This is a genomic window from Plantactinospora sp. WMMB334, assembly GCF_049179095.1.
Lineage (GTDB): Bacteria > Actinomycetota > Actinomycetes > Mycobacteriales > Micromonosporaceae > Plantactinospora.
In genome coordinates, this window is record NZ_JBMHME010000002.1 from 2,011,332 (window position 1) to 2,067,713 (window position 56,382).

General features: G+C 72.9%; 53 protein-coding genes (2 of these 53 running past the window's edge). 30 read left to right on the top strand and 23 right to left on the bottom strand.

The window, feature by feature from the left end:
* From ACN27G_RS08610 to ACN27G_RS08645, 8 genes are all read right to left on the bottom strand, one after another.
* A protein-coding gene (locus ACN27G_RS08610) for a response regulator transcription factor (protein WP_421492240.1) crosses the window boundary here: on the bottom strand, positions 1 to 397 show its 5' portion. 344 nt of this gene lie to the left of the window's left edge; the window shows 397 of its 741 coding nt (coding positions 1-397); the start codon lies at positions 395 to 397; the stop codon falls past the left edge of the window.
* Between the two features lie 454 nt (positions 398 to 851).
* On the bottom strand, positions 852 to 3,272 hold the full coding sequence (locus tag ACN27G_RS08615; RefSeq protein ID WP_421492241.1) for a Tex family protein: 2,421 nt from the start codon (positions 3,270 to 3,272) through the stop codon (positions 852 to 854).
* A 133-nt stretch (positions 3,273 to 3,405) separates the two neighbouring features.
* Positions 3,406 to 4,065: a GOLPH3/VPS74 family protein gene (locus ACN27G_RS08620; protein WP_421492242.1), complete on the bottom strand. Its 660-nt coding sequence runs from the start codon at positions 4,063 to 4,065 to the stop codon at positions 3,406 to 3,408.
* Positions 4,066 to 4,254: 189 nt separating this feature from the next.
* A complete protein-coding gene (locus tag ACN27G_RS08625) occupies positions 4,255 to 5,421 on the bottom strand; it encodes an MBL fold metallo-hydrolase (protein ID WP_421492243.1) in 1,167 nt (388 codons plus the stop codon).
* Positions 5,422 to 5,541: 120 nt separating this feature from the next.
* The gene (locus ACN27G_RS08630; RefSeq protein WP_421492244.1) at positions 5,542 to 6,558 is read right to left on the bottom strand and encodes a serine hydrolase; all 1,017 of its coding nucleotides are present in this window, start codon (positions 6,556 to 6,558) and stop codon (positions 5,542 to 5,544) included.
* Between the two features lie 195 nt (positions 6,559 to 6,753).
* A complete protein-coding gene (locus ACN27G_RS08635; RefSeq protein WP_421492245.1) occupies positions 6,754 to 7,515 on the bottom strand; it encodes a succinate dehydrogenase/fumarate reductase iron-sulfur subunit in 762 nt (253 codons plus the stop codon).
* Positions 7,512 to 9,449: a fumarate reductase/succinate dehydrogenase flavoprotein subunit gene (locus ACN27G_RS08640; protein WP_421497278.1), complete on the bottom strand. Its 1,938-nt coding sequence runs from the start codon at positions 9,447 to 9,449 to the stop codon at positions 7,512 to 7,514. Before ACN27G_RS08640 ends, ACN27G_RS08635 begins: the two co-directional genes overlap by 4 nt.
* 67 nt (positions 9,450 to 9,516) lie before the next feature.
* A complete protein-coding gene (locus ACN27G_RS08645; RefSeq protein WP_421492246.1) occupies positions 9,517 to 10,206 on the bottom strand; it encodes a succinate dehydrogenase cytochrome b subunit in 690 nt (229 codons plus the stop codon).
* A gap of 36 nt (positions 10,207 to 10,242) precedes the next feature.
* Between ACN27G_RS08645 and ACN27G_RS08650 the strand changes: the two genes are divergently transcribed.
* Positions 10,243 to 11,214 carry a LysR family transcriptional regulator gene (locus ACN27G_RS08650; RefSeq protein WP_421492247.1) on the top strand — a complete coding sequence of 324 codons (972 nt, stop codon included), beginning with the start codon at positions 10,243 to 10,245 and terminating at the stop codon, positions 11,212 to 11,214.
* 93 nt (positions 11,215 to 11,307) lie between these two features.
* On the opposite strand, the gene ACN27G_RS08655 is transcribed toward ACN27G_RS08650, so the two are convergent.
* From ACN27G_RS08655 to ACN27G_RS08670, 4 genes are all read right to left on the bottom strand, one after another.
* Positions 11,308 to 11,892, bottom strand: coding sequence for a DUF1707 SHOCT-like domain-containing protein (locus tag ACN27G_RS08655; protein WP_421492248.1), 585 nt, complete (start codon positions 11,890 to 11,892; stop codon positions 11,308 to 11,310).
* A gap of 86 nt (positions 11,893 to 11,978) precedes the next feature.
* A complete protein-coding gene (locus tag ACN27G_RS08660; protein WP_421492249.1) occupies positions 11,979 to 12,143 on the bottom strand; it encodes a hypothetical protein in 165 nt (54 codons plus the stop codon).
* A 69-nt stretch (positions 12,144 to 12,212) separates the two neighbouring features.
* Positions 12,213 to 12,401 carry a hypothetical protein gene (locus tag ACN27G_RS08665; protein WP_421492250.1) on the bottom strand — a complete coding sequence of 63 codons (189 nt, stop codon included), beginning with the start codon at positions 12,399 to 12,401 and terminating at the stop codon, positions 12,213 to 12,215.
* Between the two features lie 46 nt (positions 12,402 to 12,447).
* Complete coding sequence (locus tag ACN27G_RS08670) at positions 12,448 to 12,597, bottom strand: hypothetical protein (RefSeq protein ID WP_421492251.1); 150 nt, start codon at positions 12,595 to 12,597, stop codon at positions 12,448 to 12,450.
* Positions 12,598 to 12,902: 305 nt separating this feature from the next.
* On the opposite strand from ACN27G_RS08670, the gene ACN27G_RS08675 reads away from it, so the two are divergent.
* Together ACN27G_RS08675 and ACN27G_RS08680 are read left to right on the top strand one after the other, a co-directional pair.
* Positions 12,903 to 13,769, top strand: coding sequence for a helix-turn-helix domain-containing protein (locus ACN27G_RS08675; protein WP_421492252.1), 867 nt, complete (start codon positions 12,903 to 12,905; stop codon positions 13,767 to 13,769).
* A gap of 19 nt (positions 13,770 to 13,788) precedes the next feature.
* A complete protein-coding gene (locus ACN27G_RS08680) occupies positions 13,789 to 13,995 on the top strand; it encodes a DUF397 domain-containing protein (RefSeq protein WP_421492253.1) in 207 nt (68 codons plus the stop codon).
* Here the strand turns inward: ACN27G_RS08680 and ACN27G_RS08685 are convergent.
* Positions 13,958 to 15,010, bottom strand: coding sequence for a GlxA family transcriptional regulator (locus ACN27G_RS08685; RefSeq protein ID WP_421492254.1), 1,053 nt, complete (start codon positions 15,008 to 15,010; stop codon positions 13,958 to 13,960). The genes ACN27G_RS08680 and ACN27G_RS08685 overlap by 38 nt on opposite strands.
* 100 nt (positions 15,011 to 15,110) lie before the next feature.
* Between ACN27G_RS08685 and ACN27G_RS08690 the strand changes: the two genes are divergently transcribed.
* Positions 15,111 to 16,037 carry an NADP-dependent oxidoreductase gene (locus ACN27G_RS08690; protein ID WP_421492255.1) on the top strand — a complete coding sequence of 309 codons (927 nt, stop codon included), beginning with the start codon at positions 15,111 to 15,113 and terminating at the stop codon, positions 16,035 to 16,037.
* Positions 16,038 to 16,138: 101 nt separating this feature from the next.
* The gene (locus tag ACN27G_RS08695) at positions 16,139 to 16,852 is read left to right on the top strand and encodes a VOC family protein (protein ID WP_421492256.1); all 714 of its coding nucleotides are present in this window, start codon (positions 16,139 to 16,141) and stop codon (positions 16,850 to 16,852) included.
* Between the two features lie 279 nt (positions 16,853 to 17,131).
* On the opposite strand, the gene ACN27G_RS08700 is transcribed toward ACN27G_RS08695, so the two are convergent.
* Positions 17,132 to 17,488 carry a nitroreductase/quinone reductase family protein gene (locus tag ACN27G_RS08700; protein ID WP_421492257.1) on the bottom strand — a complete coding sequence of 119 codons (357 nt, stop codon included), beginning with the start codon at positions 17,486 to 17,488 and terminating at the stop codon, positions 17,132 to 17,134.
* Positions 17,489 to 17,655: 167 nt separating this feature from the next.
* On the opposite strand from ACN27G_RS08700, the gene ACN27G_RS08705 reads away from it, so the two are divergent.
* Positions 17,656 to 18,480: an SAM-dependent methyltransferase gene (locus ACN27G_RS08705; protein ID WP_421492258.1), complete on the top strand. Its 825-nt coding sequence runs from the start codon at positions 17,656 to 17,658 to the stop codon at positions 18,478 to 18,480.
* A 41-nt stretch (positions 18,481 to 18,521) separates the two neighbouring features.
* The gene (locus ACN27G_RS08710; protein ID WP_421492259.1) at positions 18,522 to 19,061 is read left to right on the top strand and encodes an alpha/beta hydrolase; all 540 of its coding nucleotides are present in this window, start codon (positions 18,522 to 18,524) and stop codon (positions 19,059 to 19,061) included.
* A 397-nt stretch (positions 19,062 to 19,458) separates the two neighbouring features.
* Here the strand turns inward: ACN27G_RS08710 and ACN27G_RS08715 are convergent, their stop codons facing one another.
* Positions 19,459 to 20,241: a hypothetical protein gene (locus tag ACN27G_RS08715; protein ID WP_421492260.1), complete on the bottom strand. Its 783-nt coding sequence runs from the start codon at positions 20,239 to 20,241 to the stop codon at positions 19,459 to 19,461.
* Positions 20,242 to 20,475: 234 nt separating this feature from the next.
* Here ACN27G_RS08715 and ACN27G_RS08720 point away from each other — a divergent pair, with 234 nt between their 5' ends.
* A complete protein-coding gene (locus ACN27G_RS08720) occupies positions 20,476 to 20,847 on the top strand; it encodes a YciI family protein (protein ID WP_421492261.1) in 372 nt (123 codons plus the stop codon).
* A 102-nt stretch (positions 20,848 to 20,949) separates the two neighbouring features.
* On the opposite strand, the gene ACN27G_RS08725 is transcribed toward ACN27G_RS08720, so the two are convergent.
* From ACN27G_RS08725 to ACN27G_RS08745, 5 genes are all read right to left on the bottom strand, one after another.
* A complete protein-coding gene (locus ACN27G_RS08725; RefSeq protein WP_421492262.1) occupies positions 20,950 to 21,918 on the bottom strand; it encodes an NAD(P)-dependent alcohol dehydrogenase in 969 nt (322 codons plus the stop codon).
* A 72-nt stretch (positions 21,919 to 21,990) separates the two neighbouring features.
* Entirely contained in the window at positions 21,991 to 22,632 is a 642-nt protein-coding gene (locus ACN27G_RS08730) for a GNAT family N-acetyltransferase (RefSeq protein WP_421492263.1), read from the bottom strand.
* Between the two features lie 123 nt (positions 22,633 to 22,755).
* On the bottom strand, positions 22,756 to 23,712 hold the full coding sequence (locus tag ACN27G_RS08735; RefSeq protein WP_421492264.1) for an aminoglycoside phosphotransferase family protein: 957 nt from the start codon (positions 23,710 to 23,712) through the stop codon (positions 22,756 to 22,758).
* 43 nt (positions 23,713 to 23,755) lie between these two features.
* Positions 23,756 to 24,256, bottom strand: coding sequence for an HAD domain-containing protein (locus ACN27G_RS08740; protein WP_421497279.1), 501 nt, complete (start codon positions 24,254 to 24,256; stop codon positions 23,756 to 23,758).
* A gap of 149 nt (positions 24,257 to 24,405) precedes the next feature.
* Positions 24,406 to 25,041, bottom strand: coding sequence for a CG0192-related protein (locus ACN27G_RS08745; protein ID WP_421492265.1), 636 nt, complete (start codon positions 25,039 to 25,041; stop codon positions 24,406 to 24,408).
* A 172-nt stretch (positions 25,042 to 25,213) separates the two neighbouring features.
* On the opposite strand from ACN27G_RS08745, the gene ACN27G_RS08750 reads away from it, so the two are divergent.
* Positions 25,214 to 26,407, top strand: coding sequence for a cytochrome P450 family protein (locus ACN27G_RS08750; protein ID WP_421492266.1), 1,194 nt, complete (start codon positions 25,214 to 25,216; stop codon positions 26,405 to 26,407).
* A gap of 145 nt (positions 26,408 to 26,552) precedes the next feature.
* Here the strand turns inward: ACN27G_RS08750 and ACN27G_RS08755 are convergent, their stop codons facing one another.
* The 3 genes from ACN27G_RS08755 to ACN27G_RS08765 form a co-directional block, all read right to left on the bottom strand.
* Positions 26,553 to 29,999, bottom strand: a complete 3,447-nt coding sequence (locus ACN27G_RS08755) for a ThuA domain-containing protein (protein WP_421492267.1) — start codon at positions 29,997 to 29,999, stop codon at positions 26,553 to 26,555.
* A 124-nt stretch (positions 30,000 to 30,123) separates the two neighbouring features.
* Positions 30,124 to 34,227 carry an ATP-dependent RNA helicase HrpA gene (gene hrpA, locus ACN27G_RS08760; RefSeq protein WP_421492268.1) on the bottom strand — a complete coding sequence of 1,368 codons (4,104 nt, stop codon included), beginning with the start codon at positions 34,225 to 34,227 and terminating at the stop codon, positions 30,124 to 30,126.
* A 121-nt stretch (positions 34,228 to 34,348) separates the two neighbouring features.
* A complete protein-coding gene (locus ACN27G_RS08765) occupies positions 34,349 to 34,972 on the bottom strand; it encodes a histidine phosphatase family protein (protein WP_421492269.1) in 624 nt (207 codons plus the stop codon).
* 255 nt (positions 34,973 to 35,227) lie between these two features.
* Here ACN27G_RS08765 and ACN27G_RS08770 point away from each other — a divergent pair, with 255 nt between their 5' ends.
* From ACN27G_RS08770 to ACN27G_RS08870, 21 genes are all read left to right on the top strand, one after another.
* Positions 35,228 to 35,494: an acyl carrier protein gene (locus ACN27G_RS08770; RefSeq protein WP_421492270.1), complete on the top strand. Its 267-nt coding sequence runs from the start codon at positions 35,228 to 35,230 to the stop codon at positions 35,492 to 35,494.
* A gap of 58 nt (positions 35,495 to 35,552) precedes the next feature.
* The gene (locus ACN27G_RS08775; protein WP_421492271.1) at positions 35,553 to 36,800 is read left to right on the top strand and encodes a beta-ketoacyl-[acyl-carrier-protein] synthase family protein; all 1,248 of its coding nucleotides are present in this window, start codon (positions 35,553 to 35,555) and stop codon (positions 36,798 to 36,800) included.
* Positions 36,797 to 37,942 (top strand): beta-ketoacyl synthase N-terminal-like domain-containing protein, encoded by a 1,146-nt coding sequence (locus tag ACN27G_RS08780; RefSeq protein WP_421492272.1) that lies wholly within the window; start codon positions 36,797 to 36,799, stop codon positions 37,940 to 37,942. The genes ACN27G_RS08775 and ACN27G_RS08780 overlap by 4 nt, the downstream gene beginning before the upstream one ends.
* Positions 37,939 to 39,015: a beta-ketoacyl synthase N-terminal-like domain-containing protein gene (locus ACN27G_RS08785; protein WP_421492273.1), complete on the top strand. Its 1,077-nt coding sequence runs from the start codon at positions 37,939 to 37,941 to the stop codon at positions 39,013 to 39,015. Before ACN27G_RS08780 ends, ACN27G_RS08785 begins: the two co-directional genes overlap by 4 nt.
* The gene (locus ACN27G_RS08790) at positions 39,015 to 39,950 is read left to right on the top strand and encodes an alpha/beta fold hydrolase (protein WP_421492274.1); all 936 of its coding nucleotides are present in this window, start codon (positions 39,015 to 39,017) and stop codon (positions 39,948 to 39,950) included. The genes ACN27G_RS08785 and ACN27G_RS08790 overlap by 1 nt, the downstream gene beginning before the upstream one ends.
* A complete protein-coding gene (locus ACN27G_RS08795) occupies positions 39,947 to 40,936 on the top strand; it encodes a thioesterase (RefSeq protein WP_421492275.1) in 990 nt (329 codons plus the stop codon). Before ACN27G_RS08790 ends, ACN27G_RS08795 begins: the two co-directional genes overlap by 4 nt.
* Positions 40,933 to 42,096, top strand: a complete 1,164-nt coding sequence (locus ACN27G_RS08800; protein WP_421492276.1) for a beta-ketoacyl-[acyl-carrier-protein] synthase family protein — start codon at positions 40,933 to 40,935, stop codon at positions 42,094 to 42,096. The genes ACN27G_RS08795 and ACN27G_RS08800 overlap by 4 nt, the downstream gene beginning before the upstream one ends.
* Positions 42,093 to 43,085 (top strand): beta-ketoacyl synthase N-terminal-like domain-containing protein, encoded by a 993-nt coding sequence (locus ACN27G_RS08805; RefSeq protein WP_421492277.1) that lies wholly within the window; start codon positions 42,093 to 42,095, stop codon positions 43,083 to 43,085. Before ACN27G_RS08800 ends, ACN27G_RS08805 begins: the two co-directional genes overlap by 4 nt.
* Positions 43,079 to 43,990 (top strand): SDR family oxidoreductase, encoded by a 912-nt coding sequence (locus tag ACN27G_RS08810; RefSeq protein ID WP_421492278.1) that lies wholly within the window; start codon positions 43,079 to 43,081, stop codon positions 43,988 to 43,990. Before ACN27G_RS08805 ends, ACN27G_RS08810 begins: the two co-directional genes overlap by 7 nt.
* A gap of 16 nt (positions 43,991 to 44,006) precedes the next feature.
* Positions 44,007 to 45,164, top strand: a complete 1,158-nt coding sequence (locus tag ACN27G_RS08815; protein ID WP_421492279.1) for a beta-ketoacyl synthase N-terminal-like domain-containing protein — start codon at positions 44,007 to 44,009, stop codon at positions 45,162 to 45,164.
* 3 nt (positions 45,165 to 45,167) lie between these two features.
* Entirely contained in the window at positions 45,168 to 47,027 is a 1,860-nt protein-coding gene (gene accD, locus ACN27G_RS08820; RefSeq protein ID WP_421492280.1) for an acetyl-CoA carboxylase, carboxyltransferase subunit beta, read from the top strand.
* Positions 47,020 to 47,598, top strand: a complete 579-nt coding sequence (locus ACN27G_RS08825) for an acetyl-CoA carboxylase biotin carboxyl carrier protein (RefSeq protein WP_421492281.1) — start codon at positions 47,020 to 47,022, stop codon at positions 47,596 to 47,598. Before accD ends, ACN27G_RS08825 begins: the two co-directional genes overlap by 8 nt.
* Positions 47,599 to 47,608: 10 nt before the next feature.
* Positions 47,609 to 49,021: an acetyl-CoA carboxylase biotin carboxylase subunit gene (locus ACN27G_RS08830; protein ID WP_421492282.1), complete on the top strand. Its 1,413-nt coding sequence runs from the start codon at positions 47,609 to 47,611 to the stop codon at positions 49,019 to 49,021.
* Entirely contained in the window at positions 49,014 to 49,277 is a 264-nt protein-coding gene (locus ACN27G_RS08835; RefSeq protein WP_421492283.1) for an acyl carrier protein, read from the top strand. Before ACN27G_RS08830 ends, ACN27G_RS08835 begins: the two co-directional genes overlap by 8 nt.
* On the top strand, positions 49,274 to 49,657 hold the full coding sequence (locus ACN27G_RS08840; RefSeq protein WP_421492284.1) for a 3-hydroxyacyl-ACP dehydratase FabZ family protein: 384 nt from the start codon (positions 49,274 to 49,276) through the stop codon (positions 49,655 to 49,657). Before ACN27G_RS08835 ends, ACN27G_RS08840 begins: the two co-directional genes overlap by 4 nt.
* A complete protein-coding gene (locus ACN27G_RS08845) occupies positions 49,657 to 50,181 on the top strand; it encodes a 3-hydroxyacyl-ACP dehydratase FabZ family protein (RefSeq protein WP_421492285.1) in 525 nt (174 codons plus the stop codon). Before ACN27G_RS08840 ends, ACN27G_RS08845 begins: the two co-directional genes overlap by 1 nt.
* A gap of 8 nt (positions 50,182 to 50,189) precedes the next feature.
* Positions 50,190 to 50,936 (top strand): 3-oxoacyl-[acyl-carrier-protein] reductase, encoded by a 747-nt coding sequence (gene fabG, locus ACN27G_RS08850; protein WP_421492286.1) that lies wholly within the window; start codon positions 50,190 to 50,192, stop codon positions 50,934 to 50,936.
* A gap of 34 nt (positions 50,937 to 50,970) precedes the next feature.
* Complete coding sequence (locus tag ACN27G_RS08855) at positions 50,971 to 51,687, top strand: 2-hydroxychromene-2-carboxylate isomerase (RefSeq protein ID WP_421492287.1); 717 nt, start codon at positions 50,971 to 50,973, stop codon at positions 51,685 to 51,687.
* A gap of 144 nt (positions 51,688 to 51,831) precedes the next feature.
* Positions 51,832 to 53,622, top strand: a complete 1,791-nt coding sequence (locus tag ACN27G_RS08860) for a fatty acyl-AMP ligase (protein WP_421492288.1) — start codon at positions 51,832 to 51,834, stop codon at positions 53,620 to 53,622.
* A gap of 5 nt (positions 53,623 to 53,627) precedes the next feature.
* Entirely contained in the window at positions 53,628 to 55,454 is a 1,827-nt protein-coding gene (locus ACN27G_RS08865) for an acyl-CoA dehydrogenase family protein (RefSeq protein WP_421492289.1), read from the top strand.
* Positions 55,451 to 56,382, top strand: partial view of an acyl-CoA dehydrogenase gene (locus ACN27G_RS08870; protein WP_421492290.1) — the 5' portion only. It continues 790 nt past the right edge of the window; only the first 932 of its 1,722 coding nucleotides appear in the window; its start codon is at positions 55,451 to 55,453; the stop codon falls past the right edge of the window. The genes ACN27G_RS08865 and ACN27G_RS08870 overlap by 4 nt, the downstream gene beginning before the upstream one ends.

Here is a 56,382-nt window from a genome sequence, read left to right on the forward strand (position 1 = left end):
CCCGGAGCACCGCCTGGTTGCCCGAGCTGAGCACCCCGGAGCGGCGCAGCAGGGCACGCACCCGGGCGGCCAGCTCCCGTGGGCTGTAGGGCTTGGTCAGGTAGTCGTCGGCACCGATGTCCAGGCCGAGCAGCACGTCGTCCTCGGTCGTCCGGGCGGTCAGCAGCAGGATCGGCAGGGTGGACTCGGCCCGCAGGATCCGGCACACGTCGAGCCCGTCCAGCACCGGCATCATCACGTCCAGCACCACCAGGTCGGGCCGGCGGGCCCGCGCCTGCTCCAGGGCGGCGCGCCCGTCGCCGACGACCAGGACGCTGTGGCCTTCCCGCTCGAGGTAGAGCCGGACCAGGTTGGCCTGCTTCGGGTCGTCCTCGGCGACGAGTATCCGCGCGCTCATGTTTCCCCATTCTGCCTGCTCCGGGCGGCGTCGATTAGAGCGCCGGGGCGGTGAAGAAGTGATGAAGGCGGCATCCGGAAACGGTCAACGGGCGATCCGCATGCGCCGGGCACACGTTCTTCACCGCTTTCGCACATCCCGGCTCCTACCGTGCCGGTATGCCGGAGGAGAGACGTGCTGGTATGCCGGGGGAGAGATCAGGCGTATCCGGGGTCCGCTGGCCCGGAGCGGGCGACCGGGTCCGCCGGGCCGCCGCCCGACGCCGGATCCGGGAGACCCTGGCGCTGCGCCGGGCCGACGCGGCGGCCGGGCTGCGTACCGGACCCGGCGGCGGTCGCGCAGCCCACCCCGAACCGGCGACTCAAGACCTTCGGCAACGTGTGGTCCGCTGCGAACCGTAGGTTGCCGAAGATCTTGAGGGCTGTTCCGGAGCGGGGAAGCGACGGAGCGGCCGTCAGGCGAGGCCGGCGCGGCGTAGGGCCTCGGCCATCGCACCGCCGCCGCCCGAGCCGGAGCCGCCCGAGCCGGAGCCGGAGCCGCCCGACCCGCCCCGCCCCGGGCGGGACTGCTGCTGGCCGCCGCGCCCCTGCCGGGGCTGGCCGCCGCCGCGGGCACCCCGGTCGGGGCCGCCCCGGTCCGAGCCGCCACCACCGGACGGGCGCGCACCGGCACCGACCTCGTCCTCCAGGCGCAGTGTGAGGGAGATCCGCTTCCGGGGTACGTCCACGTCCAGCACCTTCACCCGGACCACGTCACCGGACTTGACCACGTCGCGCGGGTCCTTGACGAAGGTCCGGGACATCGCCGAGACGTGCACCAGGCCGTCCTGGTGCACCCCGATGTCGATGAACGCGCCGAACGCCGCCACGTTGGTGACGACTCCCTCCAGCAGCATCCCGGGCGTGAGGTCGGCGATCGTCTCCACACCGTCGGCGAAGGTCGCCGTCCGGAACGCCGGCCGGGGGTCCCGGCCCGGCTTCTCCAGCTCCCGGAGGATGTCGGTGACGGTCGGCAGCCCGAAGGTCTCGTCGACGTACTCGCCCGGCCTGAGCTTGCGCAGCACGGCCGTCCTGCCGATCAGCGCGGAGAGCTCGGTGCCGGTGCCGGCAAGGATCCGCCGGACCACCGGATATGCCTCCGGGTGCACGCTGGAGGCGTCCAGCGGGTCGTCCCCGCCGGGGATGCGCAGGAAGCCCGCGCACTGCTCGAACGCCTTCGGGCCGAGCCTCGGCACCTGCCTGAGCGCCTGCCGGGTCCGGAACGGGCCGTTGGCGTCGCGGTGCAGCACGATGTTCTCCGCCAGCCCGGCGCCGATCCCGGAGACCCGGGTCAGCAGCGGCGCGGAGGCGGTGTTGACGTCCACGCCGACCGCGTTGACGCAGTCCTCCACCACCGCGTCCAGCGAGCGGGAGAGCTTCACCTCGGAGAGGTCGTGCTGGTACTGCCCGACCCCGATCGAGCGTGGGTCGATCTTGACCAGCTCGGCGAGCGGGTCCTGCAACCGGCGGGCGATCGACACCGCGCCGCGCAGCGAGACGTCCATCCCGGGCAACTCCTGGGAGGCGTACTCGGAGGCGGAGTAGACCGAGGCGCCGGCCTCGGAAACCACGATCTTGGTGAGGTTCAGGTCGGCGTGCCGCTTGATCAGGTCGGCGGCGAGCCTGTCGGTCTCCCGGGAGGCGGTGCCGTTGCCGATCGCCACCAGCTCGACCCGGTGCGCCCGGGCCAGCCGGGCCAGCGTCTCGATCGAGGCGTCCCACTGCCGGCGCGGCTCGTGCGGATAGATCGTGTCGGTCGCCACCACCTTGCCGGTGGCGTCGACCACCGCCACCTTCACCCCGGTGCGCAGCCCCGGGTCCAGCCCCATCGTGGCCCGGGTGCCGGCCGGGGCGGCGAGCAGCAGGTCCCGCAGGTTGGTGGCGAAGACCCGGACCGCCTCGTCCTCGGCCGCCTGCCAGAGCCGCATCCGCAGGTCGGCGCCGAGGTGGATGAGGATCCTGGTCCGCCACGCCCAGCGCACCGTGTCGGCGAGCCAGCGGTCCGCCGGCCGCCCCTGGTCGGCGACGCCGAACCGGGCGGCGATCTCCTGCTCGTAGCGGCTCGGGCCGGCCGGGGCGCCCGCCGGGGCCTCGGCCTCCTCCGGGTCCATGGTCAGGTCGAGCACGCCCTCCTTCTCGCCCCGGAACATCGCCAGGATCCGGTGCGAGGGGAGCTTCGGGTAGGGCTCGGCGAAGTCGAAGTAGTCGGCGAACTTGGCGCCGGCCTGCTCCTGGCCGTCGCGTACCCGGGAGACCAGCCGGCCCCGCGACCACATCTTCTCGCGCAGCGAGCCGATCAGGTCGGCGTCCTCGGCGAAGCGCTCCACCAGGATGGCCCGGGCGCCGTCCAGCGCGCCGGTCGGGTCGGCCACCCCGGCGTCCGGGTCGACGAAGCCGGTCGCCACCGTGCGCGGATCCTGGGTCGGATCGGCCAGCAGCGTCTCGGCCAGCGGCTCCAGCCCGGCCTCCCGGGCGATCTGCGCCTTGGTCCGCCGCTTCGGCTTGTAGGGCAGGTAGATGTCCTCCAGCCGGGCCTTGGAGTCGGCCGCCATGATCTGCGCTTCCAGCGCGTCGTCCAGCTTGCCCTGGCTCCGGATCGACTCCAGCACCGCCGCCCGGCGCTCCTCCAGCTCCCGGAGGTAGCGCAGCCGCTCCTCCAGGCCGCGCAACTGCGCGTCGTCGAGCGACTCGGTGGCCTCCTTGCGGTAGCGGGCGATGAACGGCACGGTCGACCCGCCGTCGAGCAGGTCGACCGCGGCCCGCACCTGCCGCTCGTGTACGCCGAGCTCCTCGGCGATCCGCTGGTGCACAGAGCGCGGCTGCGTAGAGGTTGTCACGTCCTGTTCCGCCTTCTCCACTCGGGTTCGCCAGCGCACGCCGCCGGGCTCGGCCGCGGGCCACTGGGTGCCGGGAAGCATTCTGCCGGACGCGCCCGACTTTCGGTCAGCGGCGCAGCGTGAGCCGGTCCGATCAGCGGCGCAGCGTGAGCGTGCTGGCCGCGACCGCCGCGTCGACCGCGTTGAGCAGGTCGGCGAGCTCGGTGGGGAGCAGCCGACGGCCGGCGGCGATCCGCTCCGCCACCATCGACCGGTTGGTCGAGAGCAGCGCCCGGACCAGCCCGGCGGCCCGGACCAGCCCGGCCAGCGTCGCGGTCCGCGGATCCAGCGGGCGGTCCGACCGCTCCAGGACGGCGTTGAGCCGGACGCGGGGCCGGGCGACCCGGTTCGGGTCGAGCCCGGGGAAGCGCACCGTCATCCGGAGGCTGAGCCCGCGACCGGTCACCCGCTGGACCGCACCGGCGCTGACCAGCCGGTCGCCGATGTGGTCGCGGGCCCGGGCGGCGAGGAACTCCACCCAGGACCGGGCCGGATGGCCGTTGCCCCGCCGCACCATCTCGGCCAGCACCCGGTCGGTGACCGGCTCCCGCCAGGGCCGGTCGTCCGCGACGTAGACCGAGGACTGGGCAAGGGTGATGCGGCCGTCGAAGAGCAGTTCGGCGAGGAGCGCGCCGGAGAGGGCGGCATCCACCACGTTCGCGGCGGCGAGCAGCTTGCCGCTGTAGTCATCGTGCGCGATGAGGAACAGTTCGTCGGCCAGCCGCTCGGTGGGTGAGCCAGGGTAGTCGGTCATCGTCATCCTCGGCCGGCCGGCCAGCGTGCCGGGTCGGTCACTGCACAATGTCGATGCTGGACGGTACGGCATGGGCACTGTCCGTTCAACCCGCCCGCGCCCTGCGTGGTCGGGTGTCGTGATCGGTCGATCTTCCGTTGCCGCACGTGGCCGGCCGTACCCGCTGCGTCGACGGCCTGGCCGGCGTGCTCAGTCGAGCGACCGCCACCAACCGTCCACCGGTGGCGGGTGGTCCACCACCACCCGCTCGCCGGGGCGCGGCACCGCCAGGCGTACGCCCCGGGCACCGGCCGCGCGGCACAGCCGGTCCACCGGGTCGGCCCAGCCGTGCGGGGCGAGGTCGAAGGTCCCCCAGTGGACCGGGACGAGGAGGCCGCCGCGCAGGTCCAGGTGTGCGGTGACGGCCTCCTCCGGAAACATGTGGATCTCGGGCCAGGCGTCGGAGTACGCGCCGACCTGCACGAGCGTCAGGTCGAAGGGGCCGTGCTCGGTGCCGATCCCGGCGTAGCCGCCGAAATAGCCGGAGTCGCCGGAACAGAAGACCCGGCGGCGGTGGCCGGCGACCACCCAGGAGGCCCAGAGGGTACGGTCGCGGACCAGTCCGCGCCCGGAGAAGTGCCGGGCCGGGGCGGCGACGAGGTCCAGCCCGGCGACCCGGGTGCGCTCGCCCCAGTCCAGTTCGACGATCCGGTCCGGCGGCACGCCCCAGCGCTCCAGGTGGGCACCGACGCCGAGCGGCACCAGGAACGGCGCGGACTGGGCGTCCCGCAGGGCCCGGATGGTCGCCATGTCCAGATGGTCGTAGTGGTCGTGCGAGACGAGGACGGCGTCCAGCCGGGGGAGCCGGTCCAGCGGCGCCGGCACCGGATGCAGCCGGTGTGGGCCGAGCCGGGTCGACGGGGAACAGCGGTCGCTCCAGACCGGATCCAGCAGTATCCGGCGTCCCTCGATCTCGATCAGCGCCGTCGCGTGTCCGTACCAGATCACGTTGAGCTCTCCGGGCGGAGCCGACGCCGGGTCGGCGGCGGCCTCCGGGACGCGGACCGGGATGCCGCCCGGCGGGCGCCGTGCCCGGTGGCCGAAGAGCATCTCCCAGAGGATGCGCCGGCCGGTGCCGGGTAGCGCGAGGCGGGTGTCGAGGGAGTTGCGGAACACGCCCGCGCGGAACTGCGGGGAGCGGCGTGCCCGCTCGGCCCGGGCACCCTCGGGCAGCCGGCCGAGAGCGGCCGGCACGTCCCGGACCGCCCAGGCCGCGGCGCCGAGCGCGGACACCCCGAACGCGACCGCCGCCAGCGCCCACCCGAGGCGCCGGCCGCGCCGTCCCGCGACGCCGTCCCGTGCTGCCCGCTGCCGCATCTGCCGTCCCGCCTCCCGCGTTCTTCGAGCGAGGGTACGCCGGCCGGCGCCCCGATCAGGGCCGTCCGAGATTCGGGCGGCCGGATCGGCGGATGCGGCCGACGTGCCGCGGCTCGCGGTTCAGCCGCCGTTGCTCGGCTGGTACATCGTCGGCCGGCGCGCCGGCACGCCCGGGCTGGTCAGGCCATCGACCGCCGCGAGGAAGGCCGGGCCCATCGCCGCCCGCGCCCGCACCGCCGGATGGGTCGAACCGAAGTTGCCAGGGTCGGCCTGGCCGTCGGCGAAGAGCACGTACGTCAGCACCGGCCGGCCGGCCGGGTCGAAGATCAGCCCGGCCTCGTGCCGGGCGTCGGCGAACCAGCCCGCCTTGGTCGCGATCCGGGCCCGTTCGGCCGACGACATGGTGCGGCGGATGCCGTCGGTGAAGGCGATCGGCGCGCGGAGCTGGTCGAGCAGGAAGCCGGTCGATCCGGGGGAGAGCAGGGTGCCCCGGACCAGCGCCTGGAGCAGGTCGTGGGTCTCCCGGGCGGTGCTGGTGCCGAGGTAGAACCGGTCGGGGTCGGCGACCGGCTCGACCTGGGTCCTCGGGAAGCCCTTGCCGACCAGGATCTGGTTGAGTTCGGCCGCCGGGCAGACCAGGCCGCAGAGCCGCGCGGCGGTGTCGTCGGAGACGGTCAGCAGCGCCGCGAGCACGTGCCCCAGGGTCACCAGGCTGGGATAGGCGCCGTCCAGGCTGAAGATGCCGTCCCCGCCGGGGACCACGATCCCCTCGGTGACCTCGACCCGCTGGTCGAGGCTGAGCATGCCCCGGTCGACCTTGTCCAGCACGGCGGTGGCCACAGCGATCTTGTTGACGCTGTACGCCTCGACGACCGTGTCGGGCTGCTCCCGTACCGCCGGCAGTGGCGTCGGGTCGGTGCCGTTGGCCACGCTCAGGTACGCGTACCAGTTCCCGCCGGCCCTTGTCCTCTCCCGCCGGTAGATCGCGGCGACCTCGTCCGCCCGGGCCCGACCGGGGGTTTCGAGCCCTCGGCCGCTGCTCGGCGCGGCCATCGCCGGGGTGGCGGTCCCGAGCACCACGCCGGCCGTGGTCGCCGTGCCGATCCCGGGCGCGGTCCTGCGATCAACCCTGCTCACTGCGTGGCCTCCCGTCGGGGCTCGATGTCGCCGCCCCGGATCCAACCCGGCTCAGGGCGGCCCGCGCGGGTGGTTGCCGGATCGGCGGCGTGCCGACCGGTAACGATAGGCGACTCCGGAGCAGCTGACGACGGGCGACTCCGGAGCAGACCACGGCCCCCGGCCACCGGCGAGAGTGGACCCGGCGGTCCACCGTCAGGTGCCGGGTGCGCCGTCCCGGTCGCGGGTCGCGCTCAGGTAGTCGCGGTTGAGCCGGCCGATGCTGGTCAACGGGATCCCCTTCGGACAGACGGCGGTGCACTCGCCGATGTTGGTGCAGCCGCCGAAGCCGGCCTCGTCGTGCGCGTCGACCATCCCGACGACCCGGGTGGAGCGCTCCGGCTGGCCCTGCGGCAGCAGGCCCAGGTGGCTCACCTTGGCGGCGGTGAAGAGCATCGCCGAGCCGTTCGGGCAGGCGGCGACGCAGGCGCCGCAGCCGATGCAGGCGGCGGACTCGAAGGCGGCGTCCGCATCGGACTTGCGGACCAGCTGGGCGTGCGCCTCGGGTGCGGCACCGGTCGGCGCGGTGACGTAGCCGCCGGCCGCGATGATCCGGTCGAAGGCGCTCCGGTCCACCACCAGGTCCTTGATCACCGGAAACGCCTTGGCCCGCCACGGCTCGATGTCGATGGTCTGGCCGTCGCGAAAGTGTCGCATGTGGAGTTGACAGGCGGTGGTGGCCCGCTCCGGACCGTGCGCCACGCCGTTGATCACCATGCCGCAGGCGCCGCAGATGCCCTCGCGGCAGTCGTGGTCGAAGGCGACCGGCTCCTCGCCGTCCAGGGTCAGCCGGTCGTTGAGCACGTCCAGCATCTCCAGGAACGACATGTCGGGGGAGACGTCCGGGACCTGGTAGCTGACCATCCGGCCGGGGTCGTCCGGTCCGCTCTGGCGCCAGATCCGCAGGGTCAGCTTCACTTGTAACTCCGCTGGGTGGGGTGGACGTACTCGAAGTGCAGGTCTTCCCGGTGCAGCACCGGCGGACGGTCGGCGCCGGTGAACTCCCAGGCGGCCACGTAGCCGAAGCGCTCGTCGTCGCGCTGCGCCTCGCCCTCCGGGGTCTGGCTCTCGGCCCGGAAGTGCCCGCCGGCCGACTCGGTGCGGTGCAGCGCGTCGACGCACATCAGCTCGGCCAGCTCGAAGAAGTCGGCGACCCGGCCGGCCTTCTCCAGCGCCTGGTTGAGCCCCTCGCCGTCGCCGGGCACCCGCACCCGCTGCCAGAACTGCTCGCGCAGGCCACGGATCTCGGCCAGCGCCTTGCGCAGCCCGGTATCGCTGCGTTCCATGCCGCAGTGGTCCCACATGATCTGGCCCAGCTCGCGGTGGAACGAGTCGACGGTCCGGTCGCCCTGGCAGGCGAGCAGCCGGGCCAGCCGGTCGGTGACGTCGTCGCGGGCCGCCACCACCTGGGGGTGGTCGTCGTTGAGCGCCTCGAACGGCCCGGCGGCCAGGTAGTCGGCGATGGTGCTGGGCAGCACGAAGTAGCCGTCGGCGAGGCCCTGCATCAGCGCCGAGGCGCCGAGCCGGTTGGCGCCGTGGTCGGAGAAGTTCGCCTCGCCGATCACGAAGAGGCCGGGGATGGTCGACTGGAGGTCGTAGTCGACCCAGAGCCCGCCCATGGTGTAGTGCACCGCCGGATAGATCCGCATCGGCACCTCGTACGGGTCCTCGCCGGTGATCCGCTGGTACATCTCGAAGAGGTTGCCGTAGCGGTCGGCGATGGCCGACCGGCCGAGCCGGTCGATCGCGCCGGCGAAGTCGAGATAGACGCCGAGCCCGGTCTGCCCGACGCCCCGGCCGGAGTCGCAGACGTTCTTGGCGGCCCGGGAGGCGATGTCCCGGGGGACCAGGTTGCCGAAGGACGGATACATCCGCTCCAGGAAGTAGTCCCGCTCATCCTCCGGGATCTGCCGGGGCGGCCGGTCGTCGCCGGCCGCCTCCGGCACCCAGACCCGGCCGTCGTTGCGCAGCGACTCGCTCATCAGCGTCAACTTGGACTGGTGGTCGCCGGAGACCGGGATGCAGGTCGGGTGGATCTGCGTGTAGCAGGGGTTGGCGAAGAGCGCGCCCTTGCGGTGCGCCCGCCAGGTGGCGGTGACGTTGCAGCCCTTGGCGTTGGTGGAGAGGTAGAAGACGTTGCCGTAGCCGCCGGAGGCGAGCACGACGGCGTCGGCGAAGTCGGTGGTTATCTCGCCGGTGACCAGGTCGCGGACCACGATGCCGCGGGCCCGGCCGTCGACCACGACCAGTTCCAGCATCTCGTGCCGGCTGTGCATCTCGACCCGGCCGAGCCCGATCTGCCGCTCCAGCGCCTGGTACGCCCCGAGCAGCAACTGCTGGCCCGTCTGGCCCCGGGCGTAGAAGGTGCGCTGCACCTGGGCGCCGCCGAAGGAGCGGGTGTCGAGCAGGCCGCCGTACTCCCGGGCGAACGGGACGCCCTGGGCCACCGCCTGGTCGATGATCTCCACCGAGACCTCGGCGAGCCGGCGTACGTTGGACTCCCGGGAGCGGAAGTCACCGCCCTTGACGGTGTCGTAGAAGAGCCGCTGGATCGAATCGCCGTCGTTGCGGTAGTTCTTGGCCGCGTTGATGCCGCCCTGGGCGGCGATCGAGTGCGCCCGGCGCGGGCTGTCCTGATAGCAGTAGGACCGGACCTGGTAGCCCTGCTCGCCCAGGGTCGCGGCGGCGGAGCCGCCGGCCAGTCCGGTGCCGACCACGATCACGGTCAGCTTGCGCCGGTTCGCCGGGTTGACCAGCTTGGCGTCGAAGCGGCGGCGCTGCCAGCGGGTCTCGATCGGCCCGTCCGGCGCCCTGGTGTCGGCGATCGGCTCACCGACGGTGAAGAGGTCCATACCGTTGGCGGAGTTCGTCTCCGCTCCCGCAGTGGAGTTCGTCTCCGCTCCCGCAGTGGAGTTCATCTCAGCGCACCAATCCCGCGATCACGGCGAAGGGGACGACCAGGTAACCGGCGCAGAGGGCGACGGCGAAACCGAGCGAGAGCGTCCGGGCCCGGGCCTCGCCCCGGGGAGTCTGCTGACCGAGGCTGCGGAACGCGCTGAACATGCCGTGCCGCAGGTGGAAGCCGAGCGTGACGATCCCGACCACGTAGACCAGGGTCACGTACCAGCGTTCCGGCGCGAAGTCGGCGACGACGTTCGCGTACGGCCGGCGGGGGTCGCCGACCGGGTTCAGGTCGCCGGTGGTCAGGTCGAGCAGGTGGTAGACGACGAAGAGCGCGATGATCACGCCGCCCCAGCGCATCGTCCGGGCCGCGTAGCTGCCGTGCACCCTGGGACGGTGCGCGTACCGGACGGGGCGGGCGGTCCGGGCGCGCCGGGCCAGCACGGTGGCCGACCAGATGTGCGCGACCAGGGCGACGCCGAGCACGGCCCGCTGGATCCAGAGATACCAGGTGTCGGGCAGCACGGGCGTGCCGATGGTCCGCAGCCAGTGCGCGTAGTGGTCGAACGACGCGGGACCAAAGAAGATCTTGAGGTTGCCGATCATGTGCGCGATGAGGAAGAGCACCAGCAGGATGCCCGTCACCGCCATCACGGCCTTGAGGCCGATGCTGGACCGGATCGGCGACCGCGTCGACACAGCTGTCACCTCAAAGACGCTAGGAGAGCTCTGATTAGTCGTCCAATGCATCAAACGCTCAGTCTCGATAGCTGTAGGCTATGCAGGGTGCAGCTCCAGCAGTTGAGATACTTCGTGGCGGTCGCCGAAACCCGGCATTTCACTCACGCCGCCGACAACGTCGGGATAACCCAGCCGTCGCTGAGTAAGCAGATTCACGCCCTGGAGGCGGAACTCGGCGCCCCGCTCTTCGCGCGGGTGCGTGGCAACGTCGGCCTGACGGCAGCCGGCGAGGTGCTGCTGCCGCTCGCCACCCGGATCCTGGCCGACGTCGACACCGCCCGCCGGGAGGTGCAGGAACTCGTCGGGGTCCGGCGCGGCCGGGTACGCCTCGGCGCCACCCCCAGCCTGGCCACCTCGCTCGCCCCGGCGGTGCTGCGCCGCTTCCGGGACGCCCACCCCGGCGTCGACCTGCGGGTGGAGGAGAGCGGTTCGCAGGACCTCGTCCGGGACCTGCTCCGGGGTGAGCTGGACCTGGCACTGATCATCCTGCCCGCGACCGGCGCCGATCCGGCGCTGGTCGCCGAGCCGATCCTCCGGGACAACCTGGTGGTCGCCTCGCTCAACCCGCTGCCGATGACCGACCCGGCCGGCACCCTGCACCTGGCCGACCTGCGCCACCAGCCGCTGGTGATGTTCCGGCAGGGCTACGACCTGCGCGACGCCACCCTGCGGGCCTGCCGGGAGGCGGGCTTCGAGCCGTCGCTGGCGGTGGACGGCGGCGAGATGGATGCGGTGCTCAGCTTCGTGGAGGCGGGGCTGGGCGCCGCGCTGGTGCCGGGCATCGTGGTGGCGCGTCGGCCGAGGCTCTGGGTCACCCCGCTCGCCCCGCCCGGGGTGCACCGGACGATCGCGCTGGCGCGGCGTCGCGAGCCGGAGCCGACGCACGCGGCCCGGGCGTTCCGGCGGATCCTGCTCGATCACGTCGGTACGGCCGCCGCGAACGCGACCCTGCCGGCCGGCGTCACGCCGTACTGACCCGCCGCCGGGGGAGCGCGGTCGGGTGCCCGGCGCCGTCCGCGACGGCCTCAGCCGGGCGCGAGCAGGCGAGGCGTGGGCGTGGGCGCTCTGCTACCAGCTCCAGCGCCAGAAGCGGCGTTCGTAGCGCACCACCAGACTGCCGGCGGCGGTGCTGCCGCGGACGACGATGTGCGGAGCGGTCGAGCCGGGCTCGGGGGTGGACGGCACCTTGGTCGTCGCCGTGCCGGCGCTGGTGTTGACCCCGTCGATGTTGGCGGTCGCACCGGCGGGCAGCACGATGGTCGTCGAGCCGGCCTGGGTGGCGAGGTCGATCTCGACCACCCGGTGGACGATGACGGCGTGCCGCAGGTCGAGCTTGACCGTGCCGGCCTTGCTCCGCACCACCAGCCGCCGGGGCACGGCCCACCGGCCGGAACGCTTGATCTGCCCGGCGTGGCTGCTCAGCTCGACGACCTCGTCGGGGGCCACGGCCGGGGCCACGGCCGGCAGGTCGGCGACGAAGGGCTCCACCTCGCCGTCGGTCCGGGCGCGTAGCACGCCCTCGACGCGCTCCTCGAACTCGGGCAGGGTCAGCCGGCCCTCCGCGACCGCGGCGCTCAACCGGGCGATCACGCTCTCCCGCTCGGCGTCGGAGATGCGCACCTCCCGCCTCGGCGGGACCACGTCACCACTCACCCGCACAACACTACGGGGTCGGTCGACAGGTGCAGAAGCCCGGCCGGCACAGAAGCCCGGCCCGGTGCGGCCGGATCGGCCTGCCGTCAGCCCGACGGGCCCGGCCGGGTGGCCCGCTCGATGTGGTTGCCGAGCACGTCCGCATCCTCGATGTGGGTGTTGAACCGGATCGTGCGGCCGGTGTGGCGCCGCACGACGTACCGGCAGTCGATGCCGAGGGTGTGACGCCAACCCTCCCGGGCCTCGCCCACCCGCCGAGTCGAGGGTGGGGTGCGGGACTCATCGAGTCGGTCACGGGACGCATGCTATCGGTGCCGTCGTCAATCGGGGATCGGCGATCCGGTGGCATTCGCGTCACCCCGCCCGGCGTCGGGATCGTCGAGCGGATCGAGCAGGTCGGTCAGTGCCAGCAGGGCCTCGACCGTCATCCGTCGGCGCCAGGCGGTCTCGGCGAGCAGGCGTACCGCCGCGTAGAAGGGCTCCTCGTGGGTCAGTTCCTCCAGGCTCATCGGCCGCTCCCGACTGATTCGGCGGACAGGACGTGAGTCGCCACGCTCAGGGCCTCGATCGGTGCTGTCCGACCAGTTCGGACGTGGTGGCGCCACAGCGCGGGCACCAGCGGGACTTGACCCTGAAGGCGAAGAGCCCGGCGAGGAAGCCGAGCAGGGTGCAGCCGGCGACCGAGAAGAACAGGCGCAGCAGCATGACAACCTCCGAAGTGGAGGGATGCCGGGTAGCTGGTCGCCGCCAGTGACCTACCCGGCATCCCGTTGCGGGGCCTCCGTGCGGAGGGCGGAGTGGCCACGGCGCGCCCCAACGGGGGAAGGCGCGCGGCGCGCCGTGGCCGGTACGGGCAACCGGAACGTGACGTCGGCCGTACCCTGGGTCATGTTGCTAGGAGCTGTTGGGCTAACGCAAGGCTTGCGAAGAGGCCGCTCTGTTCACATCGCGCCGTTTTTCCATTGCCTTGCGAACGCAAGCCATTCGAGACTGGAAAGGAGCGAAGGAGCATGACCGTGGCCGCACGAAAGCAACCGCCGACCGTCAGACTGCGCCGGCTGGCGGCGGAACTCCGCGTACTGCGGCACCGGGCCGGCCTCACCCGGGAGGACGTCGCGGAGCGGACACACATGAACCCCGCCACCCTCTGGCGGTTGGAAACCGCGCGGGCCCGACCCCAGCGTCGCACCCTGCTCGGCCTGCTCGACGTCTACGGCGTCACCGATCTGGAGCGCCGGCTCGAGCTGGTCGACCTCGCCAAGGACGCCGGCCAGCTCGGGTGGCTTCAGGCGTACGAGGACCAGTTGCCCGACGAGTACAGCACCTACATCTCGTTCGAGTCCGAGGCCCAGACGGTCCGCAACTACGAGTCGCTCTTCGTCCCCGGCCTGCTCCAGACCGAGGCGTACGCCCGAGCCGTCACCTCCGGCCTGTTGCCCGACGGCACCGAGGAGGAGGTCGAACGGCGAGTCGAGGCGCGACTCAAACGCCAGGATTCGATCACGGGGGACGAACCGCTCAAGGTGTGGGCCATCCTCGACGAGAGCGTGTTGCACCGGAGGGTCGGCGGCGCGGAAGTGATGCGGGACCAGTTGCAGCATCTGGCCAAGCTGACCAAGCTTCCCAACGTCACTGTTCAGGTGCTGCCCTTCGAGGTTGGCGCGCATCCCGGAATGTACGGCGCATTTGCGATCATGGGATTTCCGGATCCGGCCGATTCCGATCTCGTCTACATCGAGAACCGGGTCAACGCTCTCTTCCTCGAGCGCGACACCGACATCGCCAGCTACACCGATCTCTTCGAACACCTACGCGCGGCGGCGCTCAACCCGGCGGCCTCGGTCCGCTTGATCACTCGTACCGCCGAGCAGGATTGATGGAGGGAGGTGAGGAAAGATGCACGTCTTTGACTCCGCCGACGCCAAGTGGCGCACGAGTAGCCGGTCCGGCGCAAACGGGAACTGTGTCGAGGTTGCCGACAACGTCGGGGCGGTTGTCGCGGTGCGGGACAGCAAGGACCGGTCCGGTCCGGTGCTGGTGTTCGGCCCGGCCGCCTGGACGACCTTCACGACGTCGCTGAGGGACGGGACGCTCCCGGCGTAGCCGTCGCGGCGAGCAGACCGGCGGCCCCTCCGGGCTCAGGTGCACCCCGGAGGGGCCGTCCAGCGGTCCGGAACGTCTTCCGGTACGCCGTCGGCGAGATCCCGATCGCGCCGGTCAGGTGCTGGCGCATGGACGCGGCGGTGCCGAAGCCGGCCTCGGCGGCGACCCGGTCCACCGGCAGCTCGGTGGTCTCCAGCAGGTGCCGGGCGTGCTCGACGCGCTGGCGGGTGAGCCACTGCACCGGCGTCATGCCGACCTCGTCCCGGAAGCGGCGGGAGAGGCTCCGGACGCTCATCCCCGCCTGCCGGGCCAGCTCGGCCAGGCTGATCGGCCGGTGCAGCTGCCCGAGTGCCCACTGCCGGGCATCGGCGGTGGTCGCGGTCGCCGGCTCCGGCACCGGGCGGTCGACGAACTGCGCCTGCCCACCCTCGCGCCACGGCGGTACGACGCAGAGCCGGGCCACCCGGTTCGCGACGGCGCTGCCGTGGTCGCGGCGTACCAGGTGCAGGCAGAGGTCGACGCCGGAGGCGACGCCCGCGGCGGTCAGCACCTGCCCGTCGTCGACGAAGAGCACGTCCGCGTCGAGCCGCACCTGCGGAAACGTCCGCTGGAAGTGGTCGGCGTTGTTCCAGTGCGTGGTGGCCGGCCGACCGTCCAGCAGCCCGGCGGCGGCCAGCACGTAGGAGGCGGTGCAGATGGAGACGATCCGGGCGCTCGGGCGCAACCGGCGCAGCGCCCCGGCGAGCGGTGCGGGCAACCAGTCCTGCTCCTCGGTCGGCGCGCAGACGAAGGGCGGCAACACGAGGGTGTCCGCGCTGTCGATCACCTCGGCGCCGTGTTGCACGGCAACGGCGAAGTCGGCGCTCGTGTCGACCGGCCCGCCGTCGACACTGCAGGTCAGCACCTCGTACAGCGGCTCGCCGTCGGCGCCGGTGGCGGTGCCGAAGATCCGGACGGGGATGCTCAGCTCGAACGGGTAGACGCCGTCGAGCGCCAGGACGACCACGCGGTGCATGGCCAGATCCTTCCACAAGCTGGCGATCTGGCCACTCGTGCGCCGGTCGCCGCTCCAGCAGGGTGAACCGCGCGGAGCGACGGCGGACGAGAGGCAAGCGATGCGCGCTATCGAGCAGGACCGGTTCGGTGGACCCGAGGTGCTCAAGCTGGTGGAGGTCGACCGCCCCGAGCCCGGACCGGCGGAGGTACTCGTCCGGGTTCACGCGATCGGGGTCAACCCGACCGACTTCTGGCACCGCGCGACCGGCGGTCTGGCCGGCCGGCCGGTGCGGCTCGGCTGGGACCTCTCCGGCGTGGTCGAGGCGGTCGGTGCCGGCGCCGCACTGTTCAGCCCCGGTGACGAGGTCTTCGGGATGCCCCGGCAGCCGCACCCCGCCGGCACCTACGCCGAGTACGTCACGGCACCCTCCCGGCACCTCGCCCGCAAGCCGGCCGGACTCTCCCACGTCGAGGCGGCCGGGCTGGGGCTCGCCGGGCTCACCGCCTGGCAGGCCCTGGTCGACGTCGCCGACCTCCGGCCGGGCCAGCGGGTCCTGGTGCACGCGGCGGCGGGCGGCGTCGGCCACCTCGCCGTGCAGATCGCCAGGGCGCGTGGCGCGTACGTGATCGGCACCGCGCGTGCGCCGAAGCACGAGTTCGTCGCCGGGCTCGGTGCCGACGAGGTCATCGACTACACCAGCACGGACTTCGCCGACCGCCTCCGCGACCTCGACGTGGTCCTGGACCCGATCGGCGGCGACTACGGGCCGCGCTCGCTGCGGACCCTGCGCCCGGACGGGATCCTGGTCGCGCTCGCCTCACCGGCCGAGGCGTACCTGGCGGAGGAGGCCGCCCGGCAGGGCAGGCGCGCCCGCTTCATGATCGTCGAGGCGGATCGCGCCGGCCTCCGCTCCCTCGCCGGACTGGTCGAGGCCGGGCAGCTCCGGGTGGAGGTGGAGCTGATACTCCGCCTCGAAGAGGCGGCCAGGGCGCACGAGATCGGCCAGAGCGGGCGTACCAAGGGAAAGATTGTTCTCACGCCTTGACCACCCGCGCCGACCCGGCGCACGACGGACGATGCTGGCGACGGCCCCGGCGACCCGAACCGGCGGCGGTTTGTGTCGGTGGGCTGCGGCAGGATGTCGCCATGACCGTGACAGCTCGTCTGGACCTGGCCATTTTCGACGCGGCGGACATTGACCAGGTCGGCTCGTTCTATGCCGGGTTGACCGGCTGGGACGTCGTCCGTCGGGACTCTGACCGGTTCGGCGTCCGGACTCCGGACGGTCAGGAGGTCGAGTTTCAGCGTGCGCCTGACCACGTCGGGCCCCGGTGGCCCGGGCAGGAGCATCCGCAGCAGTTCCACCTTGACCTGCAGACCGACGATCCGTCGATGGAGGCCGAGCGGGCAGTCGCCCTCGGCGCCGTCCGGCTGGGCGACGGCCCTACCTGGATCACACTGGCCGACCCGGCCGGTCATCCATTCGATCTCTGTCAGGCGGAGGACGTCGGTCCGGTGATGAGGCTGTTCGCGGTGACGATCGACGCCCCGGACGCGTCGGCCCTGGCCCGCTTCTACGCCGACCTCACCGGTATGGAGATCACCTATGACGGCCCCGAGGGCGCGTTCATCGCCGGCGGCGGTAGGAGCCTGATGTTCCAGCAGATCAGTGCCTACAACCCGCCCCGCTGGCCGGATCCGGCGCACCCGCAGCAAGCCCACCTCGACCTCCTCGTCGACGACCTCGACGCGGGCAAGGCCCGGGCACTGGAGCTGGGCGCCCGCTGGCTGGGCGCCGACGGTGACCGCTTCAGCGTCTTCGCCGACCCGGCCGGTCACCCGTTCTGCCTCATCCGGTAGCGAACCGAACCGGGACCACTCACGTCCGGACGCCCCGAAGGCTCTCGCGGCGTTCTGATCACGGCGGGGAGGGCGGCCGTGTCAGCTCGTGATCGGTTCGCCGTTGCGAGGCCGGGGCGCCGGACCAACTCCGCGTCGGATGCTCACGATGGGTAGCGCCGCAGGTGGAGGCAGTCGGGGCAGACGACGGCGCGCGCCCCGCAGTCGACCGGTGCGGGGATGGTGCCGTCCCTTGTCCGTACCGGAATCGTCTGGATCCCTGCGTCGCCGTACGCGGCCTCAGCCGAGCTCGATCTCCACCAGCGGGCTCCCAGCAATCCAACTCCCCAGGCTCCCGGCCCAGTCCAGGCCCGGGACGATCTCACCGAAGACGATTGCCCGCTCGTCCGGGTCGGTCACGGGGCGCCCCCGCACCTGAAGGTCCAGGGTGGCCAGATGCAACGTGAACTCGGGACACGCGAGCAAGTTGGCGTACCAGTCGCGCGGGCCCGGGCTTCCCGTGAGCCAGTAGCGGCCACAGGCTCGGTAGCGCCACGTCTCGATTCTTCTCGACCGGCCGCTCCGTCGCCCGGTCGTGGTGATCTCCACCGTGCGCTGTCGTTCCAGCGCCCGCAGCGTTTCGTCCGTCACCGTCACATATCCATGCTCCGACCTCAAGCGAGCTTCACGTCAAGGCCGTGGGCCTGCACACGATCCGTTCATCAGGGCGCCGTGCGGTGGTCAGTCCAGATAGGACGTGCCTGCGGAGGGTGGCCCGTGTAGGGTCGCCTGCACGGTGACGACAGCGTTGTGCGGAGGCATTGGTGGAACGTCGTGGCGAAGATGCTCGCGGGGTCGAGCTGCGATCCGACCGGGCGCACGGCGCACGGATCTACGACTACATCCTGGGTGGCAAGGACAACTTCGCCGTCGACCGCGAGGCCGGCGAGAGTTCGTTACGGATATGGCCCGCGCTGCGGGTGCACATGCAGGCCAATCGGTCCTTCATGCATCGAGTGGCGCGTTTCCTGGCCATCGAGTGCGGTATCCGGCAGTTTCTCGACATCGGCACCGGACTGCCGACATCACCGAATCTCCACGAGGTCGTCCAGTCGGTCGACCCGACCGCACGGGTGGTCTACACCGACAACGATCCGCTCGTGCTCGTGCACGCGCAGGCTCTGATGGTCGGGACGGAGCAGGGACACACGGCCTACGTGTCGGCGGACATGCGGGACCCCCGGAGCATCATCTCCGCGCCGGAGTTCCGGCAGACTCTCGACCTGAAGCAGCCGGTCGGGCTGCTGCTGATCGCGATCGTGCACTTCATCGAGGACGACGCGGAAGCACGGCAAGTCGTACGCCAGGTCCTGGACGTGCTGCCGGCGGGCAGCTACCTGGCGATGTCCATCGCGACCGATGAGTTCGACCCGGTCCCGCTGGCCGAGGTCCAGCGGGAGTACAACAGGCTCGGTGAGACCCTCGTCTTCCGCGACCGCGCCACGGCGCTGGGGTTCTTCGACGGCTTGGATCTGGTCGAACCAGGGCTGGTCCAGGTGCACAAGTGGCGCCCGGACGGGTCCGAGACTCCAGGGATCGCAGACAAGGACATCGCCATGTACGGGGCGGTCGCGCGTAAGCCAATCTGATCGTGCGGAACACGCCGTGCTGACGGCGCTACAGTTCTGCAATGATCGCTGGAGTCATCGTCCCCGGGCGCGGCTACGGTCCGCAGGCCCCTCTGCTCGACCTTGCCAACGAGGCGCTCTCCGACCGCGACATGCCGGCGGAGACGGTGAACTGGACCGTTCCGGACGGCCTGCTGGACATCGGGCCGGAACCATTCGTCCGGGCGCACGTCTCTGCCGCACTGCACCGGCTGGCGAACGCGTCGCCCGCCGCGCAGCCGGTGATCATCGCGAAGTCGCTCGGCACCTATGCCGCGATGCTCGCCGCCGAACTGCAACTTCCCGCGATCTGGCTGACGCCGCTTCTGCATGTCGAGGTCGTCGCCGAGGCGATCGGCCGAAACCCGGCGCCCGCACTTCTCGCCGGGGGGACCCGCGACCCCAGCTGGCTGCCGGACATCGCCGCGGCAACGAGCAAGAGGGTTGTCACCGTCACCGGCGGCGACCACGGCCTGCGGCCACCCGGACCGCTTCGGGCCTACACCCACGCCCTCGGCGACGTCGGTACAGCCATCGAAGAATTCCTGTCTCAGGTCTCGTAGCCGGCACCGCTCGTCCGGCTGCCGATGGCATCGACAGCGCCGAGGTCATGGTTGAGAGCCCACTGACCGTGACTACATCAACGGCCGGCGCACCCTTGTCGCGTGGCTGACTCGGTCGGTCACCGACGCCTTCCCGTTGGCCTCTGCCGCCGACGCGCACGCCGCAGTCGAGAAGCGCACCGCTGTCGGGAAGACCCTGTGGTTGCTGACCTGAGGGCCTGCGGCCACCAGCGCCGGCCACGCCCGGCCGCACGCTCGCTCGTCGGCCAGACCCGGGCGTCGGCCCACAGCAGGTCGGTCACGGGGTGACGGCCTTGGGCCGGGCGGTGCCACACATCGGTGCGCCCCGCCGGCAATTCATCGACCTCTCCGCGGACCTGCGGCGACGCGGGCCGGGTCACGTCTCCACAAGGTCCTCGAGAAGCCCCACCGGGGCGTCGTCGACCTCCCCGGGCGGCGGTGCCTGGGCGGTCACCGGCTCTCCCCAACTGTGGTAACTGAACCTGACCATGGGCAGTCCCGGCACGACGCTCGGCACGTCGATCTCGATCCAGCTCCATCGGCCCTGAGGTTCGGTGAAAACCTCGAACGGAACCGCGGTCAACCGCTCGGTGAACTCGTCGGGCGTCCGCCCGCCGGCCCATCCCGACCTGGTCAGGTCGAGGGTGCCGAGAAAGGTGTGCCCACCGTCCCGCTTCGCGTCGACAATGCTCTTCACCAGGGTGATGGCGCCACTCGGGTCGTCCTCCGGCATGAAATCCAGCGCGCCACCCTCCGCGACACTCCCAGCCGGGATCCGCAGCCACCTCCGTGGCAGGCCCGGCAGGCCGGACAACCGCATGTACTGGTCCTGTTCCACCCGGAGCAGCTCGACCACCAGGGTCTTGCCGTCGTCCCGGTCAAGCTCCATCCGCATGGTGCCCTTCCGTCCGACCGGATCCAGCCTGGCATCCGAAGTCATTCCCGGCGCACGCATCGTGACCCCGATGGTCGTGGCGTTCATCCGCGCCGCCGACTCTGCCAGCTTCTCCACCGCGGTGAGCTGCCTCGAGGTTGTCTCCACGGGCACGGGTACGGGCCGGCGGTCGACCCGGCCCGGCAGCCCGCAGCCGCTGAGCGCCATGGCGGGTGAGACGACGACCGCCGCCAGCGCCACCGTGGCATGCCGGCGAGTTCCCATCGAGGTGTTCCTTCCGCTACCGCGCTCTCGGCGCGGGGACCAGGCGGCCCGGATCCTACCCGCTGCGCCGGTCCACCAGAGGTTTCGGCTTCAGGGTCTGAACGTGTCGTCCCACGGCGCTGCGAGGCGAGTTCGTGGAAAGATTTCTTGGCATAGTGTCGAATACGGGGCGGGTCGTTCGTAGCACAGGTGACAGGCGGCCGGAGGAAGCCGCCGGGACAAGGGAGTCATGGAATGACCCGATACCTGATCTCGTTCGACGACGGCGCGATGGACCACATCCCGGACGAGGACTTTCCGGACGTGGGCAAGGCCGCGCACGCGGTGGTCCAGGAGGCCGTGAACGCCGGCGTGTGGGTGTTCGGCGGCGGGCTGCAACGGCAGAGGGCGAGCGTCGTGGCCACGGACGGGACGGTCACCGACGGCCCTCATCCGGAGACCAAGGAGGTCATCGGCGGCTTCGTGGTCGTCGACGTGGCCTCACGCGAGGAGGCGCTGGCGTGGGCTGCCAAGGTCGCCGCCGCCTGCCGCTGTGCCCAGGAGGTCCGGCACATCATGGACGACCCCGAAACCGACGCGATGGTCCGCCAGGCCGACAGGCGATGACCATCCCGGCGACGCCGCCGGCCGCCCTCCCGTGCCGATGAAGGAGAAGCGGTCGTCGGGATCTGATCCCGCCCGCGCTCTCTCCTGGTCATGGGAGGGCGGTCAGTCGTCCACGACGGTGATCACGACGTTGCCGACCTTGTGTCCGGTATCGACGTGCCGGTGTGCCTCGACGATCTCGGCCATCGGATAGGTGCGGTCGACGACGATCTGGAGGCGGTCCTGGCTGAGCAGGTCCCGCAGCGCGGCCAGGGCCGTGTGCTTGCGCACCGACATCCCGGTCCGGACCCGTGGGCCGCGGGTGACGGCGGTGCGGGCCGCGAGCACGCTGTTCACCAGGCCGGTCGTCGGCAGATAGCAGCCGCGCGGCGCCAGCAACGGTCGGCATCTGGTGAACGAGCTGCGGCCCACGGTGTCCAGGACCGCGTCGTAGCGCTCGCCGCTGGTGGTGAAGTCCTCGACGGTGTAGTCGAACACCCGGTCCGCGCCGAGCGACGCGACAAGCTTCGCGTTCCGGGCGCCGCAGACGCCGTGCACCACGGCGCCGAGGTGCGTGGCGAGCTGGACGGCGTACGTGCCGATACTGCCGGAGGCGCCGATGACCAGCACCTTCTGCCCGGGTTGGAGTTCGGCCAGATCGCGCAGGAAATGCCAGGCGGTGGTGAACCCGTCGACGGTGGCCGCGGCCTGCGCGTACGTCACGTTCTCCGGCATCCGGGCGATGGAGGCCCGCTCCGACAGGCACTTGTACTCGGCGTTCGCCCCGGCGCCGAAGCTGGTGAAGCCGAAGACCCGGTCACCGACCCGGAACCGGTTCGTTGCCGGCCCGACCGCCGTGACCTGTCCAGCGAGCTCCAATCCGAGCACCCGGACGCGCCTGCGGGGGCGACGCAGACCGATGACGACCCGTCCCCAGCGAGGCTCGCCCCGGCGCATCCCGCACTCGGCCGAGGTCACCGTGGTGGCATGCACCCGAATCAGCACCTGGTCGGCACGGGGCACGGGCGTCGGCAGGTCGACCTGCGTGAGCACCTCGGGCGGGCCGTACGCCTGGAACATCACCGCTCGCATCCCCACACGATGCGGCAGAACCGCTGTGACGACGCTGAGGGCACCTCGGTCCGGGCGTGGACCCCCGGCCGGTCAGGGCTGCCAGACCATCGTCTGCTGGTGGAGTCGCCTGCCGCCGTGTCGGGCACCGGGGACCAACGGAGTCGGGCCCTGCCTGGCGAAGCCGACGCGTTCGAAGAACCGCACCGCACGCGTGTTCTCGGCCAGGGTCTGCAGATGGCACCCGGGTGAGCCGGTCTGGACGAGTCGGTCGAACCATCGCCTCATCAGACCGTCGGCGGCGCCGGTTCCCCGTGCCAGGGGCGTCACGTTGATGTGCAGGTGGGCCGGCCAACGGGCGTCGTCGAAGCCCTTCGCGGTGGACCTGCGCCGGACCGCGGCCGACGCCATGTCGACCATGCCACGGGCGAGGAAGGCCGCGGGCCTGGGTCGGAAGACCAGCCGATACCTCGCGATGGCCCTCTCCATGCGCTTTCTCTCGCTGGGGAAGGTCGAGCTGTCCAGGCACCCCGCCAGGTAGCCGACGAGATGTCCGCCCGTCACGGCGACGAAGAACGAGTCCGGTTCCTGGCTCATGTACGGCTCCAGGTACACGGCCGCCTCCGAAACTTCGTGCCCCCACAGCAGGGACGACGGAGAGCCCTCGCCCGCCCGGCCGAACAGGTCCCGCAGCGCGGCGCGGTCAGTCTCCGCGAAGCTTCGGATCTCGATCATCCCTGCGTCACCTCCTGCCACCTTGCCAGCCGATCCGACCAGTCTGCCACGCCCGTGACCAGGGAATCCGAAAGCGATCTTGTGGATCTGTCGCTGCTGGGACCCACCCACGACGGGCGTCTCTCAGCGCGGCACCCGACGGGCGGCCCGGCCCGCCGGGTTGTCGCCGTCGATGTACTCAGAGAAGATCTCGCCGAGAATCCTCCGCGAGCCCGCCGTCGCAGCCTCGCCGTCGTCCAGTGCGTTGGCGTAGTTGACAAGCGTCTTCCAGAGCGCCCAGCCACGCCCGCGCGCCCAGGTCGCGTCGTCGACGGATAGTCGCTCCCGGAACGCCCGCCGGCCCTCGCCGGTCAGCAACGTCCAGGCGACCGCCAGGTCACAGGAGGGATCGCCGACACCACAGGTCCCGAAGTCGATGATCGCCGCCAGTCGACCGTCGTGGAGCAGGAGATTCCCCTGCGCGATGTCACCGTGGAACCAGCGCTCCACGCCATCCCAGCGCGCGTCCAGGGCGCAGTTCCAGATCTCGCTGGCCGCACCGACATCGATGCGGTCAGCGAGTGTCGTGAGCCCTCGGTCGGCCTCCCCGTCGTAGGTGCGCAGGGTGCCACCCCGGTACCAGTTGTGCTGGCCTGGACGGGGTCCGTCAGCGGTGTCGACGTCCTGCAGAGCCACGACGAACTCGGCCAGGTCAAGCGCGAACCGGACGGGCTCGGCGATTCGGTCCACCCGTGCGGTTTCGCCGTCGAGCCACTGGTAGATCGACCATGAGTACGGATAGCCCTCGCCAGGCTCGCCTCTCGCCAGTGGGGTGGGGATGGGCAGCGGGAGACGCGGGGCGAGCACCGGAAGCCACGTGTGCTCCTTGTCGACCGCCTCGGTGTACTCGAACGCGCTCGGCAGGCGCACCGACATCGCGGAGCCGAGGTGGAAGGTCCAGTTGTCCCAGCCGCTGTTGACGACCCGCTCGACCGGGAGGTCAGCCCAGTGCGGAAACTGCCCGGCGACCAGCCGGCGTACCTGCCGCACGTCAACGGTGATGCGCCTGGGTGGCGGGCCGAGACGTGGAGTGTCGCTCAAGAGGACTCCTCACCTGAGAGGGTCGGTAGCCCGCCAGCCCTGATCAAGCGGTTTCTTCCCACTGTTCGAGCCATTGGCGTACTGCCGCGAGGTCGACGTCGGTCAATCCGCGATATGGATCGACGCGGCGCAGCAGCGCCGGATGTGGGTGGTGTGCGGCCACCCATCGCCGGTCGGCGTCGCTGGTCTCGTCGTCGAGCCAGACGAACGGGCGTCCGGCCGCCCGTCGCAGCAGGGGCACGGTCTTCCAGTGCACACCGCGTGCCACATCCTCGTCGGCGTCGGGCCAGTCGACGACGGGCAGGCCGGGCAGGCCGAGCCGGGGTGCGACGACCTCGTTCGCCTCGGCCATCCAGGTGCTCGCCCAGACCAGTTCGCCCGGTAGGGCGAGCAGCCGGCGCCCGTCGTCGGGGTCGAGACGATCCAGCAGCGGGTTGCCGGAACGGTCGGGAGCGTGGCCCCCGGCACCGATCGAACGGCGACCGGTGCCGGCGGGACGGGCCCGGAAGGGGATGAGTACGCCGTCGATGTCGACGAAGATCAACGGTCGCGTGACGCCGGCAGGCACTGCCGCACCGTACCGCTGCCCCGCCCATCCGGCCGAGCGGGCCCGAGCGCGGGAGCGGCCGTATGCGGCAAGGGCGTGGACGGCGGCCTTCGGAATCGACGAGCCAGGCGGGCCGGTGGTCGCTGTCAGCGGGCGACGGCGTACGCGAGTGGCAGCGGGGTCGGCTGGCCGGGCCAGGTGCCGGTGAGCGCGTCGCCGGCCGACCCGCCGTCCCCGGCCCCGGGGCGGCGTACGACGACGAGTTCCACGGAATCGGTGACGATGGTCGTCGACCCGCCCTCGACCACCCGGCGGATCACCTGGACCGATGGCACGCTGCTGCCCGGGGTGCCGCTGCCGGCCACGGTCATGCTCGGCTCGCGGATCTCGCGCACCCCGTCGACCTCGAAGAACTCCTCCGCCTGACTGCCACCGGTTACGATCGCCGCGGCCAGCGCGCCGGCGTAGACCGGATCGGCGCAGGCGTCGTAGACCCAGCGGCGGCCCAGCGTGGTGTGCTCGGCGGTGCCGATCAGCCAGTCGTCGCCACCGGGCAGGGGTGCGTCGCGGTAGGTGAGCGGCACCTGATACACCGCTCCCTCGCCGGGGCTGACCAACATCGTCTCGATCCCGACCGCCCCGTCCGGATCGTCGAACCGGAAGCTCGCGACGCGGACGACGTCGGCCGGCGCCGGCCCCTGGTACCAGGGGCGGCCGGGCAGCCACGCCGCCAGGAGTTCGAGTTTGCCCGGGTGCAGTCGGGCACGGTGCAGCAGCGCCATGCGCAAGATCGTAGCCGGCGCGACCCCGCGCCGCGCGGCCCGCGCCGCGCCCCCGGTAGGTCGCCGTGAGAGGTTGGGATCGTTGCGGCAGGGTGGCAAAGGTTGGTGTCGCCGCATGGGGTGGCGCGGCGATAGGTTGGCGGGGTCTGCTCGTCGGATGGGGGAGAAGACGATGTCGACCACCGTTGCGAATCCCTTCGGGTCCACCGCGGACCTGCACCGGCTGCTCGCCGAGCTGCGCCAGGACAGTCCGGTGGTGGAGGTGTCGTTGCCGACCGGCGGCACCGCCTGGGTGGTGACCCGTTACGCGGATGCCCAGCGGGCGCTGAGCGACCCGCGGCTGGCCAAGGCCACCTCGGCGGGCGGGTTCAGCTACCGGGGAATGATCCCGGACGATGTGGCCCGGGCGGTGGGCCGGCACATGCTGGCGCTGAACCCGCCCGACCACACCCGGCTGCGGCGACTGGTCTCCGGCGCCTTCACCGCCCATCGGGTGGCCGCGTTGCGCCCCCGGATCGAAGAGCTGGCCGAGGAGTTGCTGGACCGCATCGCCGACGCCGAGCAGGTGGACCTGATCGACCGCTTCGCCTTTCCGCTGCCGATCCAGGTGATCTGCGAGCTGCTCGGGGTGCCGGCCGAGGACCAGGCCGACTTCCGTGGCTGGACCGACGCGATCGTCACCGGACAGATGAACCCGGCCGGGCTGCCGCCCGCGCTGACCGCGATCGTCGGCTATGTCCGTGAGCTGCTGGTGGCCAAGCGCGAACAGCCGGCCGACGACCTGCTCTCCGCGCTTATCGCGGTGCACGAGCAGGGCGACCGGCTCACCGACGACGAACTCGTCGGCATGGTCTATCTGTTTCTGATCGCCGGGCACGAGACCACCGTCAACCTGATCGGCAACGGGATGCTGGTGCTGCTGGCCGAGCCGGAGCGCTGGGCCCGGGTGGTGGCCGAGCCGGAGCTGCTGCCGGGGGTGGTCGAGGAGGTGCTGCGCTACGAGGGCCCGGTGCAGAACGCCTCGTTCCGGACCGCCACGGCACAGGTCGAGCTCGGCGGCCAGACGATCCCGCAGGGCGCCCTGGTGCTGGTGGCCCTGCTGTCGGCGAATCGGGACGCGGACCGGTTCGCCGAGCCGGACCGGCTCGACCTGGACCGCCCGACCACCCCCAACCTCGCCTTCGGGCACGGCATCCACTACTGCCTCGGCGCGCCGCTGGCCCGGCTGGAGGGGCAGATCGCCTTCGGCGCGCTGGCCCGCCGCTTTCCCGACATGCGCCTGGCGGTGCCGCCGCAGGAGATCGGCTGGCGCTCCAGCCTGCTGCTGCGCGGCCTGACGGCCCTCCCGGTCAGGCCGCGCGGCTGAGCAGCCCCTCCCGGGTCGGGCCGCGTGGCCGAGCAGCCCTCCCGGGTCGGGCCGCGTGGCCGAGCAGCCCTCCCGGGTCAGGCCGCGCGGCTGACCGTTCGTCCGGTCGAGCCGCGCGGCTGACGGGCGTGCCCCAGGTCGCCGGTCAGCGAACCGTGACGGTGAGGTGACTCGACATCGTCGCCCCGGTGTTGTCGGTGACGGTGAGCCGCGCCGTGTAGCTGCCCGGCCGGGGGTACGAGTGGGTCGCCGAGGCGCCGTGCACGACCGGGGAGTTGTCACCGAAGTCCCACGCCCGGTCGGTGATCGTCCGTCCGGGCGCCACGCTCGCCGTACCGGTGAAGGCGACCGGGAGCGGCGCGGAGCCGGCCTGCGGGGTGGCGGTGACCGAGACGCTGCCGCCGGTCTCCCGCTTCACGCCCGCCCCGTTGAAGCGCAGCCAGTCCAGCGAGAGCAGGTCCGGGGTGCCGTTCGACTGTGCCGGGTTGACGAAGACCAGATAGAGCGGGAAGGTCCCGCCCGGGTTGGTCAGGTTGACCGTGGGGGAGACCAGGTTGTCCCAGCCGCCGGTGTTGCCGACCGGCAGCGTGCCGAGCAGTTGCCCGGTCGGCGAGCCGGCCCGGAACTCGATGGTGCCGCCGGGGCCGCCCGAGCTGACCCCGGCGGTGACCGAGCCGATCCCGGTCAGGTTCACCGGGGCGAAGCTGATCCACTCGCCGTGGTCGACGTCGCCGACCCGGTGGCCGGCCCGGGCGGTCGCCCGGTCGAGCACCTGGATGCCGCCGGCCGCGTCGAAGTGCTCCGCCTCCTTGTTCTTGGTCTGCAACTCGTGCCGGACCGAGCCGACCAGCGCCGGCACCCCGCCGGTGCCGCCGCCGTCGGTGTACTGGGCGGTCAGCACCGTGTAGAGGTCCTGGCCCGGCCCGTGCCCGTCCCCGCCGTTCGCCTCGGTGTCGACGGTGCCGGTGCAGCCGACGTAGTTGTCCAACGGGTGGCTGTGGTTGTCGTGCCCGAGCTGGGTCTGGGTGACCACCCGGGCACAGTCGACCGTGCCCTCCTCCGGGTCGGTGACCGTCACCGCGTACGGGATCTGGTCGCCGAAGTCGAAGAACCCGCCGTCCGGCACGCTCAGCGTCACCGCCGGCCGGGTGTTGCCGACCGTGATCTGTGCGGTCGCCACCGAGCTGAGCCCCCGGGCGCTGCTCACCGTCAGCCGGGCGGTGAAGCGGCCCCGCTGCTGGTAGGTGTGGGTCGGATTCGCCGCCGTCGAGTCGGTGTCACCGTCGCCGTCGAGGTCCCAGGCGTACGCGATCGGCGCGCCGTCGCCGGAGGTGGAGCCGGCGCTGGAGAACCGGACCGTCAGCGGCGTCGGGCCGCTGTCCCGATCCGTGGCCAGCCTCGCCACCGGCGGGCGGCCGTTCGCCACGTAGTCGATCCGGTAGATCCCGGCGCCCTCGTTGCTGCCGCCCCGGCCGCTGCCGCTGCCGACCCCGAAGTCGATCACGTACAGCGAGCCGTCCGGGCCGAACTCGGCCTCGAAGGGCTGGATCCAACTCATGTCGGCGAAGATCCCGTTGATCGACTGGAGGTCGCCGACCCGGGTCGGGCCGAACCTCGGGTCGGTGAAGGTCTGCGCCGTCCCGTGCACGGAGAGGGTCTTCCACCACTGCCGGGTCAGTTCGTAGACGATCCACTTGCCCTCGTAGTACTCCGGGAACTTCGTCGGCCTCGGGTTCGCCGGGTCGAAGTCGTAGACCGGGCCGCTCATCGGGCCGCCACCCCCGGTGCCCACCTCGGGGAAGCGGGCCGAGGCCGAGTAGGCGTACCAGACCAGGGCGGAGCGGGCCGCCGGCAGGGTGGTCAGTCCGGTGTTGTTGGGGGAGTTGTTGACCAGGGCGCCGCAGGCGAACGTCGGCCCGGCGGTGGAGGTGGCGAAGTTGTAGTCGTTGAACGGCACGTTGTCGCCGGTGCAGTACGGCCAGCCGTAGTTGCCGGCGCTGGTGATCCGGTTGAACTCGACCGTCCCCTCCGGACCCCGGTTCGGGTCGGCCGACCGGGCGTCCGGCCCGTAGTCGGCGACCAGCAGCGCGTCGGTCAACGGGTCGACGGTGATCCGGAACGGGTTGCGCATCCCCATCGCGTAGATCTCCGACCGGGTCCGGGCGGTGCCGGGGGCGAAGAGGTTGCCGGCCGGCACCGCGTACGTCCCGTCGGGACGGGGGGTTATCCGCAGGATCTTGCCGCGCAGGTCGTTGGTGTTGCCGGCGGTCGCCTGGGCGTCCCAGGCCCGCCGGCCGGGCCGCTCGTCGATCGGGGCGTAGCCGCTGGACTCGAAGGGGTCGGTGTTGTCGCCGATCCCGGCGTAGAGGTTGCCGTGCCGGTCCATCGCCAGCGAACCGCCCATGTGCGAGTTGGCCCGCCCCTCGCCCCGGTAGGTCGGGATGGTCAGCAGCCGCCGCTCGCTGCTTGTCGCGATGGTGCCGCCGGTGACGGTGAACCGCGACAGGTTGAGCTGGTTGGCGGTCCTGTCCGACCAGAGCAGGTAGATCCAGTTGTTGGTCGCGAAGTCGTTGTCCAGGGTCATTCCGAGCAGCCCGTCGGACTGGCTGGTCTGGGCCGGCGTGTAGGCGAAGTCGATCAGCGTGCGGACGCCCAGCGTCTCCTGGTCGATCACCTTCACCGCGCCGGTCCGCTGGATGTAGAAGACCCGCCGGTCCGGCGCCACGGCCAGCTCGAACGGGTCGGCCAGGTCCTCGGTGACCAGCGGAACCCGCTGGAAGTTGCCGGTCCGGGTGGCGCCGCAGTCGCCGGGGACGGCTCCGGCCGCCCACTCGATGCCGCCGCGCAGGTGGGCCAGGAAGGCCGGCTCGGCAAAGGCGGAGCCGGCGTGCCCACCGGCGGTGAACCAGGAGCGTCCGCCGTCGTAGTCCTGGCACCAGGAGTACGCGTGGTCGTGCCCCTCGTCCAGCCCGGGGATCCCGTCCCGGACCTTGATCTGGGCGAGCGTGTGCACCCGGCCGGTCGGGTTGGTGCGCCAGTTGTACCACTCCTCGCCGCGCTCCCAGAGCTCCGGCAGGTCCTTTGTGGACGGGTGCGCGCCGTCCAGCACCTTGATCCGGCCGGGGTAGGTGCCGCCGGTCGAGGAGAAGTCGGGGTGGACGTCGAAGATGGTGCCGACCAGGCCGGCGTACCAGTCCCAGTCGCGTTCGCTGGCCGAGGCGGCGTGCAGCCCGACCCAGCCGCCGCCGGCCCGGACGAAGGTCTGCAACGCGGCCCGCTGGGGCGCGTCGAGCAGGTCGCCGGACTCGGGGGTGGAGTTGGTGTTGTTGAAGACCAGCGCGTCGAAGCGGCCGAGGTTGGCGTCGGTGAAGGCGCCGGCGTCGGTGGTCGCCTCGACCTCGAAGTCGTGCGCGGCACCGAGCCGTTCGATCGCGGCGATCCCGGCCGGGATCGAGTCGTGGTAGTAGTTCGTCGTCTTGGAGAAGACCAGGACCCGGAACCGGGGCGCGGCCGAGGCGGGGACGGGGGCCGTGCCGAGCAGCAGGGTCACGATCGCGAGCAGGGCGAGGAGGGTCGTGCGGTGGCGTCGCATACGGGCGCTCCCGGAGACGCAGGAAACGGGGGACATGGAAAGCGCTTACCGCCGCCGACCCGGTCAGCCTACGGGAACCAATTCGAAATAGTCAATCTTCTTTCCTGATGTCGCCCGCTGTCGGTCAGCGCCCCTCGGCCAGGTCCATCGCCCGGTAGATCCGCTGCTCGGAGATCGGGTACGGCGTACCGAGCGCCTGGGCGAAGACGTTCACCCGGAACTCCTCGATCATCCAGCGGATCTGCCGGACCGCGTCGTCGGCACGGCGGGCCGGGGGCAGGGCGGCGAGCATCTGCTCGTATTCCTGGCGCACCTGGTCGACTCGGGCCTGCTGGTCGCGGTCCCGCTGCGGGTTGGCGGACAGCCGGTCGAGGCGGCGCTCGACGGCGGTGAGATAGCGCGGCAGGTCGGCCAGCCGGGCGTAGCCGGTCTCGGTGACGAAGCCCCGGTGCACCAGGGCGGAGAGCTGGTCGCGGATGTCGGTCAGCGCGGCGACCAGGCTCAGGTCGGAGGTGCGGGTGAGCCGCTGCTCGATGGCGTGTGCGGCGGCCAGCACCCGGCGTACCCGCTCGACCACCTCGACGGTGGTGTCGACAAGTCCGGCCCGGACCCGGTCGCGCAGCGCGGCGAAGCCCTCCGCGTCCCAGGCCGGGCCGCCGGCATCGGCGACGAGCCTGTCCACCGCCGCGTCGGCGACGTCGTCGAGCAGGTCCGGCACGCTGCGGTGCGGGTTGCGGCTCAGCGCCAGCTTCGCCTCGTTGGAGAGCCGGCCGGAGAGAAACTTCTGCGGCGAGCCGAGGGTGAGCCGGAGCAGCCGGCGGGTGCCGGCCCACATCTGGTGACGCTGCTCGGCCTCGGTCTCGAAGACCCGTACGCCGACACTCTCCCCCTCGTCCACCAGCGCCGGATAGGCGGTGACCAGGTAGCCGGCCCGGTCCTGCTCGATCGAGCGCGGCAGGGTGCCGATGCTCCACTCCCGCAGGCCGGAGCGCTCCACGTCGGGCGCGGCGGCGGCGACCATCCGGCGTACCTGGGCGGTGAGCTGGCGTTGCAGCGCCGGCAGGTCCTTGCCCTCGGCGACGGTCTGCCGCTCCTCGCCGACCACCCGGAAGGTGGGGCGCAGGTGTGCCGGCAGCCGGTCGACGTCCCAGGCGTCCCGGGGCACCGTCACCCCGGTCATCCGGCGCAGCTCGCGGGTCAACGCGTCCAGCAGCGGCTCCCGGCCGGGCGTGATCGCCGCCAGCGCCGCCCGGGCGAAGTCCGGCACCGGGACGAAGTTTCGGCGTACGGCCTTCGGCAGCGACCGGATCAGCGCCACCACCAGCTCCTCGCGCAGCCCCGGCACCTGCCAGTCGAAACTCTCCGCGTCGACCTGGTTGAGCATCGGCAGCGGGATGTCCACCGTCACCCCGTCGGCCGCGGTCCCCGGCTCGAACCGGTACGTCAACGGCAGCGCCACCCCGTCGGAGTGCCACTCGTCGGGGAAGTCGGCCGCGTCGACGCCGCCCCGCCCCTCGTTGACCAGCATCTGCCGGTCGAAGGTGAGCAGGTCGGGCCGGTCCCGCCGGGTCTTCTTCCACCAGCTGTCGAAGTGCCGACCGGAGACCACCTCGGCGGGGATCCGCTGCTCGTAGAAGGCGTAGAGGGTCTCGTCGTCCACCAGGATGTCCCGGCGCCGGGCCCGGTGCTCCAGCTCCTCGACCTCCTCCAGCAACGCCCGGTTGTCGTGGAAGAACCGGTGCGGGGTCTGCCAGTCCCCCTCCACCAGCGCGTGCCGGATGAAGAGCTCCCGGGCGAGCGCCGGGTCGATCCGGCCGAAGTTCACCTTCCGGCCGCTGACCAGCGGGATGCCGTAGAGGGTGACCTTCTCGTGCGCCAGCACCGCGGCCTGCTTCTTCTCCCAGTGCGGCTCGCTGTAGCTGCGTTTCACCAGGTGCTGGGCGAGCGCCTCGACCCACTCCGGCTCGATCCGGGCGGCGACCCGGCCCCAGAGCCGGGAGGTCTCCACCAGCTCGGCCGCCATCACCCAGCGCGGCGGCTTGCGAAACAGCGCCGACCCGGGGAAGAGGGCGAACTTCGCCCCCCGGGCACCGAGGTACTCGTGCTTCTGCGGGTCCTTCAGGCCGACGTGCGAGAGCAGCCCGGCGAGGAGCGACTGGTGGATCCGGTCGCTGTCGATCTCGGTGTCGGTCTCGTCGGGCCGGCCGCCCGCCGGGCCGCCGCGTGCCTGCCGCTGGCCGGCGCCGTCGCGCTCCCGGCCGTCGGTCGGGCTGCCGCGTCCCTGGCCGTCGGCTCGACCGCCGCGTCCCCGGCCACCCTCGGTCCCGGGCCCGGCGGTGCTGCGCAGCACCTGGCGGAGCTGGGCGTGGATGTCCTGCCACTCCCGGACCCGCAGGTAGTTGAGGTATTCGGCCCGGCACATCCGGCGGAACCCGCTGGAGGAGAGCTCCCGCTGCCGATCCTGGAGATATCGCCACAGCCGCAGCAGCGCGGCGAAGTCCGACTCCTTGTCGGTGAACCGGGCGTGCGCCTGGTCGGCCTGGGCCTGCTTCTCGGCGGGACGCTCCCGGGGATCCTGGATGGAGAGGGCGGCGGCGATCACCGACACCTCGGCCGCGCAGCCGTTCCGCTCGCCCTCCAGCACCATCCGGGCCAGCCGGGGGTCGACCGGAAGCTGCGCCAGCCGGCGGCCGAGCGGGGTCAGCCGGTGCCCGGCCTCCGCGTCGCCGTCGCTCTCCAGCGCACCCAGCTCGCGCAGCAGGTTGACCCCGTCGGCGATGTTGCGCCGGTCCGGCGGATCGATGAACGGAAACGCGGCGATGTCGCCCAGCCCGATCGCGGTCATCTGCAGGATGACCGAGGCGAGATTGGTGCGCAGGATCTCCGGGTCGGTGAACTCCGGCCGGCCGAGGAAGTCCGGCTCGTCGTAGAGCCGGATGCAGATCCCGTCCGAGGTACGCCCGCAGCGCCCCTTGCGCTGGTTCGCCGACGCCTGCGAGATCGGCTCGATCGGCAGCCGTTGCACCTTGAGCCGGTGGCTGTACCGGGAGATCCGGGCAGTGCCGGGATCGACGACATATTTGATGCCGGGCACGGTGAGCGAGGTCTCCGCGACGTTGGTGGCCAGCACGACCCGGCGGCCCCGGTGCGACTGGAAGACCCGGTGCTGCTCGGCGGTGGAGAGCCGGGCGTAGAGCGGCAGGATCTCGGTGTCCCGCAGCAGCGGGCGGTTCTGCACGAGTCTGCCGAGCGCGTCGGCGGTGTCCCGGATCTCCCGTTCGCCGCTGAGGAAGACCAGGACGTCCCCGGGTCCCTCGGCGGCCAGCTCCTGCACCGCGTCGCCGATCGCCTGGACCTGGTCCCGCACGGTCTCCCCGTCGTCCGGGTCCTCGCTGTCGGCCAGCTCGACCAGCGGCCGGTAGCGGGTCTCGACCGGATAGGTCCGGCCGGAGACCTCCAGCACCGGGGCCGGTTCCCCGGCGAGGGCGAAGTGCCGGGCGAAGCGTTCCGTCTCGATGGTCGCCGAGGTGATGACGACCTTGAGGTCGGGCCGGCGGGGGAGGAGCTGGTGGAGGTATCCGAGGATGAAGTCGATGTTGAGGCTGCGCTCGTGCGCCTCGTCGATGATCAGCGTGTCGTACTGCCGGAGCATCCGGTCCTGCTGGAGCTCGGCGAGGAGGATGCCGTCGGTCATCAGCTTGACCAGCGTCCCGTCACCGACCTGGTCGGTGAAGCGGACCTTGTAGCCGACCGCACCGCCCAGCTCGGTGCCGAGCTCGTCGGCGATCCGGTCCGCCACCGTACGCGCTGCCAGCCGGCGCGGCTGGGTGTGCCCGATCAGCCCCTGCACGCCCCGGCCCAGTTCCAGACAGATCTTCGGCAGCTGGGTCGTCTTGCCGGAGCCGGTCTCGCCGGCCACGATCACCACCTGGTGGTCGCGGATCGCGGCGAGCAGGTCGTCCCTGCGCTCGCTCACCGGCAACCCGGCCGGATAGGTGATCACCGGCACGGCGGCCCGGCGCCGGGCGAGCCGCTCCTCGGCCGTACCGATCTCGGCGGCGATCTCGGCGGTCGCCGCCTGCCGCCGACCGGCGTCGCGGATCCTGGGCAGGCCCTCCAGCCGGCGCCGGATCCGGCGCTGGTCGCGGAACATCAGCTCCGGCAGCCGGGCCCGGAGCGCGGGAAGGTCGGCGGCGGGCACGGCAGGGGCGGGCGGTGGAGTGTGCATGTCGTCGCCAAGGATAGGCAGGCCCGGCCGGCGACCGCCCGTGAGTTACCGACGTCGCGGCCCCGGCCGCCGGTACGCCAACGCCCGGTTACCGACCGTCTCGACCCTTTCGCCGGGCAGGCTACCGGTGCTCCGGGGCCGGCTGCCCGGGTTGCAGCCGGGCCGGCGCGGGGCGGTCGGCGCCCCAGCGCGTCGGCAGCCGGTACGACCAGCCCGGGCGCCACTCGAACGGCGCGCCGAGCAGGTCGGCGAGGGGGACCTCGCGCAGCAGGTGGTCGAGCGCCCACCGGTTCGCCGAGTGCGCCACGACCAGCACCCGGCGGCCGTCCCAGGCGGCGGCGAGGTCGCGGAGGAAGGCGCGGGTCTGCTCCACCACCTGCCGGTAGCTCTGCCCGCCCGGAAAGGGCTCGTCCAGGTGCCGGAGGCGCCGCGCGGCCAGCTCCGCCACCGGGTGGCCGGTCAGCTCGCCGTAGTCGCACTCGCGCAACCGGGTGTCGCGGTGCACCGGCAGCTCCCGGGCCGGGAAGGCGATCTCGACGGTCTCGACGGCCCGGGCCAGGTCGGAGCAGAAGACGGCGGCCAGCCCGTCGGCGCGGCGTCGCTCACCCAGCTGCCGGGCACCGCGTCGGCCGTGCTCGGATAGCCGGCCGGGCTGCCAGCCGGTGGCCAGTCCGGCCTCGTTGTCGGTGGTCGTCGCGTGCGTCTCGTAGACGATGTCGACCGCCACGGCCCCCTGCCTTCCCACTCTGCCGTCCATGCCTGCCGGTGATCGTGCCGGTGAAACCGGCTGTCGCCCTCAATATGGCGGAGGGCCGGCCGCCATATAGGAGAAATATAGTCGCGGCTCACAGACTCGGGACAGTACCGCGATCCGATGGTGCCGCCAGACGGCCGACCGGCAAACGGTATCGGGCAATGAGGCGCATCCCGGAGGCGCATCCCGCCACCGGCGCAGGCAGCCATCGAGATTCTACTCTTCCGATCCGTTCCTGGAGGCGACATGACCAGCACGACCCCGACGACCAGCACCGACATCGACCGCGAGCAGGTCAAGGAGATCGTCTGCGAGATTCTGGAAATCGATGCCGACGAGGTCACCGAGACCAGTCTCTTCAAAGAGGACCACGGTGCGGACTCGCTGCTGGCCATCGAAATTCTCGCCGCGCTCGAACGGAATCTGCACGTCACCATCGACCAGGCGGAACTGAGCCGAATGGTGAACCTGGCGGGCGTTTACGCCGTCATCGCCGAGGCGCAGCGGGCCTGAACGCACGGCGCGGAGGGGCGGAGTCGGGTCGGAGACCAGAGGTGAGTGAGGCGCGATGATGAGCGTTCTGCCAGGCGATGCCGGATCGCCCCGCCGGGTGGTCGTCACCGGGCTCGGCGTGGTGACCAGCATCGGCATCGGGGTCGAGAAGTTCCTCGCCGGGCTGCGGGCCGGTCGGAGCGGGGTCAAGCCGATCACCGCGTTCGACACGACCGGGTTCGCGCACGCCAACGGGTGCGAGATCACCGACTTCGAGCCGGCCCGCTGGCTGCGCCGCGTCGACCCGGCGCAGCTCGGCCGGGCGAGCCAGCTCTCGGCCGCCGCCGCCGGGATGGCGGTCGCGGACGCGGGCATGCCGGTCGAGGCGCTGCGGTCCCGCCGCGCGCTGGTGTCGGTCGGCACCACCGACGGCGAGTCCCACGACCTCGACCAGCTCGTCGGGGTGCAGGTGGCCAGGGGAGCCGAGGACTTCGACCCGGTCGTGGCCCGGCGGATCCCCGCCGGCCGGCTCTCCGCCAGCATCGTCGCCGAACTCGGGCTCACCGACGTCGAGACGGTGACGATCCCGACCGCCTGCGCCGCCGGCAACTACGCGGTCGGCTACGGCTTCGACGCCATCCGCTCCGGCGACGTCGAGGTCGCCCTCTGCGGTGGCGCCGACGCGCTCTGCCGGAAGACCTTCACCGGCTTCTACCGGCTCGGCACCATCGCACCGGAGGCGTGCCAGCCGTTCGACCTCAACCGCAAGGGCATCCTGACCGGCGAGGGCGCCGGCATCCTGCTGATGGAGAGCCTCGACTCGGCCCGGGCCCGGGGTGCGCGGATCTACGCGGAGGTGCTCGGCTACGGGCTCAACTGCGACGCGTACCACCCGGTCGCGCCGGATCGGAACAGCATCGCCCGCTGCATCGAGCTGGCCCACCGCAACGCCGGGGTGAAACCGGGCGACATCGACTTCATCTCCGCGCACGGCACCGGCACCAAGGCCAACGACGTGACCGAGGCCGGCGCGATCCGGCAGGTCTTCGGGCAGCGGCCGCCGCGTACGGTCTCGATCAAGGGGATGATCGGCCACACCATGGGAGCGGCCAGCGCCCTGGCCTCGGCGGCCTGCGCCCTCGCCATCACACACGGGTTCATCCCGCCGACCGTCAACCACGTCGAAACCGACCCCGAGTGCGGGCTCGACTGCGTACCGAACGTGGCGCAGGACGCCGAGCTGCGGGTGGTGCAGAACAACGCCCTCGCCTTCGGCGGCAACAACGCGGTGCTGATTCTCGGCCGCTACGACGAGGTGGCACCGTGACCGCGCTGGTGGTGGGGATGGGCACGGTGGCCAGCATCGGCGCCACCACCGTCGAGTTCTTCGACTCGCTCTGCGGCGGTTACAGCGGGCTGGCCGAGCTGCGCGGCTTCGACCGCAGCCGCTACCGGGCACAGCACGCGTACGAGATCGACGACCGGCCGGCGCCGGGCCGGGACACCACGCTGCGGGCCAGCCGATGGCTGGAGCAGGCGGTCGGCGCGGCGCTCCGGGACGCCGGCATGGGCGACGACCTCGGGCACACCCCGGTGCTTGTCGGCACCACCCTGCGCGAGCTGCGCTCGGTCGAGCTGAGCTGGCGCGACGGGGTGCCGTTCGACGTACGCGACCTGCACTTCGGCACCGCGCTCCGGAAGCGGTTCGGGGCGACGAACACGCACACCGTGGCGAACGCCTGCTCCGCCTCCCTCTACACCCTCGGGCTCGGCATGGACCTGCTCGACCTCGGCGCCGCCGACACCGTGGTGGTGGCCGGCGTGGACACCATCACCGAGAGCACGTACGGGCTGCTGGATCGCTGTTATCCGGAGGCGCCGGAGCGGGTCCGCCCGTTCGACCGGGACCGCCGGGGGATGCTCCAGGGCGAGGGGGCGGTCGCCGTCGTGCTGCGCCGGGAGGCGGACGGTCCCGGCGCCGGGCACCGGCACGCCCGGGTCCGGGGCGTGGCGGTGAACTGCGACGCCTACCACCCGTCGGCGCCGGACGCGAAGAGCATCGCGCTGGTCACCCGGGAGGCGCACCGCCGGGCCGGGGTGGAGCCGGCCGACGTCGACCTGCTGATGCTGCACGGCACCGGGACGGCACTCAACGACGAGGCGGAGGCGCAGGCCGTCCGGGAGGTCTTCTCCGGGGTCGCGCCGACGCCGTACATGACCGCGATCAAGTCGATGACCGGGCACACCGCCGGTGCCTCCGGGCTGCACAGCCTGGTGGTGGCGGTCGAGGCGCTGCGCTGCGGGGTGGTGCCGCCGATCCTCGGCCTGGACCACCCGATCGACGAGGTCGAGGGCTTCCGACTGGTACGCGGGCACGCCGAGCTGACCGCCATGCGGGTGGCCCAGGTGGACTCGTTCGGCTTCGGCGGGCTCAACGCCGTCGCGATCGTGGAGAAGGTGGACTCGTGACCGGCGACGTGGTGGTCAGCGGGGTGGGTGTGGCGGTCGCCGGGATCGCCGGCCCCGACGACCTGCTCCGGCGTACCCCGGTCGCCGGTGACGGGGACGATCCGGCCCGCCGGCTCACCGGCAAGGGGCTGCGGTACAAGGACCGGGCCACCCGGCTCGCCCTCTGCGCCGGCCGGGACGCGCTGGCCGACGCCGGCCTGCTCGCCGACCCGGGCCTGACCGTCCCGGGCGAGAGCGTCGGCGTGGTGGTCAGCTCCAACTACGGCAACGTCGACACGATCTGCGACACGGTGTCGACGATCGCCAGGGAGACCTACGCCGGGCTCAGCCCGATGGCGCTGCCGGCGACCGCCAGCAACGTGATCGCCTCCTGGCTGGCGATCTGGTTCCGGTTGCGCGGCGCCAACCTGACCCTCTGCAACGGGCCGACCTCCGGGCTGGACGCGGTCGACTGGGGCCGGCTGCTGGTGCGCGCCGGCCGGGTGCGCCGGGTGCTGGTGGTCGGGGTGGAACCGGCCAACGCGCCGGTCCGGCACCTGGTCACCGGCGGCCGCGAGAGCGCTTCCGGCAGCCGCACCGACAGCGGTAGCCGTACCGACGGTCGGCGGGACCTGCGGCTCTTCGACGGTGCGGCGGCGCTGGTGCTGGAGTCGGCGGCGGCGGCCCGGGATCGGGGCGTCGAAGCGCTCGCCACGCTCGGCCCGTACGCCCGCCGGGCGGACCGGCCGGCGGCGGTGGCGGCGGTCCGGCAGAGCGACCCGCGGCCGGTGGACGTCTGGTTCGGCCCGGGGCCCGGCGGTCCGGCCGGCACGGCCGCGCGGACCAGTTACGACCTCACGACCTACCACGGGCACTGCTCCGGTGCGCTCGGCGTGCTCCAGTGCGTCGCCGGCACCGCCTGGCTCACCGGCCACGATCACGGTGCCGTGCTGGCCGGCGCCGACGGCAGCTGCGACGCCGACGCCGACGGCGTCGTCAGCGGCGGCGGCGTCAGCGGTGACGACGGCGTCGACGGCGGCGGCGGCGGTTCGGATGCGGCGGCGGCGCTGCTGCTCACCGCCGGGAGCCGGTGATGAGCATGTCCGCACCGCCGAGAGCGGGCGCGCGGGTGGGCCCGGCGGTCGTCCCGGCGACGCCCGCCCGGCCCGGCGTACCGGTCCGGTGCCGCCGGCCCGGCACGGGACCGCAGCCGGTGCGCACCCTGCTGCTGCACGGCCTCGGCAGCAGTAGGGCCATCTGGGACCGCTTCGAGTCCCGGGTGCCGGCGTGGCTCGAGCTGTGGGACGCCGAGCTGCCCTGGGCGAGCACCGGTGACAGTGGCTGGAGCCACCACGCCGACACCACCGGCCCGGCGGCGCGGGCCCTGGCCGCCGTGCCGGGCGGTGCCGACCTGGTGGTGGCGCACTCGTTCGCCGCCAACATGCTGCTGGAGCTGCTGGGCCGGGCGGGCGCGGCGACCGGCCCGGAGAGCGTCCGGCCGGCGATGGCACCGGCCACGCCCGCGGTGCCACTGCCCCGGGCGGTGGTGCTGGTCTCCCCGTTCTACCGGCCCGGCACCGGCGACTTCGACTGGGCGGCGATCGACTACTACCTCAACGACTTCCACCGGATCCTCGAAGAGGGCATCCGGGTCAGCGCCCCGGCCGGGCTGCCCGCCGAGATCCGCGCGGCGATGGGCGGCCGGGTCCGGGAGCGGATCGGCCCGTACGGCTGGATGCGCTTCTTCGACGCGTACCTGCGTACCCCGTTCCTGCCCGTCGCCGACCTGGCGCTGCCGCTGCTGGTGGTCGCCGGCGACGGCGACTTCGCCGCCCGGCCCGGCGACGGGCGGGCGCTCGCCGGGGCGGCACCCGACGGCCGGTACGCCCTGCTCGCCGACTGCGGCCACTTCGCGATGGTCGAGCACCCCGACCGGTTCGCCGCCCTGGTGGCGGACTTCGCCCGCCCGCTGTCGGTCGCCGACACGGCACCCGAACAGATCCTCGACACACACCTGGAGCGCACGTGAACTCGACGACCCTGGCACAGCGTCCCGCCACCGTCCCGACCGGCGACGGGGTGACCCGGGTGCGGCTTCGGCCCCGGTACGAGGGGTCCAACATCTGCACCTGGATCGGCTTCAAGCACGTCAACTACCTGGTGGAGGAGGCGGTCCTCGACCACCTGCGGCAGCGCGGCTTCGCCCCCGGCGGGCTCTACGAGCGGCACGGCCTCTGCGTCGACGCCGTCGACATCGACAGCCGGATCACACACGCCTTCCACATCGACGACGAGGCCACCGCCGAGGTCCGGCCGCTGCCCGGCGACGCGCTCGCCTTCGCGGTCGAGATCACGGTCGACGGCGCACCTCCGGTCAAGGCGGTCTCCGCAAAGGTCCGGGTGGAGCTGCGCCTCGACCCGCACGGCCACCCGGCGCAGCCGGTCCCGGACGAGCTGGCCCCGTACACGGTGGCGCGGCTGGGCCAGGCGCCGGTCAAGGTGACCCGGCCGGCCGCCGCCGGTGCCGCGCCCGAGGGCGACGTGCTGGCCGCGCTCACCGCCGGCCGCAACGCGTACGCCTGGAAGTGGCGGATCCCGTACTTCTACTGCCACTTCACCGAGCGGATGCAGATGTCCGGCTACCTGCGCCAGATGGAGGAGGTCGTGGACCTCTTCCTGGCCGACCGGGGCGTCTCGATCAAGACGCTCCTGGACGAGCAGGACTGGATCCCGGTGGTGCCGCACTCCCGGATCACCCTGCTGGATGAGGCGCGGATGGAGGAGGAGCTCTACACCGTCTTCACCGTCGAGAACGTCTTCAAGCGGCTCACCTACACCTCGCGGATGGACTGCTACGTGTTGCGCGACGGCATCCTGGTGCCGACCGCGACGGGAAAGATCACCCACGGGTACGCGGTGATCGGCAACCGCCGCGACTGGAGCCTGGTGGACTTCGACGACCGTCTCGCCGGTGCGCTGCAGGGCACCCCGGCTGCTGCGAAGACACCTCGATGACCGGCGTCGCCATCACCGGCCTCGGTGTCGTCACCTGCCACGGCAGCGGTACGCGCGCCCTGTGGGACGCGATGATGGCGGCACCGGTCACCGACCCGGTCACCGTGCCGGACCCGTACGCGAACATGGACGTGCCGGCCGTGCAGGTCGTCTCCGACGCCGATCTGCCGGTCGAGTCGCGGGCGCTGGCCCGGACGAGCCGGCTGGCGCTGGCGGCGGTGGACGAGGCGGTCGCCGACGCCGGACTGCCGCCGGGCGGCCTGGTCGGGGCCCGGACCGGGCTGGCCCTCGGCACCTGCATGGGCGACTCCGGCCGGCACGAGCAGTGGCGGGCCGACGGCGGCAAGCCGGCCGCCCGGTTCACCTCGGCGCTCGGCGTGGCCTCCGAGGTGGCCGACCGGCTCGGGCCGCTGAGCGTCACGACGACGATCAGCAACGCCTGCGCGGCCGGCGGCTTCGCCCTCGGCGCCGCCGCCGACCTGATCCGCTCCGGCGAGGCGGACGTGGTGCTCGCGGTCGGCGCGGACGCGTACAGCCGGGTGATGCTGGCCTGCTTCAACCGGATGGGCGCGGTCGACCCGCTCCGGTGCCGCCCCTTCGACCGGCACCGCCGGGGTACGTCGTTCGGCGAGGCCGCCGGCGCCCTGGTGGTGGAGTCGGAGGCGCACGCCCGGGCCCGGGGCGCGACGGTGCACGCGCTGGTCGAGGGCTCCGGCTGGACCTGCGACGCCTACCACCTGACCGCTCCGGAGCCGCAGGGTACCCAGATCGTCCGGGCGATGCGTGCCGCGCTGGACGGCAGCGGCGCCGGCCCGGTCGGCTGCGTCCTGCCGCACGGCACCGGCACCCAGCTCAACGACGTGGTGGAGAGCCGCGCCCTCCACGAGGTACTCGGTGCCGGCGTGCCGCTCTACAGCCTCAAGGCGTTGATCGGGCACACCGGCGGCGCGGCGGCGGCGGTCGCGGCGGTGGCCGCGGCGCTGATCCTGCGGCACCGCGCCGTCCCACCGAACGTGCCGATCGCCGAGCAGGATCCGGAGTGCCCGGTCTGGCTGCCGCAGCGCCTGCCCACGCCGCTGGAATCCGACCGGGTCATGGTCAACGGCTACGCCTTCGGCGGCAACAACGTGTCGCTGGTGCTCGCGGGGGCCGGCGGATGAACGACGCCGTGGTCACCGGGATCGGGGTCTGCGCGCCACCGGAACGGCCGGCCGCCGGGGGTGCCTGGTTCGACGTCCGCAGCCAGCTCGGCCGGCGCGGCTACAAGTATCTGCCGGCGGCGTGCCAGTACCTGCTGGTGGCCGGCAGGCAGGCGCTCGACGACGCGACCGGCTGCCTCGACGACCCGACCGGCCGCCCCGACGGCGCGACCGGCCGCCCCGACGGCGCCGCCGGGCAGGGCCGGGGCGTGGTGGTCGGCACCAACAACGGGGTGGCGGCGCTGCACGACGAGCAGGACCGCACAGTCATCGCCGAGCACGCCGCCGAGCTGAGCCCGGTCACCGCGCCGTTCGGCGCGGTCAACGTGCTGACCAGCCGGCTCTCCATGGAGCACGGCTTCACCGGGATCAGCCTGACCCTGACCACGCCGCTGGTCGCCGGCCTGGAGGCCGTACAGGTCGGGGCGCGGGCCTTCGCGGCCGGCCGCTCCGCCCTGCTGCTCGCCGGAGCGATGGAGCAGGCGGTGCCGGCGCCGGAGGCGGCGGCACCGGAGGAGGGCGCGGTGGTGCTGGTGTTGGAGCCGCCGGAGCGGGCGCGGGCGCGCGGTGCCGCCGGCTACGGCCGGTGCGCCGTCCGGACCCTGCTGCTGCCACCGGCACTCGACACCGGAGCGGCCCGGGACCGGGCGGCGGCCGCCGTCCGTGCGGCAGCGGCCGAACTCGGCGCCGCGCGGGTGCCGGTGTACGCGCTGCTCGACGACTCGCCGGTCAGCGAGCTGGTGGCCGGGGCGGTCCCGGCCGCCGCCGGCCCGGTCCGGGACACCGGTCCACCCGCCGCCGGCAGCCTCACCCCGATGCTCCGGCTGGCCGAGCGGCTGCGCGCCGGTGACGGGGACAGCCTGCTGGTCACCGCGGCGGGCACCGGAAACGTGGCGATGGTCCGGATCTGGCGGACGGCCGGATCGACGAGAAGGAGCGCGGGATGCTGATTCCCCTGCAAGGCACCTGGAGTCTGCTGCTCGGCGCGTCCAGCGGCATGGGGCGGGCGACCGCGCTGGCGCTGGCCCGCGAGGGCGGCAACGTGCTCGGCGTACACCTGGACATGGGCGAGCGGGCCGCGGCGGCCAGGGCGCTGGAGGCGGAGCTGCGCGGGTACGGCGTACAGGCGCACTTCTTCAACGTCAACGCCGCCAACCGCTCGGCGCGGGCCGACCTGCTGCCGGCGATCGCCGAGCTGACCGGCGGGCAAGGGCTGCACGTCCTCCTGCACTCGCTGGCGTTCGGATCGCTGCTGCCGTACCTGCCCCGGGCGGGCTGGGACCGCACCCTCGGTCAGCGGCACCTGGAGATGACCGTCGACGTGATGGCGCACAGCCTCGTCTACTGGGTGCAGGAGCTGATGGCGGCGAAGCTGCTCCGCCGGGGCGCCAAGGTGTACGCGATGACCAGCTCCGGCGCCGGCTCGGTGATGCCGAGCTACGGCGCGGTCTCGGCGGCCAAGTGCGCGCTGGAGTCCCACGTCCGCCAGCTCGCCTGCGAGCTGGCCCGGCACGGGGTGGCGGTGAACGCGCTCTGCGCCGGGGTGACCGTGACGCCGGCCCTGGAGCGGATCCCGGAGCACGCCGAGTTCGTCGCCCAGGCCAGCGCCACCAACCCGCACGGCCGGCTGACCCGGCCCGAGGACGTGGCCGAGGCGATCCTGCTGCTCTCCCGTACCGACTCGTCCTGGATCACCGGCAACACGATCGGGGTCGACGGGGCGGAGAACATCGCCGGGATCCCGGCCTGGAATCCGCGCCGCGCCGAGGCTGTCGCGCCGGAGGAGCCCGAGCCGGCCGCAGAGTCCGAGCCGGCCGCAGAGCCCGAGCCGGCCGCAGCGGCTGCCGGGGTCTGAGGGGGAGGAGAAGCAGATGACCGTCACCACCACCGTCGTAGCGGACGAACTGGTGCTCTCCGGCTGGTCGGCCGCGTCCGCGTTCGGGCTCGGCGCCGACCGGTTCACCGCTGGCCTGCGGGCCGGCACCGGCGCGGTCACCCCGCTGGACCGGGCGGCCTGGCCCGGACCGTACGACCGGGCCGGACTGATCCCCGGCTTCGACCTCGCCGGGGTGCTCGGCAAGAAGGGCACCAGGTCGATGGACCGGGCCACCGGGATCGCCATCGCCACCGTCGGGATGCTGCTGGACGCGTACGGGCGGGAGCGGCTCGGCGAGCCGGAGCGGCTCGGCCTGGTGCTCGGCACCGGCTCCGGCAGCGTGCAGAGCATCATGGACTTCACCCGGGAGTCGCTGACCGGGGCGAAGCCGTTCCACGTCGACCCGGCCCGCTTCCCGAACACGGTGATGAACCGGGCCGCCGGGCAGAGCGCGATCTGGTACGGGCTGAAGGGCCCGAACACCACCATCGCGGGCGGTGCGCTGACCGGCCTGCTGGCGCTGAACTACGCCGTACGGCTGCACCGCTGCGGCCACGGGGACACGATCCTCTGCGGCGCGGTCGAGGAGTACTCGGTGCAGCGCGGCTGGCTGGAGTGGCACGCCCGGTCCGGTGACGGCGCCGACCCGGGGGCCGGGCAGGCGGGACCGCTCGGCGAGGGGTGCGCGATCTTCCTGCTCGAGTCGCGGGCGAACGCGATCCGGCAGCAGCGCCGGCCGCTGGCGGCGGTCCGGGGTTCCCGGTTCGCCGCCTTCGCCGACCCGGCGGCGGTGCGGCCCACACTGGCCCGCTGCGTCGGCGAGGCGCTCGCCGCGGCCGGCCTGCGCCCGGCCGACGTGACAGTGCTGGCCGCCTCCGACAGTGGTGGTGAACTCGGCGCGCAGGAGGAGGCCGCCCTGGCCGACGTGCTCGGCCCGGGCCGGCCGGCCCGGGTGCGCTGCCGGGCCCTGCTCGGCGACACCAGCGCGGCGTCGTCGGCGTTCCAACTCGCCGCCGCCCTCGCCGAACTCGCCGCCCCGTCCGGTGCGTCCGCTGGGGCCGAGCGCCAGGGCCGTCCCGGCGGCGTCGCCCTGGTGACCGGGGTGGACCGGGACGGCCAGGTCGGCTGCACCCTGCTCGGGACGGTGGGCTGAGCGGTGACCGCCTCCACACTGGACCTCATCAACGGGCTGCCGGACGGCGTCTGGCGGCCGTGTCCGCGCTGCGCCGCGCTGCTGCACCGGGACCGGCTGGCCCGGGCCCTGCACACCTGCCCCGAATGCGGTCACCACCTGCCGCTCCCCGCCGACGAGCGGATCGCGCTGCTGGTCGACCCGGACAGCTTCGTCGAGCACGACGCCGACCTCGCCGCCGCCGATCCGCTGGAGTTCACCGACCGGATGCCGTACCCGCAACGGCTGGCCCGGGCGCGGGCCAGGACCGGCCGGGCCGACGGCGCGGTACTGGGGCTGGCGACGATCGGCGGGCACCGCGTCGTCCTGGTCGTACTCGACTTCGCGTTCCTCGGCGGCAGCATGGGCTCGGTGGTCGGCGAGAAGGTCGCCCGGGCCGCCGAGACCGCCCTCGACCACGGGGTGCCGCTGGTCGCGGTCAGCGCCTCCGGCGGCGCCCGGATGCAGGAGGGAGTGCTCTCCCTGCTGCAGATGGCGAAGACCGCCGCCGCTGTCCGGCTGCTCCGGGACGCCGGGGTGCCGTACCTCAGCGTCCTCACCGACCCGGTCTACGGCGGGGTGGCGGCCTCCTTCGCCAGCCTCGGTGACGTGATCGTCGCCGAGGAGGGGACCCGGGCCGGCTTCGCCGGTCCGAGGGTGATCGAGCAGACGATCCGGCAGCCGCTGCCGGCGGGCTTCCAGACCGCCCGCTTCCTGCACGAGCACGGCCACGTCGACATGGTGGTACGCCGGGCGGAGCTGCGCGGCGTGCTGAGCCGGCTCGTCGGGTTCTGCGTCGCGGCCGGTGCCGGCGGCGCCCCCGGGCAGCCGGTCGGGGATCCGGTCGGGCACCTGCCCGGCGGTGCCGGGCCGCGGTCGCGCGGCTCCGGGCACGACGTGCGGCCGGCGCGGCCGGCGGGGTCGGCGGGGTCGGCGGGGTCGGCGGACGCCTGGACGGCGGTGGGTCGGGCCCGGGCAACCGACCGGCCGACGGTGCGGCAGCACATCGAACGGATCTTCGGCGACTTCGTCGAGCTGCACGGCGACCGCTGGGAGCGGGACGACTCCGCGATCGTCGGCGGGCTGGCCCGGCTGGCCGGGGCACCGGTGGTGGTGGTCGGGCACGCCAAGGGGCGGGACACCCGGGAGAACGTGGCGAACAACTTCGGCATGCCGCACCCGGCCGGCTACCGCAAGGTGATGCGGCTCTTCGAGCTGGCGCAGCGCTGGGGCGTACCGGTGGTGACCCTGGTGGACACCCCGGGGGCGTACCCGGGGCTGGCGGCGGAGGAGGGCAACCAGAGCGGGGCGATCGCCGAGACCCTCGCCCTGGCGGCGGGGCTGCGGACCCCGGTGGTCGCGGTGATCACCGGCGAGGGCGGCAGCGGTGGCGCGCTCGCGCTGGCCGTGGCGGACCGGTTGCTGATCCAGGAGAACGGCGTCTTCTCGGTGATCAGTCCGGAGGGCTGTGCCGCGATCCTCTTCGGCGACGCCGGGCAGGCCCCGGCGGCGGCCCGCGCGCTGCGGCTGCGCGCCGAGGATCTCGGCCGGCTCGGCGTGGTCGACGAGATCCTGCCGGAGCCGCCGGGTGACCCGGAGCGGGCCGCCGGGATCGTCGCGCACGCGGTGGCCCGGTCGCTGCGCCAGCTCGCCGGGATCCCGGTCGAGGAGCTGCTCGCCGCCCGCTACCGCCGGCTGCGCGGCCACGGCGTGCTGGCCCCGGACGGTGGCGACGCCACACCGGGTGCCGCCACGGCGGGGTCGGGTGTCGGCCCGGCCGGGGTGGGTGCCGGCTCGGCCGGGCGGCCGGCGACGGAGCCATGGAAGGAAGGCGCGCATGTCTGAGCACGTCCGCGAGCCGGCCGCCGTTCGGGCGCCAAACGGCACCCTGCCGCCGGCCGTCGACCGGGTTGACGCGCCGGTGGTCACCGACGCCGCGCTGCGCACGGCGGTCCGGGCCGCGGCCGAGGTGGCGGAACTGGTCCGCGATCCGGCGATCCGGCGGGTCCGGCTGACCGTGGCCGACGTCCTGATCGAGGTCGAGCGGGCCGATCCGGGCCCCGCCGGGGAGGCTCCGGCCGTCACCGGCACCGCCACCTCCGGGGCGCGGGCTCCCGATACCGCCGTTTCCGCCGAGGCGGTGCCAGTTGCGGGCGTCGCCGCTCCGCCGGGCGGCACCGTGGCGGTGACCGCGCCGCTGATGGGGGTCTTCTACCGCTGCCCCGGCCCGGACCAGCCGCCCTTCGCCGAGGTCGGCCAGCGGGTCGAGGCCGGCGACCAGGTCGCGATCGTGGAGGCGATGAAGATGATGAACCCGGTCGTCACCGACCGGGGCGGGATCGTCCGGGCCGTGCACGCCACCGACGGCGAGGTCGTCGAGTACGAGCAGCCGCTGCTCAGCATCGAGCCGGGCTGAGGTGCCGGAGATGGTCGACCGGGTACTCATCTGCAACCGGGGCGAGATCGCCGTCCGGATCCTCCGCGCCTGCCGCGACCTCGGCCTGGAGACGGTACTGGTCCATTCCTCCGCCGACCGGGAGAGCCTGGCGGTGCAGCTCGCCGACCAGGCCGTCCAGATCGGACCCGGTCCGGTCGCCCGCAGCTACACCAACATCCCGGCGATCCTCTACGCCGCCGCCAAGTCCGGCGCCGACGCGGTGCATCCGGGCTGCGGCTTCCTCTCCGAGGACCCGGTCTTCGCCGCCTCCTGCCGGGGCGTCGGGCTCACCTTCGTCGGCCCGGCCGCCGAGCACATCGCGCTGATGGGCGACAAGGTGGCGGCCCGGTCGGCGATGCGCGCCGCCGGGGTGCCGGTGCTGCCCGGTTCGGACGGCACCGTCGACTCCCTCGGCGAGGCGGTGGCCGCGGCCGGCGGGATCGGCTTCCCGCTGATCGTCAAGTCGGTGGCCGGCGGTGGCGGCCGGGGCATCGCCGTGGTGCACCGGGCCGAGGAGCTGCCGTCGGCGTACGAGACGACCCGCGCCGCCGCCCGGACCATCTTCGGTGACGACCGCGTCTACCTGGAGCGCTACCTGCCATCGGCCCGGCACATCGAGGTGCAGGTGCTGGCCGACGGGCACGGCACCGTGCTGCACCTCGGCGAGCGGGACTGCTCGGTCCAACGCCGGCACCAGAAGCTGGTCGAGGAGTCCCCGTCCCCGGCCCTCGACCCCGAGCTGCGGGAGCGGCTCTGCGCGGCGGCGGTGGCCGGGGCCCGGGACATCGGCTACGTCAGCGCCGGCACCTTCGAGTTCCTGGTCGCCCCGGACGGTGCGGCGTACTTCATGGAGATGAACACCCGGCTCCAGGTCGAGCATCCGATCACCGAGGTACGCACCGGGCTCGACATCGTCGCCTGGATGATCCGGATCGCCGACGGGGAACGGCTGGGCCTGACCCAGTCCGACGTCCGGTTCGACGGGCACGCGATCGAGGCGCGGATCAACGCCGAGGACGTCGACCGGGACTGGGCCGGCTCGACCGGCCGGGTGCACGGGCTGCGGATGCCGGCCGGTCCCGGCGTACGGGTGGACAGCCACCTCTACGACGGCTACGTCGTACCGCCGTTCTACGACTCGCTGCTGGCCAAGGTCGTCACGCACGGCGCGACCCGGGAGGAGGCGCTGCGCCGGCTGGACCGGGCGCTGGCCGAGTACCGGTCGGCGGGGGTGACCACGAACGTGGACTTCCACCGCCGGCTGCTGCGCCACCCCGGCTTCCGCGCCGGTGACTACCAGTTCGGCGTCGTCGAGTCCGTACTCGCCGAGCCGATCGCCGGCGGTGCCGGCGCCGTCACAGACCACGAGATGCACACCGAGAGGACGGAAAGCCATGTCTGACCAGATCACCACGACGCTCGACAAGGAAGACCTGCGGCAGCTCATCGCCGACACCATCGACGTCGACCTGGCCGAGGTCACCGACGACGCGCACTTCGTCAACGACCTGGAGGTGGACTCCCTGATGGCCCTGGAGATCACCGTCCGGCTGGAGAAGCGGTACGGCGTGAAGATGGAGGAGAGCGAGCTGGTCGCGGTCAGCACGCTGGACAGCACCTACGAGCTCCTCGACGGCAAGCTGCGGGCCGGGTCGTGACGCTGCGCTGCGCACCCCTGACCGAGCTGGTCGAGCTGGTCGAGGCCGGCCCGACCTCGGCGGTCGCGACCGCCACGGTGGATCCCGGCGATCCCGTCTTCGCCGGCCACTTCCCGGGCTTCCCGCTGCTGCCCGGGGTCTACCTGGTCGAACTGGTCGGCCAGACCGTCCGGGCCGCACTGCGCGGCGCCGGCTACCGGCCGGAGCTGGCCGCGCTGGACCGGTGCCGCTTCCTCAGCCCGGTCGCCCCCGGCGACCCGCTGCGGATCGAGGTGGCGATGCAGTGGGCCGGCCCGGAGCTGCGCTGCGCCGCCACCATGCACGGCGAGCGGGGGCGCGCCGCCGAGCTGCGGCTGCGCTACCGCCCGGAGGAGGAGTGATGTCCGCGGTACCGCTCGGGGGAAGAATGACGTTCGGAGTGGCCGAGATCAGGCGGGTGGTGCCGCACCGGTACCCGATCCTGCTGCTCGACCGGGTGGTCGAGCTGGTGCCGGGGGAGCGGCTGACCGCGGTGAAGGCGGTGAGCTGCACCGAGGCGTGCTTCCAGCGGCTCGGTGACGGTGCCGGTGACCGCGACTACGCGTACCCGGCGACCCTGATCGTCGAGTCCTGGGCGCAGGCGGGGGTCCTCCTCGCCACCTGGGAGAAGCCCAACCCCGACGTGCTGGTCGGGATGGTCGGGCTGGCCGGGGCGATCAACAACGTCAGCTTCGGCGCTCCGGTCTATCCCGGTGACCTCCTGGAGCACCGGGTCCGGCTGGTCAAGGTCGTCGGTGACACGGTGATCCTCGAGGGCGAGACCGTGGTCGGTGACCGGACGGTGATGCGGGTCGGGCAGTTCGTCGAGACCCAGCGCCCGGTGAGTGCGCTGCGTCCGGCCGAACCGGCCCCGGTTGCGGGATGAGGAGCGAAATGACCGAGAACGGACGACGCGTCGCGCTGGTCAGTGGCGGGTCCCGGGGGATCGGCCGGGCCGTGGTGGCCCGGCTCGCCGCCGACGGCTACGACGTGGCCTTCTGCTACCAGGCCAACGCCGAGGCGGCGGAGCTCTCCGCCAAGGCTGCCCGGGCCGCCGGCGCCCGGGTGCTCTGCCGGCAGGTCGACGTGGTGGAGCTGGCCCAGGTGCGCGACTTCGTCGCCGCCACCGAGGACGAGCTCGGCCCGATCGAGGCGGTGGTCACGGTCGCCGGGGTGACCCGGGACCGGCCGCTGGTGCTGATGAGCGAGGACGAGTGGCACGGCGTGCTGCGGACCAACCTGGACGGGACGTACACGGTGTGCCGCTCCGCCGTCTTCGCCATGATGAAGCGGCGGCGCGGGGCGGTGGTGACCCTCTCCTCCGTCGCCGGGGTGGCCGGGAACGCCGGCCAGACCAACTACTCCGCCTCCAAGGCCGGGATCATCGGCTTCACCAAGGCGCTGGCCAAGGAGATGGGCCGGTACGGCATCCGGGCCAACGTGGTGGCGCCGGGCTTCGTCGAGACCGACATGACCTCCGGGCTGCCGGCCTCGGTCACCAGCCAGATGCTGGACCGGATCCCGCTGGGCCGGTTCGGCCGGCCGGAGGAGACCGCCGAGCTGGTCGGCTTCCTCGCCTCCGACCGGGCCTCCTACGTCACCGGCCAGGTCTTCCACGTCGACGGCGGGATCGCGCTCTAGCCGGCCGCGCCCCAACACACCCGAGGAGTCCGCCATGGCGGTGCGCCGCACCCCACGGTTCTACTTCAGCCTGCGCAGCCCGTACTCCTGGCTCGCCCACCGGGACCTGCACGAGCGGTACCCGGAGCTGGCGGCCGAGCTGGAGTGGGTGCCGTTCTGGGAGCCGGACGAGCTGAGCGGCAAGCTGCTCGCCGAGGCCGGCGGCGAGTTCGTCTACACCCCGATGTCCCGGGCCAAGCACCTCTACGTCCTCGCCGACGTGCGGCGGCTCGGCGCGCAGCGCGGGCTCTCGGTCACCTGGCCGGTCGACCGGGATCCGGTCTGGGAGATTCCGCACCTGGGCTACCTGGTGGCGCGGCGGCACGGCGCCGGGCCGGCGTACGTGGAGCGGGCGTACCGGGCCCGGTGGCAGGAGGGGCGGGACATCTGTGACCGGGCGACGGTCGCCGGGATCGCCGCCGAGCTCGGGCTCGACCCGGCCGAGGTCTCCGGGGCGGCCGACGATCCCGAGGTACGCCGCCAGGGCGTCGCCGCACTGCTCGACATCTACCGCGACGGCGTCTTCGGGGTGCCCTTCTTCGTGCACGGCTTCGAACGTTTCTGGGGAGTGGACCGGCTGGCCGCCTTCGCCGCCTCGGTGGCAGACCGGTTAGGAAGGGCCCCCTCTACAACAGAAAACGATAAGCGGGGGCCCTTCCTTGCGCCCGCGGCGGGGCGGACCGACGAGGGCCACGCCGGCGGCTGCGGCTGAGCGGCCGCGGCTGAGCGGCCGCGTTGAGCCGGCTGCGTCGAGCGGCCGCGTGGCGCGGAGCCGTCGATATAGCCCGAATAGAGACGCCGACCGTACGGTCTGGCACGGAAAACGCCGATGGCGCGGAAGGCCGGGGAAGTAGACGTGTCCGAGGGAAGCATCGTCGAGGCGGTCCGGCAGCATGTGGCCGGATCGCCGGAGCGGCAGGCCGTGGTCTTCTGCCGTGCCGCGGGGGAGCGGTTCACCGAGTCGTGCCTGACCTACGCCGAGCTCGACCGGGCGGCCCGGTCGACCGCGGCCTGGCTGGGCCACCGCTGCCGGCCGGGTGACCGGGTGCTGCTGCTCTATCCGACCGGGCTGGAGTTCGTGGCCGGCTTTCTCGGCTGTCTCTACGCGGGCGCGGTGCCGGTGCCGGTGCCGTTGCCGGCGAACTACCGGCACCACGCCGACCGGACCAGCGCGATCGCCCGGAACGCGGACGTGACGGCGGTGCTGACCGACCCGGAGAACCTGGGGGTGGTCGCCGACTGGATGCTCCAGGAGGGACTCGACCAGTTGGCCCTGGCGGCGACCGACATCACCGGACCCGGGGCGGTGCAGGACGACGCCCGGGACTGGCGGCCGTATCCGGTCCGGCCCGACGACATCGCGTTCCTGCAGTACACCTCCGGCTCGACAAGCGACCCCAAGGGCGTGATGGTCACCCACGGCAACGTGCTGCACAACATCGGCTCGGTGCACCGCACGCTCGGCTGGACCGACCGGACCCGGTTCTGCAGCTGGCTGCCGCTCTATCACGACATGGGCCTGATCGCGATGCTGATCGCGCCGCTGCTGCTCGGCAGCACCGCCGTGCTGATCCGCCCCAACGACTTCCTCAAGCGCCCGCACCTGTGGCTGGCGGCGATCGACAGGTACGGCGCCGAGGTGGCCTGCGCGCCGAACTTCGCGTACGACCTCTGCGCCCGGCTGCTCACCGACGAGCAGGTCGCCGGGCTGGACCTCTCCCGGTGGCGGTACGCCTGCAATGGCGCCGAACCGGTCGACCCGGCCACCCTGGAGCGCTTCGCCGCCCGGTTCGCCCCGGCCGGCTTCCGCCACGAGTCGTTCCTGCCGACGTACGGGCTGGCCGAGGCGACCCTCTGCGTCACCGGTGCCCGCCCGTCCGGTGGGCCCGTCACCGCGTACGTCGATCCGGACGCCCTGGCCCGGGACGCCTTCACCCCGCTGCCACCCGGCAGCCCCGGCGGGCTGGCCCTGGTCGGCAGCGGCCGGGTGAACGGGCTCGACGTACGGATCGTCGACCCCGGCACCGGGAGCCGGGTGCCGGACGGGCGGGTCGGCGAGGTGTGGATCCGGGGCGGCAGCGTGACCCGGGGCTACTGGGGCGACCCGGTGGCGACCCGGCGGGCGTTCGGCGCGGTGGGCGCGGACGGCGAGGGCGGCTTCCTCCGCACCGGCGACCTCGGCGTCTTCGACGACGGCGAGCTCTACGTCACCGGCCGGATCAAGGAAATGATGATCGTGCACGGCCGCAACCTCTACCCGCACGACGTGGAGCGCGAGGTGCGGGAGGTCTCGGCGGCGTTCGCCGGGCTGCCCTGTGCGGTCTTCTCGGTGCCGGCGCCCCGGGAGGAGATCGTGGTCGTCCAGGAACTCCGCAGCCGGGGGCGGGACGCCGCCGAGATCGCCGGGCTGGCCGGCGCGGTCCGGACGGCGCTGAGCCGGATCCTCGGGCTGCGGGTGGCGAACGTCGTCTTCGTCCGGGTCGGCCAGGTGCGGCGGACCACCAGCGGGAAGATCCAGCGGACCATGATGCGGGAACTCTTCGTCTCCGGCGTGCTCGACGCGACGTACGAGGAACTCGACCCGGAGGTCCGCCGGCGCTACCGGCCCGAGCGTGCCGGTGCGCCGGTGCCGGCCGGGCGGGGGTGACCGGGATGCGCTACCCGGCCTTCGCCCTCGCCGAACACCTCGACCACGGCCTCGGCGACCCGCGCGACCCGGACCGGCCCGCCTCGTTCGCCCGCTGCGTGGCGCTGGACGCCCGGGAGGAGTTCCCGGCCGGGGTCTGCGCCGAGCTGGACCGGCTCGGGCTGCCCCGGTGGTACGTGCCGGTAGAGTTCGGCGGCGAGCTGCGCAGCTACGAGGAGTTGCTGCACGCCGTGCGGATCCTGGCCCGCCGCGACCTCACCGTCGCGATCGGACACGGCAAGACCTACCTCGGTGCGGTCTCCGCCTGGGTGGGCGGTACCCCGGAGCAGGCCCGCCGGATCGGTGCCGAGGTGCTCGCCGGCAGCGTCATCTCGCTGGCGCTGACCGAGCGGGAGCACGGCAGCGACCTGCTCGCCGGTGAGGTCTCGGCGGTGCCGGCCGGGGACGGCTACCGGGTCGACGGCGAGAAGTGGCTGATCAACAACGCCAGCCGGGGGGACCTGCTCTGCGTCCTGGCCCGGACCGGGCCGGCCGGCGGCACCCGGGGCTTCAGCCTGCTGATGGTCGACAAGCGGCGGCTCGCCCCCGGCACCTTCCGCTGCCTGCCGAAGGAGCGGACCCACGGGGTACGCGGGGCGGACATCAGCGGCATCGCCTTCCACGGTGCGCAGGTGCCGGCCGAGGCGCTGCTCGGCCCGGCCGGCGCCGGCCCGGAGATCGTGCTGAAGAGCGTGCAGCTCACCCGCACCATGTGCGCGGCGATGTCGCTCGGCCTGGCCGACCAGGCGCTCCGGCTGGTCCTCGACTTCGCCACCGGGCACCGCCTCTACGACCGGCCGCTGGTCGAGCTGCCGCACGCCAACCGCACCCTCACCGAGGCGTACGTCGACCTGCTGATCGGCGAGGCCGTCAGCGTGCTGACCGCGCGCGGCATCCATGCCACGCCCGGCGAGCTGAGCGTCACCTCGGCGGTCGCCAAATACCTGGTGCCGACCATGATGGACCGGAGCATTCCTCGGCTGGGGCAGGTGCTCGGGGCCCGCGCCCTGCTCACCTCCGACCACGCCGACGGGCTCTTCCAGAAGATCGAGCGGGACCACCGGATCGTCGGAATCTTCGACGGCAACACCCTGGTCAACCTCAACAGCCTGGTGAACCAGTTTCCGGGGCTGGTCCGGGGCTACCGGCGGGGCGTGGTCGACCCGGGGCTCGCCGCAACGGTCGAGCTGGCCCGGCCGCTGCCCGACTTCGACCGTGACAGGCTCGCCCTGCTCTCCCGGACGGGATGCAGCGTGGTGCAGCAGCTGCCGGCCGCCGTCGCCGAGGTGCGGGAGCTGGGCGACGCCGGCATCGCCCCGACGGCCCTCGCCCGGCAGGCCGGGACGCTGGCCGGGCTGGTCGACGGCGTACACGAGCGGATGGCCGCGTACCGGCCGTCGCCCCGGCGGGTGCCGGCGGAGGCGTTCGAGCTGGCCGGGGAGTACGCGCTCGCCTTTGCCGCGGCCGCCTGCCTGCAGCTGTGGTTGCGCAACCGGCACTGGCTCGCCGACGGCCCGACCGCGCCGCTCTGGGCGGACGCCCGCTGGTTGCGCGCCTGCCTGCACCGGCTGCTCGGCCAGCTCCAGGCGTCCTCGACCGGTGACGGTCCGACCGGCCACGGCGGCGGGGGCGACACCGGCGACGGCGAGGAGTACGACCGGCTCCTGCCGGACCTGCGGGCACAGCACCGGGACGGCCTGCTCTTCTCCCTACTTCCGGCCCGGCTCGCCGAGGCGGTCGCCGGACCGGCCGCCGCCCCGACCCGCTCGCAGACCTTCGAGGGGGTCCGATGACCGTCGACGCCGCTGCCGCACCCGGGACGGTTCCGGCCGGGCTGCCCGAGCCGGACCTGGAGACCTACCTCGGTGATCCGCACGACCCGGCGAACCCGCTGGGCTTCCCGGCGGTGCTCGCCGCCGACGAGCGCGGCGAGCTGCTCGCCGAGGGCGAGCGGGCGCTCGACGCCTACGGGCTGAACGCCGAGTTCGTGCCCCGGGCCCTCGGCGGCCGGTTCGACCGGGCCGACCGGCTGGCCCGGGTGCTGCGCGCGGTGTTCCGCCGGGACACCACCCTCGGCGTCGGCTACGGGGTCACCACCTTCATCGCCGCCACCCCGGTCTGGACCGACGGCACGGTCGAGCAGCGCCGCTGGATGGCGGAGCTGCTGCTGCGGCACGGTAAGGCCGCGGCCGGCTACAACGAGCTGGCCCACGGCACCGACTTCGGCCGGGCCGAGTTGCGCGCCCGGCGCGCCGGGGGACGCTTCCTGGTCACCGGCCGCAAGGAGATGGTCGGCAACCTGGCCAGGGCGGACGCGGTCACGCTCTTCGCCCGCACCGACGACCGGCCGGGCAGCCGCAGCCATTCGCACCTGCTGCTGGAGATGGCCGCGCTGCCGCCGGAGCACCGTCGCCACCTGCGGCGCCACCGCACCGCCGGTGTGCGCGGGGTGCTGCTCGGCGGGCTGGAGTTCACCGACTGCCCGGTGCCGGCCGACGCGGTCGTCGGGGAGCTCGGCGGCGCGATGGAGACGGTGCTGCGGGCGTTCCAGGTGACCCGGAGTGTGCTGCCGGGGATGGCGGTCGGGATCGTCGACACCCAACTGCGTACGGTGCTCCGGTTCGCCCTCGACCGCCGGCTCTACGGGTTGCCCGTCGCCGAGCTGCCGCACGCCCGGACCACCCTGGTCGACGGCTTCCTGGACCTGCTGATCGCCGACTG

Bases quoted from the DNA above. Each gene is read 5' to 3' on its own strand.
- ACN27G_RS08620 (WP_421492242.1), bottom strand. From the start codon at position 4,065: ATGACCGACTACCCTGGCTCACCCACCGAGCGGCTGGCCGACGAACTG.
- ACN27G_RS08625 (WP_421492243.1), bottom strand. From the start codon at position 5,421: ATGCGGCAGCGGGCAGCACGGGACGGCGTCGCGGGACGGCGCGGCCGG.
- ACN27G_RS08640 (WP_421497278.1), bottom strand. From the start codon at position 9,449: ATGGACCTCTTCACCGTCGGTGAGCCGATCGCCGACACCAGGGCGCCG.
- ACN27G_RS08650 (WP_421492247.1), top strand. From the start codon at position 10,243: ATGCATCAAACGCTCAGTCTCGATAGCTGTAGGCTATGCAGGGTGCAG.
- ACN27G_RS08665 (WP_421492250.1), bottom strand. From the start codon at position 12,401: ATGAGCCTGGAGGAACTGACCCACGAGGAGCCCTTCTACGCGGCGGTA.
- ACN27G_RS08670 (WP_421492251.1), bottom strand. From the start codon at position 12,597: ATGCTGCTGCGCCTGTTCTTCTCGGTCGCCGGCTGCACCCTGCTCGGC.
- ACN27G_RS08675 (WP_421492252.1), top strand. From the start codon at position 12,903: ATGACCGTGGCCGCACGAAAGCAACCGCCGACCGTCAGACTGCGCCGG.
- ACN27G_RS08680 (WP_421492253.1), top strand. From the start codon at position 13,789: ATGCACGTCTTTGACTCCGCCGACGCCAAGTGGCGCACGAGTAGCCGG.
- ACN27G_RS08685 (WP_421492254.1), bottom strand. From the start codon at position 15,010: ATGCACCGCGTGGTCGTCCTGGCGCTCGACGGCGTCTACCCGTTCGAG.
- ACN27G_RS08690 (WP_421492255.1), top strand. From the start codon at position 15,111: ATGCGCGCTATCGAGCAGGACCGGTTCGGTGGACCCGAGGTGCTCAAG.
- ACN27G_RS08695 (WP_421492256.1), top strand. From the start codon at position 16,139: ATGACCGTGACAGCTCGTCTGGACCTGGCCATTTTCGACGCGGCGGAC.
- ACN27G_RS08710 (WP_421492259.1), top strand. From the start codon at position 18,522: ATGATCGCTGGAGTCATCGTCCCCGGGCGCGGCTACGGTCCGCAGGCC.
- ACN27G_RS08715 (WP_421492260.1), bottom strand. From the start codon at position 20,241: ATGGGAACTCGCCGGCATGCCACGGTGGCGCTGGCGGCGGTCGTCGTC.
- ACN27G_RS08720 (WP_421492261.1), top strand. From the start codon at position 20,476: ATGACCCGATACCTGATCTCGTTCGACGACGGCGCGATGGACCACATC.
- ACN27G_RS08725 (WP_421492262.1), bottom strand. From the start codon at position 21,918: ATGCGAGCGGTGATGTTCCAGGCGTACGGCCCGCCCGAGGTGCTCACG.
- ACN27G_RS08730 (WP_421492263.1), bottom strand. From the start codon at position 22,632: ATGATCGAGATCCGAAGCTTCGCGGAGACTGACCGCGCCGCGCTGCGG.
- ACN27G_RS08745 (WP_421492265.1), bottom strand. From the start codon at position 25,041: ATGGCGCTGCTGCACCGTGCCCGACTGCACCCGGGCAAACTCGAACTC.
- ACN27G_RS08750 (WP_421492266.1), top strand. From the start codon at position 25,214: ATGTCGACCACCGTTGCGAATCCCTTCGGGTCCACCGCGGACCTGCAC.
- ACN27G_RS08755 (WP_421492267.1), bottom strand. From the start codon at position 29,999: ATGCGACGCCACCGCACGACCCTCCTCGCCCTGCTCGCGATCGTGACC.
- hrpA (WP_421492268.1), bottom strand. From the start codon at position 34,227: ATGCACACTCCACCGCCCGCCCCTGCCGTGCCCGCCGCCGACCTTCCC.
- ACN27G_RS08770 (WP_421492270.1), top strand. From the start codon at position 35,228: ATGACCAGCACGACCCCGACGACCAGCACCGACATCGACCGCGAGCAG.
- ACN27G_RS08775 (WP_421492271.1), top strand. From the start codon at position 35,553: ATGAGCGTTCTGCCAGGCGATGCCGGATCGCCCCGCCGGGTGGTCGTC.
- ACN27G_RS08790 (WP_421492274.1), top strand. From the start codon at position 39,015: ATGAGCATGTCCGCACCGCCGAGAGCGGGCGCGCGGGTGGGCCCGGCG.
- ACN27G_RS08800 (WP_421492276.1), top strand. From the start codon at position 40,933: ATGACCGGCGTCGCCATCACCGGCCTCGGTGTCGTCACCTGCCACGGC.
- ACN27G_RS08805 (WP_421492277.1), top strand. From the start codon at position 42,093: ATGAACGACGCCGTGGTCACCGGGATCGGGGTCTGCGCGCCACCGGAA.
- ACN27G_RS08810 (WP_421492278.1), top strand. From the start codon at position 43,079: ATGCTGATTCCCCTGCAAGGCACCTGGAGTCTGCTGCTCGGCGCGTCC.
- ACN27G_RS08815 (WP_421492279.1), top strand. From the start codon at position 44,007: ATGACCGTCACCACCACCGTCGTAGCGGACGAACTGGTGCTCTCCGGC.
- ACN27G_RS08825 (WP_421492281.1), top strand. From the start codon at position 47,020: ATGTCTGAGCACGTCCGCGAGCCGGCCGCCGTTCGGGCGCCAAACGGC.
- ACN27G_RS08830 (WP_421492282.1), top strand. From the start codon at position 47,609: ATGGTCGACCGGGTACTCATCTGCAACCGGGGCGAGATCGCCGTCCGG.
- ACN27G_RS08835 (WP_421492283.1), top strand. From the start codon at position 49,014: ATGTCTGACCAGATCACCACGACGCTCGACAAGGAAGACCTGCGGCAG.
- ACN27G_RS08845 (WP_421492285.1), top strand. From the start codon at position 49,657: ATGTCCGCGGTACCGCTCGGGGGAAGAATGACGTTCGGAGTGGCCGAG.
- fabG (WP_421492286.1), top strand. From the start codon at position 50,190: ATGACCGAGAACGGACGACGCGTCGCGCTGGTCAGTGGCGGGTCCCGG.
- ACN27G_RS08855 (WP_421492287.1), top strand. From the start codon at position 50,971: ATGGCGGTGCGCCGCACCCCACGGTTCTACTTCAGCCTGCGCAGCCCG.
- ACN27G_RS08865 (WP_421492289.1), top strand. From the start codon at position 53,628: ATGCGCTACCCGGCCTTCGCCCTCGCCGAACACCTCGACCACGGCCTC.